Source organism: Acinetobacter sp. Ag2 (assembly GCF_001005515.1).
Classification (GTDB): Bacteria; Pseudomonadota; Gammaproteobacteria; order Pseudomonadales; family Moraxellaceae; genus Acinetobacter; species Acinetobacter bereziniae.
Genome location: NZ_LBNA01000028.1, coordinates 1 through 51,248, shown reverse-complemented (window position 1 = coordinate 51,248; position 51,248 = coordinate 1). Strand labels below are relative to the sequence as shown.

Sequence of the window (51,248 nt, the reverse complement as noted above, 5' to 3'; positions counted from 1 at the left end):
TATTCATACAAGTGATTTGGATGATTCATTTATTTCGCCCTTTTGAATCTATAGATGGTCTTGCTATCGTGAAGCGACATGGATGTCGCCATGTTGAGCGGGGGTATATAGGATGTACCCCTCGCTCAACGAAAGATTTTTGTCACTTTTCATCTCTGAAAAGTGAGCCATCGCCTACGCAAAACAATTTAAACTTTAGAAATAAAGCGTGGCTGTGCAAGCCTTAGATCATCAAACAATCTATTGATCGCTTTCATTTTATTGATCAAGAGAAATGAAACGCTATTGATGGTTGCGCTTGCGGAGCACCGCTCCTCATCCTAAAATTGAATGAAAACTCAGTAAGACTCCGCAGAGATTTATTTTTTTCTTCTAGTTAAGGATGTGGTTACTTCGAACTCACATTACTTTAGACTTTTTAATCGTTTTATCACAGCCTCAGCAACTTCTTTACTGGATTGAGGATTTTGTCCAGTGATGATCCTGTCATCAGAGATCACATAAGAGGTAAAAGGGAGAAAACCTCGTTTATATTGAGCACCGCGTTGTATTAAATTGTTTTGTAGAGAAAAGGGAACTTGAGATTTAATTCCAGACAGCGTTTCCTCAATATTGGCAAAACCGGTCACAGTTCTTCCTGCAATCAGCGGTTGTCCATTTTGTTTTTTTAAAGGCAATAATCCACCGACACCATGACATACTGCTGAAACAATCCCACCTTGTTGATAAATTTTTTCACTGATCTTTTGTAGGGCTTGATTGTTGGGGAAATCCCACATCGTCCCATGCCCACCAGTATAGTAAACGGCTTGATAATGTGCTGAATCAATTGCATTAGGTGCCAGTGTGGTGTTCAGCCGTTGTACAAAATTTGGGTCTGCTAGATGTGCTTTAGCTGATGCATCCATGTAGATAGATTTTAAACTCCGTTCATCCAGTGGAACAGTACCACCTTGAGGGCTGACAAAATCCATGTCGTATCCTGCTGCTTGAGCAACATCATAAAAATGAGTAAGCTCAGTCAGCCACAATCCTGTCGTGTCTGAACGTGAGGGATACTTTGCATGATTCGTCATAACGACCAAAATTTTTCCGCTTGATTTTACGGGGTTTGTTTTTTGAGTAGATTCAGATGCTGTGCTTTGACCACTTGCGAATATCACCATAAAAATGCCCATCCACCGATAAAGAAGATTCCAACGTTTAAACATAACAGGTTCCTAATCGTCCACCTGTATTCAATGCTATGCTTAAAGTGAGGTTTAAGGTCAAGCACTTTTATGATTTATGGATAACTGGGCTACATTTGTTCCTTTGCATAATAAAGATTCAGTAAGCGTTGTGCATTTTCCGCACAAGTAATTTCATCAGGTTTGTTATTGATTGCGTGAATCATGGTGCGTAGATTCAGTTTGCTAAGACTTAACTTTTGCTCTAATTCTTCAATATCTTTAATTTTACTTTCTAAAATACCGATCAATATATCGTGATTCCATTGACCAACTTGAGAGGGTAAGAAAGACTTGATTTCATTCAATGAAAAACCGACTTGTTGTGCCTGTTGAATCAAAAAAAGCTGCTTAAGATCATCTTCACTGTATTCTCTATAACCATTAGATTTTCTTTTGGCTTTGGGGAGTAGTTTGATTTGTTCGTAGTAACGAATCGTCGGCGTACTTAGACCGCTTTGTTTAGATAATTGACTGATATTCATTTTACTAATTTCTTTTTAACAGTAAAGTTTACTTTAGGCTTTTGTATAGTCAAAAGCAAGATGAAAAGATCAATCTGAATTTAATTGAGTGTAAGGGCAAGAACAGTGGAGCAGGGAAAGGATCTTGTATTTTCAGTAGTAGCGCCATGAAAATACAAGATTGGTGAATACCCTATGATCAAAACAGACCCGTTTAAAATTAGAATGCCCAAACAAATTTTAATAGTCCGGTATGACCTTTTGGGCGATTTTCAACTTGAGTCTCAGTTAAATATTTCGCTTCGACCGACCAGTTTTTATCTTGATATTGTACGGCAGGACCAACAGCCAAAACCTGTCCACGCATACCAATATTGTCACCATGTTGGCGATCTGATTTGGTTTGCTTAAACGCATAACCTTCAATAGCAACTTTAACATGATCTGAAAGCTTATAGCCTATACTGTAATCTCCTGCAAAATAATCTCCAGATCGATAATGTGTATCATCGTTTTCTGTATTAAAGCTATAAGAGATTTTCGTAGAAAGGTCTAAACCATTTTCAGGTGCATAGCTATAGGCAAAAATTGGTCGTACGGTATTGTAGTTTTTTCCTATATTGGCAACCAAAGGTTGAGTGATGCTTACTTTGTCATATTTTCCAGTAGCAAGCACTGTTTCAATCGCGCCAATCCAGTGATGATTACCACGGTGCCAACCAAGCATTGAACCGAGCATTAGATCACCCAAGGCGGTGTTATGGTCTGACATACCTGCTGCTGAGAGGCGCAAATCGACCATCGGTTGAATCGCATAGAATCCAAGTTGACCTCCCCAATAGTTTTGCTCTGTCATCCAAACCAGTCGAGGAATAAAAGCATTGACGTCTAAATGAAAATTGGGAGGACCTTGATCAAAATGTCCTGCATGATAATTTTGATAATAAGTTAATAAGTAAACACCCGGTGGAGGTAAGGCACCTGCCATCATACCTTCTGCACCTAAGGCAAATGAGTCTGCACCATTTTCCGTAGCATGAACGATGTGCGTGCTTAAACCGAGCATTAATGTAAGTGAAAGTTTTAAGATGAGTTGTTTCATAGAAAATCCTTTTCAATGATATTTTTATGACATCGAGCTGTACCTATAAGCTTCTGTATAGGTACATTGTGTTAGATGAAATCGTGATGTTTGAGGTTAAGCTGCTGCTCGACGGCGATTAACTTCTGTTGAGGGAATTTGTTGAGTGTCTTTGACCAATTCAAAATGAAAGTTAATGTGCTTAAAAGGCTGATCTAAATTATATTTTTTAATCTCGTCAATAGCTGTAACTTCACTTGCCGTGGCAATTAAGCCTTCACGTGTGGCAAAGGCAAAGTCATCCCACAGATATTGGTCACCCTCAATATTGAATTGGGTGGTGAGTTTGCGATAACCCGGTGCAGAGACAAAGTAGTGAACATGAGATGGTCGATTGCCGTGACGTCCCAGCAAATTGAGTAGCGCTTGTGTCGTACCTTCGGGTGGACAGCCATAACCTACAGGCATGGTGGTTTGTGCGACATATTGACCATTGGCATCTGTGAAAATACTACGGCGCAAATTAAACTCAGACTGAGATTTATCAAAGAAAGAATAATTGCCTAGACTATTGGCATGCCAAATTTCTACTTTGGCATTGGGAATTTTATTTCCAGCCGTATCTGTGACAATACCTTCAATGATCAACGTATCAACATGATCCGATTCAGAACCATCATCCATACGGGCAAAGCCGACAGATTCAGGTGCACCTGCAACATATAATGGACCTTCGATCGTGCGTGGTGTTCCGCCTGTAATACCAGCTTTCGCATCGGCTTCATCAGCACGCAGATCTAAATAGTGTTCTAAGCCTAATCCTGCTGCCAACAGACCAAGCTCGTTGGCTTGACCTGCATCGGTAAAGTATTCTAAACCTTTCCAAAGTTCAGTTTGAGATATATCCAAGTCTTCAATAGCTTTGAACAAGTCTCCGAGTAGACGAACGACAATTTGCTGAACACGTGGATTCACTTCACCTGTTGCAGTGTCTACATTCATTTGTTGAACTAATTTATCTATTTCTTGACGGTTCATCATCATCTTCCTTTGATTGATATGAATGTTGGGAGTGATCTTGTTTTGTCGAGATCACTCAACTGTATCTTTGACTAAAATTGTATAAAGACATGCGTTAGGTCTAGATGTGTCTGAAAAGTGCTGAACGTGATTGTTCCTTTGCACCATCCGCAGCACTCAAGAAACGTTCAGTATGGATATCTTTTTCAAACAAACGGCTTTGCATCAATGTAGAAATAGCAGCATCAATCATCGGAGGCGGTCCACATAAATAGGCTTTGTGTCCACCACATTTGTGCTCGAAATAATTTGCCACAGCTTCATGCACAAAGCCTGTAAAACCTGTCCAATCGTCTGCTGATTTGGGTGCATTCAGCGCTGGGATGTATCTGAAATTTGGATATTCTTTGACAAGCTGTTCAAATTTTTCTCGGTTATACAATTCAGCCAGATCACGTGCGCCTTGGAAAAGATATATGATGCGTTGATCACCTTGTTCAAGCAGATCCATGATCATGGATTGCGGACTAGACAACCCCGAACCGCCTGCGATAAAGATGACATTTTGTTGGTCAGACTTACGCACAAAGAATTGCCCATATGGACCTGAAAGAGCGAGTTTATCTCCCAGCTTTAACTGTTCATGGATATACTGTGTTCCCTGACCGCCCTCGACTTTACGAATGTGCACTTCGATGATATTGGTTTCACTGGGTGAGTTTGCAATTGAAAATGCACGAGTCCCTTCGACATTGGGGATATGGAGATTGATATATTGTCCAGCTTGAAATGCCATCTCACGATCAATTTCAAAACGGATGCCCTTAATCGTTGGTGATAAGTCGGTTATTTCGACCACTTTTGCTTGGTAGTCTTGAACCAAGTAGCCTAAGAAATCCTCATCTTCATCCACATCTGCTTCGATGATCATGTCAGATTCAGGTTTACAACAGCAGGCCAAAACTTTATTTTCTTCTCGTTCAATATCCATCAATGCAAACGGTGAAGCCTCGCCAACATCGTAGAAGCCGTCTGTGACTTGGACTTTGCAAGTCCCGCATGTGCCATGCCCACATGCAAAGGGTAGCCAAACCCCTTGGCGTAATGCAGCATCCAAAATAGTTTGATCTTGCTCTACTTCAATCGTGGTACCGATGGGTTCGATGGTAACTTGATAGCTCATCTTCATTCTCCTTAAACGTGTGTGCCGTTGTAACCTTGTAATTCAGGCGTAACAAAGCGTAGGAGTGATTTGTGATCAAAACCCAAATCCGCTAAAGATTTAGAAAAGTCCACGTTTAACCGTTGCCGATTAAGGTAAAACTCAACTTTTGACCAATCAATATTTGCAAAGTCAGGGTGTTGTTCGAAACCTACTTGAATCTGTCCATCAAGCAACTCTTGAAAAGTTTGATGCGCTGAAACGACAAAAGTATGGGCAGAACAAAAAAGTGTATGATGATCCCAGCCAATAAATAGCAGCATATTGTCGCCGTATTTTTGCTGGAGATCTAAAGGTTCAAATTGATAATTTTCTACAATCGCTTTTACGGTCATGGGGTAATTCCTCAAATTTTTTGAATAAATCCTTGAGAGGATGTAGTCGTTAGCGACGACATCCGTTCCTTGGTGCTGTTGTTTTGAGTGGTGGATTAAGCCGCGTTACCTTTCCATTTTTTCCAGCGTTTTTGGTCTGGGGAACCTTCTATGTCAAGATTGTCTGCACCCACATTGAAATTGTAGTAGTCCCTTAAAATGCTTTCTAAGTCAGGACCACCGCAATTGCCTTGTAAAATCTGATGAACAGGCAACCAAGCTTGGATGTATTTTTCAGGCTCTCTTTCAAAAATGTCATGGCAGCCATCTGAACAGGTATGGTAGCGTTCGTCTTGGTAAATTGACTCACGATAACTGAACATGGTTTGGTCGCCATCCATCTCTGTAAATGTCATTGGAATTTGGCAGACTTGGCAAAGTTGTGGTAAGCCTGCGCTATAGAAGCGTTTACCTTCGGCTTCCATTTTGCGTGCCAGTTCCCAGCGTGGGCGATAGTATTGGTCAAAAGTGTCAGGGTATTTTGCAGATAACCAATCCATTTCTTCATCTGTTGGAATCCAAGTATGGAAGCCAGCCGCATGACCAAAGTTATAGAAAATCCACCATGCTTGGTGTGATACATGCTCTTTTTCTTTGGTGATGACTTCACTGTATTTCGGCATACGAATGCCATAGCGACTAAGGTCTTTGAATAATGCACCACCTGCTTCTTCAAAGTAGGTTTCCCAAGCTTCTTTCCATGACATGACTTTATTTGGCAACATATAGTCCATCATCATGCCGACGATGGAGAGCAAACGGGTGCCACGCCAGAACCATTTATCAATCCATTCTTGAACGATTGGTACATTATCTTCATGCTGTTCAAGTAAGAATTTGACAATTTCTAAACCGAGTGTCATGTGGCGTGCTTCATCTGATTGGGCACTAAAGCCAAAGGTGACAGTTGCCATATCACCGTTATAGGCTGCGCCTGACATAAATGGTACGAATAACAGATTGGTCAATACATATTCAAAAGCAAAACTGATCGCCAATAAAAACTCAAACGGTCCAGCTGAACGGGCATCTTCAAAGAATGATTTCGGAACGGATAAATACCAAACACGATCATGCATATGTGCCCAATCTTGGAAACCGTCAAAGAACTTGTTGTAATGACTCATCGCATGAATCTGAGTTTGTACATGACGTAATTCATCGATAGATTGCATCTGTGAAGCAATTCGAGCGCCGATTCCACCAAATTGGCGTCCAACATGTGCATAACCCTGATAAGCTTGATATTCCAACGGGGTCACTGCGGTTAAAAACAGTTTGATGGCATTGACATAACGTTCATTCGAAACATTCATTTGTCCATTGTTTTGCGCAAATGCATCAAAAATGGCATACAGTTTCTTTTCTTTTTCAGCTTGGTATTTCCAATAGGCATCCATGGTTAAACGGAACGGGTCTTCCCATTTTGACCAGTCAGTGATTTTTATGCCTTCGAATTCTTCATAAGGAAAGGCATCTTTTCGATCTGCATAGGAAAACTCCCAGTCCAGATCACGGGTCAATATTCGATAACGCTCTTTGGCATTGAGTTTTTTATTGCTGATTTTTGCTTGGCTATTCATTTTGATTATCCTTTCAATGGCTTGAAGCTGCCTGCTTCTGATGTTTTGCTTTGATGTAGGGCGACGGGTTTAATTCCACTTCAGGGTAAAACTGTCATCATCTTCCTCTACATTGCCACCCAGTGTGATCATGTTGAGTTGCAGTTCTTGAATGTCCCAATCCTGTCCGAGTTTTTCTGATACTGTTTCAGCTCGAATCACCAAAATACCTGTACTTTCTACACGTATCATGGCTGGGAGATATTGAATGTTGGCCTCAGGATTGTCCTGTTCAATGGCTTCAATGATGTAACGTGAGGTGTCATTGTCTTGTAAGGCTAAATAAACTTTAGAACTCATGATGGCAATTCCTTATGCTGCTGAATCAAGTAAAACCAAACCTACCTTTTTACTGCGTTCTGAAAGAGCATTCAGTGCAGTATCAATATTGCTGTCAGGTAGTGCGTTTTGTGCCCAACTTTGAAATGCCAGTTGAACGTTTGGAAGCATTTCGGTTATCCATGATTGAATTAAAGTTTTATTTTCTTCTGATTCTGAAATCGCAGTTTTTAAAACACTGTCAGACCACTTACGTAAATCAGTTAAGCAGTCTTTAACAAATTCGGTGAGGATGGCGATATCACGTCCACCATGTTCAACAAGCCATTGATCGAGTTGTCCAAAGACCAGTTCTTGTAAGAAGGTGTCGATCAGCAGATTTTGCAGGATGTAGAGTTTGAACCAATCTTGCTCTGTCAGGCTGTGCTCGCAAAGTTTGCGTAGAGGTTGCCACATCTCATCATTCATCCAAGCTTGTTTCGCCTGTGCTAAGGATTCACCTGTATGACCGTCGAGCATCAGACCGATACGGGAAATATATTGCGCCATCCCTAAACGATCCATTGCTGCAAAAATACAGGCTTGGGTGATCACGGTTCCATAGCCATAAGCACTCCCTGACATCATGTGTAAGTTGGCAGTCTGTTCGACATAGCGAAATGGCAATAAACAAGTGATGATTTTTTGTTTGACTGCATCACTGAGGTTGTCAACCAATTGACGTTTTTCAAAAAATGAATAATTACTTTCAGCTGTATCTTGCATACGTGCGCGATGTTGCACATAAGCACCATAGTAGAACTGACGAGGATCCTTAAATGCATACCAGTCTTGCATTTTCAAAGCTGTATGGGTTTGATCATTTAACGTTTTTTCAGGCTTCCACAATGGACGATAGTGAAAGTTGGTGGATGCCTGTACATCAAAACTGACTTCCTGATAACGGGTGGCAGGTTTGCTACCAAAGCGACGTTCGATATAGGCATAGCTTTGGCGAATCGGCTCTAAATTGGATGTTTTAATTTCTAAAGTCATTTCATTCTCCTTTTCGACTTAAGCCTGATCTTCTTGATCAGCATATTGGCGCGTATTATTGAGAACAGTGGGTTCAATGCCGTAGCGCCATTTATCTTCCTGCGCGTCATTCCAAGCCTGTTGTTCTGCGGTCATTTCGATTACATGGTTAATTTCACAAAAGTGCTGAAATGCCTGTTGGGGTAAAACCAATTCAACAAATAGGGTTGGATCATGAATCGCAAAATCAAACTCAACGAATTTGGCATTACGGTCACCAGTAATTCGAATGTATTTCACCAGTGGGTGAGTGGGGGTGGCATCTACCATAAGTGGAATCCTTGTGGTCAACATCAACAACAGCTTTGATGCAGAGCGTCATGCTCTTCGGATAATTCCCTGTAGATATTCCAAAAGTCGTGCCAACTTTATTTTTATATTTAAATACAAGTGTTTAAGAATTTTGTGTTGATTGAAAGAGAGGAGATTGATTGAGATATTCATCAAATGATGAACAATGTTTGAATCGGATTTCATCAAAACAATAAACACCTTATTGATTGATTCATTCGTTTATTTTTTTATTTATGAAATAAGATTTTTTTAAGCGACTGATATAGCTCAAAATTAAGATAATATACCTCTAAGGTATAAAAATATAAGAATAAGGTAGTAAGGCTTTTTAGTCGGAATTAGGTAATATCAAGGTTGCATTCACAAAAGACATATAGCCAAGGATGGATATCATGCCCCAAGCCAAAAATGTGAAGGTATATAAGCAGATACTTGAACAAAACAAAGATATTCAAGATCTATTGGATAAAATCGTTTTTGATACCCGACATGGTCAAATCTGGTTTGATGAAAATCGTATGTTGTTGATGCATACCAGTATCATGGGGTTTTTAAGAAAAGATTTGTTTCAGATGTTAGGGCTTGAAAGAACCAAACGTTTTTTTATTCGTTGTGGTTATCAAGCTGGCATGCGTGACGCAGAAGTGACCTCTAAACTTCGCCCCAATTTAAATGAAGCTGAAGCATTTATGGCGGGACCACAAATGCACGGTATTCGTGGCATGGTGCAGGTAGAAGTCAATGAGTTGCACCTCAGTCATGATCTAAAGCAGTTTTATGCGGATTTTAATTGGCTGAACTCATTTGAAGCTGAAGTTCATTTGAGTGAGTTTGGTTCTTCCGATGAACCAGCTTGTTGGATGCTCTTGGGTTATGCTTGTGGTTACAGTAGTTTTGTGATGGGACAGACCATTATCTATCAGGAAACACATTGTGTCGCTCAAGGGGATGACCATTGTCAAATTATTGGCAAACCTTTAAGTGAATGGGAAAATGCTGATGAGCTGATTCGTTTTATGTCACCAGATCCTATTTCAGATGAAATCATTGCCTTACAGGCTGAACTCAATGCGTTGAAAAAGAATATTTACACAGACGCAGAAAGTGATTACACCATGTTCAATGCGGTGGGTGAATCAGTGGCTTACCGTCAAGTATGTGATTTACTGAAAAAAGCAGCAGGCAGTAAAGTGGCTGTTTTATTGCAAGGTGAAACAGGTGTAGGTAAGGAAGCATTTGCTCGTGGTATCCATAATGCCAGTCAGCGTAAACGCCAACCTTTTGTTGCGGTCAATTGTGCTTGTATTCCTCCAGATTTAATTGAGTCAGAACTTTTTGGTGTTGAAAAAGGTGCATTTACAGGGGCGACTCAATCTCGAATGGGAAAATTTGAACGTGCTCACGGTGGAACGATTTTTCTTGATGAAGTCATTGAGCTTTCACCACGTGCGCAAGCTGCCTTGTTAAGAATGTTACAAGAGGGTGAGTTTGAACGGGTAGGAGATACTCGTACACGTCAAGTTGATGTCAGAATTGTTGCAGCAACCAATGAGGATTTGGAACAAGCTGTGAAAGATGGCAAGTTTCGAGCAGATTTATATTATCGCCTTAATATTTTTCCTGTTTTGATTCCACCTTTACGTGAGCGTAAAGAAGATATTCCTTTATTGATCAATCACTTTTTGGCACGGTTTGAAAATATGTACGACAAAACCTTAAAAGGCTTAAGTGATAAAGCCAAAAGTTTCGTGATGAAATATGATTGGCCGGGCAATATTCGTGAATTAGAAAATTTGTTAGAACGTGCAACGTTATTGACGGATCATCAACAGGAAATAAAATTAGACAGTTTATTTCCACAGCATAAAGATGTGGAAAGTATCTCTCATTCGACAAACATGAATATCAATATTGATGAATTATTGACTGAACATTTTTCCTTGGAACAATTTGAACAAGACATTATTCGCACTGCTATGGACAAAAGTCGCCAAAATGTTTCAGAAGCGGCTCGAATTTTGGGAATTAGTCGGGCGACCTTGGATTATCGGTTAAAGAAAATTGATCTACCATAAAGAGATCAGCATGCATCAAGATGACAACCAATTCAATTCATAGCTATATCACTATATGAATTTATTTAATAAATCAAAGGTTTGAATCATATTTAAAACATCTTGGTGCAGTTTGTCTACTTTATGGCGAAGCTAAGATGTTGAGTGGAAAGAATGAGGCTTCGGAGGCAAATTAATATTCTAAAAACCAATGAATTGAACAGTAAAAACTCACCAGTGTGAGTTTTTACTTAAGACTACAGATTCAAAGAAGATTTAAAATCATCAAGAGACTAGAAAATCTGCCAAGGCTTGATTAAATTGTTGCGGTTTTTCTACATTGGAAATATGCGATGCTTCAATCACAAAGAGTTCAGACTCAGGGATTTGCTCCTGCATAAATTGCCCATCTACAACAGTCGTCACTGGATCTTGTGCACCAGCAATCACCAAGACAGGTACCGTAATGCTATTGATTCGAGTGGTTAAATCCGCTTTAGCCAAAGCCTCACAACAACTTGCATAACCCTCTGTGCTGCTAGCTGCGAGGTCGTTACTCATGGATTTTACAATCGCTGTTTGACTTTGGATAAAGGGCTCGGTAAACCAACGAAGTGCTGCTGTTTCTGCAATCGGGGTTAAGCCTTGCTCACGCACCAATTCGGCACGTGCTAACCAAGCAGATTCCTGACCAATTTTTGCAGCAGTATTGCAGATCACAACATGGTTAAATCGTTGCGGATGATGAATGGCTAACCATTGACCTGTTAAGCCACCCATTGAAATTCCGCAAAAATCTGCTTTTTGAATATTGAGCTGATCCAATAAATGAATGACATCTTGACCCAAATGTTCGATAGAATAGGGTCCTTGAGGTGCTGTCGATTGCCCATGACCACGGGTGTCATAGGCTATGACAAAATGATCTTTTTGAAAATATTCAATTTGTGCTTGCCACATACTCAGTTGAGTACCCAACGAATTGGAAAATATAAGGGCAGGCAGAGTCGGCTTACCCCATGTTTGATAATGAATCACAGCATCATCTGACTGGAATGTTGGCATGGAAACTGATCCTTTTACCTGTTTGATGATATTGCAAGACCAACAACTTTGATGATTGGCTACAAAATCTTGTTTTAAATTAAAATTAAACGCGTTGAATAATCATGGCGATGCCTTGACCCACACCGATGCACATTGAACACAAAGCATATTGCCCTTGAATCTGTTCGAGTTGGTTGAGGGCGGTTGTCACCAAGCGAGCGCCTGATGCACCCAATGGATGCCCCAAAGCAATTGCACCACCATTCGGATTGACCCGTGCATCATCATCTGCCAAGCCTAAATCACGAGTCACCGCTAAAGCTTGGGCGGCAAAGGCTTCATTCAGCTCAATCACATCCATCTGCGCCAAACTCAGATTTGCCTGTTGAAGTAATTTCTTGATCGCTGGTGCAGGTGCAAATCCCATGATTCGAGGTTCTATACCCACGGTTGTCGCTGCAATGATTTTGGCACGTGGTTTTAATTGATACTGTGTAACGGCTTGATCTGATGCGATCAGTAAAGCGGCTGCACCATCATTAATTCCTGAAGCATTGCCCGCAGTTACCGTACCTTCTGCTTTCACCACACCTTTTAATTTTTGTAAGGCTTGCAATGTGGTTGAAGCCCGTGGATGCTCATCTTGATCCACTAGCAAAGCATCACCTTTACGCTGAGGAATGGTCAAAGCAACAATTTCTTGTTTAAAAAAGCCCTGTGCCTGTGCTGCTGCTGTACGTTGCTGGCTGTTCAATGCAAACTGATCTTGATCAGCACGGTTGATGTTGAATTGCTCAGCCACATTTTCAGCCGTTTGTGGCATGGTTTCTACACCATACATGTCTTTTAGCTTGGGATTGATAAAGCGCCAACCCATGGTGGTGTCTTCAATCTTTTGGCTACGCCCAAAAGCACTATCGGATTTGCCCATCACATAGGGTGCTCGACTCATACTTTCCACACCACCAGCAATGATCAGATCGGCTTCATTGGCTTTAATTGCTCGTGCTGCCATCGCAATTGCATCCAGTGACGAACCACATAAACGATTGACTGTAGTTGCAGGCACTTCAACAGGCAGCCCTGCCAATAATGCTGACATACGACCCACATTTCGGTTGTCTTCACCTGCCTGATTGGCACAGCCATAAATCACATCGTCGACTTTTTGCCAATCCACAGTCGGGTTGCGTTGCATCAAGGCTTGAATTGGCACTGCACCTAAATCATCCGCTCTTACAGCTGCAAGTCCACCAGCATAACGACCAAATGGAGTTCGAATGGCATCAATGATATAAGCATTTTTCATGTGTTTTTCCTTAAATAATCTCTCTTAAGAAGCAGTGCTTCTCATCCTTTAAAAAGGAGAGAGACTTCAGCCCATTATTTATTTAGGTGAAGTCCCCCTTTAACAAAGGGGGATTTAGGGGGATTTCATCCATTAATTCTGCTGTGTTGCATCAACCAATTCAGCACCCGTCATCGACTGCAATTCTTCAAAGCTGAGACCCGCTACTTTTTCAATCACTTTTAAACCGTCTGGAGTAACATCAATCACACATAGATCGGTATAGATACGGTCGACACATTTTTTGCCAGTCACAGGATAGGTCAGCTCAGCCACGATTTTGGGTTCGCCTTGTTTGGTGACATGGTCAGTGGTGATAAAGACTTTTTTGGCACCGACTGCCAAATCCATCGCACCACCCACCGCAGGGATTGCATCAGGTGCGCCTGTATGCCAGTTGGCAAGATCACCATTTTCAGCAATTTGGAAGGCACCCAATACTGCAATATCCAAGTGCCCACCACGCATCATGGCAAAAGAATCGCCGTGATGGAAAAAGCTTCCGCCTGTGAGCATGGTGACAAATTCTTTGCCTGCATTAATCAGTTCAGGGTCTTCATCGCCTTTGGCAGGGGGTGGACCAAACGCCAACAAACCATTTTCAGAATGTAGGAATACATCTTTGTCTGAAGGTAAATATTTCGAGATTTTGGTCGGTAAACCAATACCTAAATTCACATAAGCGCCATCGGGAATGTCTTGTGCAACACGTTCTGCAATTTGGTCACGGCTTAGTTTTTGGTAACTCATTGTGCTTCTCCCTGTCCTGCATTGACAGCAACCACATGCTGTACGAAAATCCCGGGTGTAATGATATGTTCAGGATCAAGTTGACCGAGTTCTGCGATTTCAGAAACCTGTGCAATGGTGACATCCGCCGCCATCGCCATAATCGGTCCAAAGTTTCGTGCAGATTTGCGGTAGACCAGATTGCCCCAACGATCGCCTTGGTGGGCTTTGATCAAGGCAAAATCAGCTTTGATCGGATACTCAAGCACATAGTCTTTTCCGTCGATATGGCGGGTTTCTTTTCCTTCGGCAAGCAATGTACCAAAACCTGTTGGTGTGAATACTGCCCCTAAACCCATTCCCGCTGCTTGAATACGACATGCCAAGTTTCCTTGAGGAACAAGTTCTAGTTCAATCTTGCCTGCATGATAGAGTTCATCAAATACCCATGAATCAGACTGGCGTGGGAATGAACAGATGATCTTACGTACAGCCCCTGATTTGAGGAGTTTTGCCAAACCATAATCGCCATTGCCTGCATTGTTGTTGACAATGACCAAGTCTTTGACGCCAAGCTCAATCAATCCATCAATCAGCTCTGCGGGTTGTCCTGCGGTTCCAAAGCCGCCAATCATAATGGTTGAACCATCCTTGATTTTTGATAGGACTTCCACCATGGATAAAGAACTTTTATCAATCATAAGACTTAACCTTTGTCTATGTTTCCAAATTGCTATGCATAAATGAGTCAGAACATATTTATGCATAGCGATCTAAAACAGGTCATGAGATAAACGCTGTTATCTCACGACCTAACGCATAAAAAATTTCTAATTAAGCACTTGCACGGCGACGATCTACTTCAGTCGTTGGTGCATCTACTTTTTCTTTTACTAATTCAACATTGAAAGTAATGTGTTTGAATGGTTTGTTAACACCACGACGAGCAAGTTCAGCTTCATCAGTGACATCTTCAGCAGTAGCAACTAAACCTTCACGTGTAGCAAATGCAAAGTCATCCCATAGGTACTTGTCACCTTCAATATTAAATTGAGTGGTGAGTTTGCGATAACCTGGTGCAGAGACAAAATAGTGAACATGCGATGGGCGATTTCCATGACGTCCCAGCAAATTGAGTAGCGCTTGTGTTGTTCCTTCAGGTGGACAGCCATAACCCACTGGCATGGTGGTTTGAGCAACATACTGACCATTGGCATCAGTTAAAATACTGCGACGTAAATTAAAATCAGATTGAGATTTATCAAAGAAAGAATAGTTGCCTAGACTATTGGCATGCCAAACTTCAACTTTAGCACCTTCAATAATGTTGCCATCTGCATCTGTGACTTTCCCCTCGATAAACAGGGTATCAACATGATCTGATTCAGAACCATCATCCATACGTGCAAAGCCGACAGATTCAGGTGCACCTGCAACATATAATGGACCTTCGATCGTGCGTGGTGTTCCGCCTGTAATACCAGCTTTCGCATCTGCTTCATCAGCACGCAGATCTAAATAGTGTTCTAAACCTAATCCTGCTGCCAACAGACCAAGCTCGTTGGCTTGACCAGCATCGGTAAAGTATTCTAAACCTTTCCAAAGTTCAGTTTGAGATATATCCAAGTCTTCAATAGCTTGGAATAAATCTCCGAGTAGACGAACGACAATTTGCTGAACACGTGGATTCACTTCACCTGTTGCAGTGTCTACATTCATTTGTTGAACTAATTTATCTATTTCTTGGCGGTTCATACTGATTCTCCTGAAGTATGAAAGGTGTTACGTGGCTTGCTTTGCTTACTCATGGTTGATTGATGAAATATTTAAACCAACAGCTTTGCTTGCTCCATTGCTCACCACAGTCCTTGTTAATTACGGTGATAAAAAAATGATCAATACAGTTTAACTGTCATCTTCACGCACAGATGATGGGTGACGATTTAAAGCCATTACTTCAATATTCATGTAAGGGTACAGTGGAAGACCTTGTAAAATGCTATGCAGTTCTTCATTGCTCTCAACATCAAAAATACTGATGTTTGAATACTGTCCTGTAATGCGCCAAATATGACGCCACTTGCCTTGTCGTTGTAAATCTTGTGAATATGCCTTTTCAACAGCTTTAATTTCATTGGCTTTTTCAGCAGGCATATCCAGTGGGATATTTACATCCATTCTGACTTGGTAAAGCATGGGAACTCCTTGAATTATTTACGACGTAGCTTGTCAATTTTGTCTTCATCCAGTTCAATACCTAACCCAGAAGCTGTCGGAATTTTCAGCTCAAAATTTTCATATTGAAGTGGTTTTTTTAAAATTTGTTCTGTGAGCAGCAATGGACCAAATAGTTCAGTGCCATAAGCCAAGTTACTGAATGTTGAAAAAACATGGGCTGAGGCGATCGTACCTACAGGTCCTTCCAGCATGGTGCCGCCATAGAGATCGATTCCCGCTAGATTGGCTAACTTTCCAACTTCACATGCTTCAATTAAGCCACCTGACTGAGCGACTTTCACTGCAAAAACAGATGCTGCATTGCATTTCGCCAGTTCATAAGCACTTTGTGGTCCCATCAAGGACTCATCTGCCATAATCGCAATATCAAACTTTCGCGTTAAGCGTTGCATAGCATCAATATTTTGAATTGCACAAGGTTGTTCGATCAAATCAACCCCGCCATCTTGAAGCATTTTGATGCCTTTAATTGCGGTTAATTCAGACCATGCTCGGTTGACATCGACTCGAATTGAAATCTCACTGCCCAATGCTTGTTTAATGGCCAACACATGTTCAATATCTTGCTCTAAAGGTCGTGACCCAATTTTTAATTTGAAAATGTTATGACGTTTTGCGGTAATCATTTTCTTGGCTTCAGCAATATCTTTTTCGGTATCACCAGAAGCCAATACCCACAATACTGAAATACTGTCACGTAAACGCCCACCTAATAATTCACTGACAGGAATTCCCAAACGTTGAGATTGAATATCCAATAAAGCAGTTTGAATGGCACATTTTGCAAAACGGTTACCATTGATATTACGCTGAATCACTTGCATGGTTTGTGCAATATTCAATCCAGACAAAGTCTTGAGCAAAGGTGCAAAATAAGTGTCAATATTGGTTTGAACGCTTTCAGGGCTTTCTTCACCATAACCTAAACCACCTATTGTGGTTGCTTCACCCCAGCCAACAAAACCATCTTCAGTCGTGATTTTAATCAGCACCAAAGTTTGTGTTTGCATCGTCGCAACAGCCATCTTATGAGGGCGTATTGTCGGGATCTCGACTAACAGTGTTTCTATGGACTTATACATGCTGCGAATTTCTTAAGTATTAATCTATTTATATACCCTAAATTAATGTAATATCTTTAACTAGGCTGGATTTGGTATTTTTAGATACTTAAAAGGTATATTTTGGTGCGAGATAGATAAAATGGAATTAAGACATCTTCGTTACTTTGTGACTGTGGTTGAAGAGCAAAGTATTACCAAAGCGGCTGAAAAATTATGTATTGCGCAACCGCCCCTGAGCCGACAGATTCAAAATCTTGAACAAGAACTGGGCATCCTATTATTTGAACGTGGTTCAAGACCTGTAAGAACAACTGAAGCAGGGCAGTTTTTTTATCAACATGCGGTACAAATTTTAACCCATACTGCTCAAGCGGCATCTATGGCAAAACGGATTAGTGCAGTCAATAAAATTGTACGTATCGGTTATGTTAGCTCACTTTTATATGCGCTGTTGCCCCAAATCATTTACTTGTTTCGTCAACGTCATCCTGATATTGAAGTGGAATTAATTGAATGTGGGACCAAAGACCAAATTGAAGCATTAAAGCAAGGTAAAATTGACTTAGGTTTTGGTCGTTTAAGAATTAGTGATCCTGCGATTAAACGCATTGTACTCCGTGAAGAAAAGCTGAAATTGGCTGTACATAAAAATGATCATCTCGCTGAATATATCGACCAAGGTGTTTATTTATCACAAATTACTCATGAAACGATTTTCTCTTATCCCGCAACTCAAAAACCCAATTTCTCTACCTTAATTCAGTCGATTTTTACTGAACTGGGATTGGTACCCAAAAATATGGTTGAAGTGCGTGAAATTCATATGGCTTTAGGCTTGGTCGCATCAGGCGAGGGGATTTGTTTGATTCCTGAAAGTGCCAGTGATATTGGAATGAAGAATTTAGTTTATGTGCCTATTTTAGATTTGGAAGCCTATAGTCCAATTTCGCTATCAGTTCGAAATATGGATCAAAGTAGTTATGTGCCGAACATACTTGCATGTGTGAGAGAGGTTTTTGAGCAAGAAAACATTAGCTTAAAAATGAATCTGTAAATGGTCTCAATCTATGCAACTACTGCATGGAAACGTTCTTATATTCTGGATTTGGAATACATGTGCTTAGAACGCTTCCATTTAACACTTCAAGTTTTGATGAAATAGTGCAATTCATTTTTAAACCATTGATCAATGCTTTAAATTTTTTTCCATTGCAGATTTTCTTCATCAAAATTGATTAGAAAAGATGTTCCCGATTCATCACCAACCAGATAAGAAGATGGATTGACCATAAGGACTTTTAATAAGGTTCCTGCTTCAATGGTGATCGGGCGTAAATTTTCTTTCGTTAATGTAACGGGTTGAAGTAATTCAATGATTTCCATTTTTTAAATTAACCTGTTGTTTGACTAAAAATTCATTCATTCATCATGACATAAATGAAAACCTGAGGCTGAAATTTAAATTAAAAAGGTTCAATTTAATGTATTTATATGTAATCTAAAGAATATTGATCAAGATTAAGCTAGATTTTGATGTGTATGCAAAATCTAGCTTTTCATGTTTACAAAGTGATGTTAGCACCAAGAACTTTAACAAATTGGGCTAACCAAGCAGGATGTGCAGGCCATGCAGGCGCAGTCACCAAATGACCATCAGTCACGGCTTCAGTAACAGCTATATCTGCATATTGACCACCTGCCAGTTTAACTTCAGCAGCACAAGCAGGGTAGGCAGAACATAGACGACCTTTTAATACATCAGCAGCAGCCAGTAGTTGTGCGCCATGACAGACTGCGGCAATCGGTTTCTTTACAGTATCGAATTCACGCACAATTTCAACAATACGTGCATTCATTCGCAAATACTCAGGCGCACGACCACCAGGAATTACCAAGCCGATATAATTTTGCACATCAACTTGGTCAAAATCATAATTAATTGCAAAGTTATGACCACGTTTTTCACTATAGGTTTGTTCACCTTCAAAATCATGGATTGCCGTGGCTATACGGTCACCATTTTTCTTATCTGGGCAGACTGCATGGACGGTATAACCTAATCCTGTAAGGAATTGGAAAGGAACCATGGTTTCATAATCTTCAGCATAATCACCGACTAACATCAAAATTTGTTTAGACATTTTTTCACCTGCTGTTCAAAAAATAGTTATCCTTTCAGGTAAAATAACATGCTCAGATTGCAGTTTTAAGTTGAATTTATACGGCTTTAGTCTTAATTTTATTCAGAACGTTGTAATCAATAGATATGTAAATTTCTTATTCTAAAGCAAGACTTTTCAGCTTGAGAAAATAACGCTTGAAGCTCAATCCACAACAGGAAGAAGTCGCCGACTTATTTTAAAAGTGATGAATATAGGATTAAAAAGGAAAAATATGAAAAAGTATCTTTTGGGTATTGGTTTAGTGCTTGCAGCAACAGTAAATCATGCTGCGACGCAACAAACAGTGTATCGGGGAATGGGGGAGGCATCTTCACAATTTCCAAGCTTTAAAAAAATGTTCAAAGATGGACTAATCAATAAAAAGGCAGAAGTTTCTAGATATGATTACAATGATGTCTATCGACTTAAGAAACCCCTAAATTTTATGGGACAAAGCGTCGTTTTGGTTTCAGATGAGTATATGTCTCAATACGCTGGGTGTTGTGTAAGTGAGGGTTGGGGAGCACTTGTCGCAAAAAATACAGATTTAAAACAATTAACTCAATTTGCAAAAGCCAATCAATGTTCATTGACTGAAATGGATCGAAGCAGTACAGACTACTATTATTACAAGCTGAAACAACTGCCAAAAGCACAATATTATGAACTTTCTTGTCGTGAACGAGATCTAGAAAACCAGCAGTAATTTGCATTCAATTCATTCGCCAAATCCCCTTTAAAGGGGATTTGGGTTCTATTAGCGATGTGTTTTATAAACGTTGCATTTTAAAGAAGTCGAGATTTCCAAGTTCAATTGAAGACAGTTAAACCTAATAATAACGTGACTACAGAATCAGTACACCTGTTCCTGCACCAATCAACATTAACCAAACTGGATGAACATTTTTAAACACACTAAGTACTATAGTCAGGACAACGATTGCAATCAGTAAAATATTTTGTGCAGATGCCTGAGCAATAATCCATGCACTGACAAGCACTAAACCTACAGTAATGGGCTTTAATGCTTTTTCAAATCTCGCACGTAATGGATGGCTTTTAAAATTATTCCAAAATTTCAGTGCATAGACAGTGATAATTGAAGAAGGTCCGAATTTGGCAAAAGATGTAACAAGCAATCCCATCGGTCCTGCAACATGCCAGCCGACTAAAGGCACAATCATCATATTTGGACCAGGCGCAGCCTGTGCCATAGCAAACATAGAACTGAATTGTTCAGCGGTCATCCATTGATGAACCACCACAACTTGATGCTGCATTTCTGGCAAAATGGCATTACCACCGCCAAATGCCAGTAAAGACAATTGAGTAAAAACTAAAGTGAGTGCGATAAGGACATACATTTTGTTTTACTCCTGAGTGAATCTACGTTGTTTAAAGGCTAAAACAGCCATATTCACAGTGACTAAAATCAACAGCGTCAATGCCAAAGGTAGTTTGATTAGCAACATGAAAATAATGGTCAGCAAGATGGTGAAATAAGTCAGTTTACTTTTCATGATTGGTTTCAACATTTTAAAGCCTGTGGCAAACAGTAAACCTGCTGCTGCAGCCGCTAAACCTTGGATCATGTGGCGAACGAGGACAATATCTTGGAAATTGACATACATTTGATACAGTGAAATCACAATCACTGTGGGTGCCAACATCAATCCGAATACCGCACTGAATGCACCTTTAACACCAGCAAAATCATAACCAATCGCGACAGCCATATTGACAATATTGCCGCCGGGTAGAATTTGGCAGACCCCAAGCAAGTCTGTAAATTTTTCAGCCGTTAGCCATTTTTGATCTTCAACAATTAAACGATGAGCCAGTGGTAGTACACCACCGAACCCCATTAAGCCAAGCTTCATAAAGCCTAAAAATAATGCTTTGCAATTCGGTGTTTCAATGGCTTGCTCCATTGGCATTGCTTCACTATTCATTTAGACCTCTTCAATTTGCGGTGCTGAGTGGATTGAATGTGATTATCTGCTTGTTGAGTTATAATTAAAAATGCTATTTTTGCTGTTATTCATACCTAAAAAGTATGGTTGTATTGAATTGTTTTCTACAACATGACGCATTATTCGCTTGATACATTTTTATATGGAGGGAGCCACATGATTGATATTCATAAACTCAATGCTTTTGTTGCTGTGGTTGAGGAAAGTAATATTTCTCGTGCGGCCGTACGTTTGAATATGCAACAACCACCATTAACACGCATAATCAAAAGTCTGGAAGATGAATTAGATACCCAATTATTAAAGCGATTACCTCGTGGAGTTGAGGCAACTGAAGCAGGTAAAGCACTCTATCAAGAAGCAGTCACGATCCTTGCACATGCCCAAGCGATTCCTAAACGTGTGCAGAATATCTCGAAAGGATTGGAAGGGCAGATCAATATCGGTTTCACCAATTCAGTCGGTTTGCATTCATTTTTACCTGCATTGTTACGGAATTTCCGTGAGAATTTTCCTGCTGTATCCATTCATTTAGAAGAAGATGCCAGTAGTTCATTGATTGATTCAATTATTAATGAAAAAAATGACATCGTATTTTTACGTAAACCCGCGCCGATAAACTTGGGGTTAAAAAGCTTACATGTCTTGGATGAGCCATTGATTGTTGCTTTGCCGAGTAATCATCCTTTAGCTTTACAGGGTGATGTGATTCATCTGTTGGATTTAGAACCCTATGACTTTGTACTATATCGTCGTTTGGCGGGTCAGGACTTATTTGACAATATTTTGGCATGTTGTTATCAGGCGGGTTTTAGTCCAAGAATTGTCCAAGAAGCACCTCGCTTAACCTCAAGTTTAAATTTGATCGCTGCAGGGATTGGCTTATCTATTGTTCCAGAAGCGATTCGCAATTTTTGGAATAAACAGATCGTTTATAAAGCATTACAAGCAGATACCACTTGTATTGCACCGATTTATGCTGTGTATCAACAAGATGCTGAAAATGTACGTTTAAAACATATTTTAAATTTACTGGATTAATGACATCATTTTTTGTATTTAAAGCAGGGTGTTTTTAGAACAGATATTCGTAAGTGCTATCTGACAATGACTCTATCGAGCATATGTATCGGTAAGCTAAGCGAAATTAAAAAATTAACGCAATCATTGCATTTTTGCTACACATAAAAGTTGAGCTCGGGATTAGTATTATCTTTTTAAATTCAAGCGTTAAAATTAAAATTGAGGATAGGCTTTTGAAACTCAAATTTGTAAAAAATGTTTTAGTATCAGCAATGATGTTGTCCTCTACAGTTTTATGGGCAGAAACAGTAGCGACAGCAGTTCAAATGACGCCTACCACTGTAAAAGATCAGAAAAAATCGGGGATTGACCATCAATATTTTGATCAAACTGTAAAAGGCAGTGATGATTTTTATCAACATGTGAATGGTGGCTGGATAAAAAATACGGAAATTCCAGCGGATAAATCTCGTTGGGGCACATTTGATATTTTGCATGAAGAATCATTAAAACAACTGCACGATATCGTCGATGAACTGTCAAAGCAACAGTTGGTTAATGGAAGTTCTGAACAAAAAGTTGCGACCCTATATGCTAATTTTATGGATGAAAAGCGTATAGAAACATTAGGTATTCAACCGATTCAAGCTGAAATAGCAAATGTTGATGCCCTTAAAAATAAAAAAGATATTGCCCAATTAGCCGCACATTTTTCAAGAATCGGTGTCACCAGCCCGTTTGATGTTGGTGTTGATCAAGACATGAAAAACTCTACACAAATGATTGCAATGATGGGACAAAGTGGTTTAGGTTTGCCTGATCGTGATTATTACTTAAAAAATGATGCAAAATTTAAAAAGGTACGTTCACAATATTTAAGCTATATCGAGAAAACGCTAAAATTGGCGGGTGATACTCAAGCTGCACAACATGCTCAAGCCATTTTAAAATTAGAAACGCAGATCGCGAAAATACAGTGGAGTAATGTCCAAAATCGTGATGTAACCAAACTCTACAATATTTATAAGGTTGAAGACTTAGCCAAACTTAGTCCAAAAATTGATTGGAAAACCTATTTAGAAAAACAAGAGCTGGCAGATAAAATTAAAACCATACAAGTGATTCAACCGAGTTATTTTAAAGGTTTGAGTCCAATTGTTGACAATACCTCGTTGGATGCTTGGAAAGCTTATTTCAAGTTCCATTTGGTGAGTGATTTTTCACCTTTACTCAGTAAAGCTTTTGTAGATAACAGTTTTGATTTCTATAGCAATCAACTCCGAGAAATCAAAGAACAAAAACCGCGTTGGAAGCGTGGTGTGCAATTGGTCGAAGGTACTTTGGGTGAAAGTCTCGGACAGATCTATGTGAAAAAATATTTTTCTGCTGAGAAAAAGCAACGCATGGAATTACTGGTTCAAAACCTGATGAAAGCCTATTCACAAAGTATTGAACAATTGGATTGGATGAGTCCAGCAACCAAAGTCCAAGCACAGAAAAAGCTGGCAAGTTTTGCGGTGAAAATCGGGTATCCAAACAAATGGCGTGATTACTCAGCCTTGGACATAAAAAATGATGATTTGATTGGTAATGTGATTCGTTCACGTGAGTTTGAACATCAATATGCGTTGAATAAATTGGGCAAACCGGTTGATCGTGATGAATGGGGAATGACACCACAAACGATCAATGCGTATTACAATGCTTCTTTAAATGAAATTGTTTTCCCTGCAGCTATTTTGCAACCTCCATTTTTTGATATGAATGCTGATGATGCAGTCAACTACGGTGCGATTGGTGCAATTATTGGTCATGAAATCAGTCACGGTTTCGATGACCAAGGCAGTCAATTTGATGAGTTGGGTAATATGAAGAATTGGTGGACTGCCGAAGATCATCGAAAATTTAAAGAAAAAACCAATGCACTGGTGGCTCAATACAATGCCTATGAACCGATCAAAGGCTACCATGTTAATGGCGAGCTAACCTTGGGTGAAAACATTGCGGATAATTCTGGTTTGGCGATCGCCTATAAAGCCTATCAATTGTCCTTAAATGGTCAGCCAGCACCAGTGTTAGACAATTTAACCGGTGAACAGCGTTTCTATATCGGTTGGGCTCAAGCATGGCGTTCGAAAATCACTGATGCGATGCAAGTGGAATTCCTAAAAAGAGATCCACATTCGCCAGATAAAGTGCGTGGCAATGCAACTTTGCTGAATCAAGCACCATTTTATGATGCATTCCATCTTAAACAGGGAGATAAAATGTATTTGCCTGCAAATAAACGTGTCACTATTTGGTGATACCAAAAAAACCTGCCAAGTCTGTTGATGGTTTGGCAGGTTTTTCATTCTTGTCGCTACCGTTTACTCAATAGTGCTTTTGAAAATCGCTGTTTAAGTTGAGCTTTTCTGACTTTAAATTAATTGATTATCCCTAATTCATTTTTTTGTGATTTTTTTATCATTTTATTCAGATAAATAGTGAATAAATTCAATAGAATAAGTTTGTTATTTTGGGTTGATTACGCTATTTTGTTAAAAAAATACAATTGAGAAATGTTAGGTGAATTTAAAAGCATTCTTGTGGTTTGCTGGGGCTGGTTGTTTACTACAGGCTTGTACAAGCATTAATACTTCAACATCTGATACATTCAAACAATATGCGTCTCCGCAAGAAATGATTGATAAGAAAAATATCAATGATAATCAACGGTCATCTAAAGAATATGTTTATGATTGGGGACCTAAACAAGGTCATCAAACGGTGCAGTCATTGACACCGAAAACTTATTTAAACAGTTATTGTGTTGCTAAAGGTGGGCGTTTTAGCCAAGTTCAAACCAGTACGATGAATCTGGTCAAAGATGTATGGACAAAGAAATTATTGAATACCTATAGCAGTGTCAAACAAGGAGTTGGTGCATATCACTGTGTCGAAACGAATGGTCAACAATGGTATGTTTCAATTGAACCGTTATCTGAACGAAAGCTAGAGCAGAGTGAAACCCGTGCTGTTATCTTGCAAACCAAAATTATATCTCTGGATGAATTAAAAAAACTGTATAACACTAAATCCAATGTCACAAATGCCCAGCAAGAAAAGAAAGCAAAAAATCATCCTGCTAAAAATACTGAAATAAAAGCCAATAATTCAAAAAATACACCTGTAAATATTGCCGTGAAAACTGCTCCTATAAAACCGATCGAGGAAAAGAAAACAGTTACGCAGATGGTGGAGGAAGTGAAAGAAAAACCGCAAACTGAAAAAGTAGTGACCACACCACAAGCACAGCAAATGCAATTATATAGCGCTGCACGTAAAGATTTAGGACGTGGACAAAATCAGATTAATGCCTGTAATAATGCTGAACGCGCCTATAATTATGGGCGTTTACATGGAGCAAGTGGAATCAATGTCTATGCAGAATCAGGTGTTTTGGTGGCAAGATGTTTAACCAATGTACCGAGTTATAGTCAACGGTTCTCTAATCCGCAAGATCGAGCTAAACGGATTTTGCAGAATTTATCCACCAACCAAAATCATGCTGTTGCGAAACATATGTTAAAACAAATGAAGTGATAATGACTTGGTCGTAGTAGCTCAGTGGCATTGATTCAAACCTCAATTAGTCTAAGATTCTTGCAAGCAAATGAAATATTGCTTTGATGAGATTGAAAATTGAGCGAATGATCAGTTGAAAAATAACCTCAACAATAAATTCTTTTATAAAACTCCCCAGTTTTTTTAAGATGCGAAAGACCCATTTGAACATCACGCTGATTTTTATAAAGATATAATCAAATATCTTTATAAGAGGTTTATGTTTATGCAATAGCCAGCACTGTTGGAGTTTGCTTATGCTGATTCTTGGAGGATGCTTACAAAAAATCAGCATGTACAGCCAAATCGAGAAAATAATACCTATACCTGAGAGTGTGATGTACAACATTGACATAAAGTTTTGTTTTTAATTTTCACATGATGTTTGCAGTGTATTCTAATCACATTCATGTCAATTTTTTTAGATAATGATCAATTTCTAAAAAAAGACATTGAAAAGCATGTATCGAAAAAATACTCTGCAACAAACGAACAGAAGAACCAGTAGACTGGGAAAAACTTTAGTGTCTTGCTTGAAAATGAGAACTCGGTCAAGTTACAGAGTCACAAAAGTGCTGATTCATCATTTATGTTAAAACTGGATCAGTCTTCAATTGGAAATTTTCCCATGTCACGCCCAGCTCTTTCCCTTATTTCAAATCAGTTCTCAAAACTTGGACGCACTGTGTTGATCGCTAGCGCATTGATGGGAACTGCACAATTTGCTGTTGCAGGACCCACAGTCGACCAACTTAGCGATTGTTTAGTCAAAGCGACAACTGCGACAGATAAAACCACTGTATTGCAATGGACTTTTGCCGCCTTATCAGCTCATCCTGACTTAAAAGCATTGAGCAATGTCAGTGATGCTCAAAGAACCCAACTTGATCAGAAATTCGCTCAGGTTTTACAACGTGTTATTGTTGAACAGTGTTCTGCACAAGCCAAAGCTGTTATTCAAACTGAAGGCTTACAAGCTGTAGGTGATAGTTTTCAAGAGTTAGGGCGTAGTACAGGAGAAGATATTGTTAAAAACCCTGAGGTGAAGAAACAGTTACAGGGTGTACTACGCTATGTCGACTTAAACAAACTGGTCATGACATTTTTAACTCCAGATATTTGGAATAAATTGGGTACGATTCGTCAATAAATCATCTTTCTAAGCATCTTTAGCAAAGTGCGTTTTGTTCACTATATGAATTAAAAATTGTAATGCTATCCCCTGACTCTTTCTTATTTATGATTAAGGAGGGTAGAGGGGTATCCACAAAAAAAAATTAAACTTAAACTGATTTTATGCCCATAAATTATAGTTGCTTGCACCTTATTGAAAGATTGGTTTTTTAAACTATTTACATGCTATCTTGATGATTGAATTGTAAGAATGCGCTAGGTCAATGGAATGGATTTTGTAAAACTGTTTCTTTATAAACAATGGTCAGATCAACGCTTATTCAAAGCCATTGCACAGATCGATCAAGAAAAATATTTAGATGAATATCAATTTGCCAAGCAGCAATTCAATCATATGATCATTGTCGAAGAGTTATTTCGAGCCCGACTAGAACATAAAAAAGCGTTACATACACAGACCAATACTGAAGTTTTACCTGCATTTGATGAGTTACAACAACGGATTGAACATTCTCATGCATGGTGGATTGGATTTGTAGAAAATATTAAATCAGATCAACTTGCTGAAATTGTTCATTTTCAATTTATCGATAAAAAAACAGGCTCTCTTTCAATAGAAGAAATTCTTTTTCATATCATCAATCATGGCACATACCATCGGGGGAATATTGCCCATGCTTTGCATCATGCTCAAGTGATTCATCCAGCGGATACATATACAGTTTTTATTCATCAACATGAACCTGAGCGTAGAGCTGGCTAGAGCATTTCATTTTCCAAATATTAAATTAAAATTTTTAACAATAGACCCAGACCTATGGACAAGAAAGCAGTCAAGATTTTACTTAAAACCATGAAGCACTCTCAGGATGAATGCTTAGAAAATTGGTTTTATTGGGACAGGTATATGAAATTTATTATGGATGATGAATTTGAATACGCAAAAAGTCATTCAGTCATGTTTGAACCAGAGACAATAAGCCACAACGAGATTTGCACAAGAATCAAAAATGCAGTTGATCATATTGAAAAGCACGATGTTGTAAATGCATTTATCTATAGCCTCAGTACTAGACAATTAGAATATCGTTCCTTTTTATCAAGTTATTGTATTGGCAAAAGTTTGATCGAACATGATTTTGTAGCGAGCCCAGAGCCGAATTCAACAATCTGTGCTGTATGTGGTCTACATCGATTTGAATTTGAAGATCCGATTGAATTTAATACGATGAATTATTTCAAATACAAACATGGAAGCTGTACAGTGAATTTGATTTCAGTTCTATTCGATTTAGAGCAGTTTCCTAGACTTCCTGTTGTTAAACCAAGTGAGATAGATTTCAGTATTCTCAACCAACTCAAATCAATTATTGAGCATGCACAACCCAATGACAGAATAGCGCAATTGAAGAAGAGTATTGCTCAAGCTGTTAAATCAAATGATGAAGAGCGTTTGGGGCTTTTAGAAATTTTTGGTGTGATTGGAATTTTGCATGATGATGAACATTTTGGCTATGTAGACCAATATGTGACTTATCCTGAAAGGGTACATCGCCCTATTAGAAATGATGATGTGAATTACCCTACACGATGGTGGCAAGGAAAGTTTGGCGTTGATCAAGAGAAATGGGATTATTGGTTTAAGAGTAAATAATCAGCATTAGATGTAAGGCATGGCATTGAAAGCTTTATAAGATTAAACAATAGATTTACTGCATTGATTTTATTGATCTAGAAATTACATTTAATGAATGAGCTTTTTAACGCATTGACTATAAGAGATTTTTGCTTTCTGAAATAAAAAATAAGTCCTATGATCGTATCAATTGTTTTATAGATTGGTTAAGATTTAATTGTCAAAATTCAACCAATACGTATGATTAATTAAATGATACGCATGAGGTAAAATCTTATGCAAGCGAAATTGACCTTATCTATAAATAAAAAAGTGATTGAACGGGCGAAACTTTATGCTAAGGAATATGAGCAGAGTGTTTCGAGTTTGGTTGAAGCTTATTTAGATCGTATTTCAGCACACACAGAAACTTCCAGTAATATTCAAGCACCTATTACTGGAAGCTTAATCGGTATGTTTGCCGATCAAGACCAAGGGCAGGATGATAAGACACTGCTTTCTGAAGTTTGTATGGAAAAACATAAATGAGCGAGCGGATATTTATTGATTCTGATGTGATTTTGGATGTGGCTTTAGCGCGTCAGCCTTTTGTTCAGGCAAGTCAAATTGTTTTAACGCTGTGTGAGAAAGGGTAATTTACAGGGTGCGTTTCTTCGAACAGTAGTGCCAATATCTACTATATTTTGCGTAAGTTGGGGGGGGATGAAAAAGCTCGTCTTTTTATTCAACAACTTTTAAAATTTTTGGTGATCATCCCTGTTGATCATGTTGGGATTTCTCAAGCGCTGGTGTCTAAGTTTTCTGATTTTGAAGATGCAATTCAATATTTTTCTGCGTTGAGTTTTGGTTGCCACAAAATCGTGACGAGAAATATTAAAGATTATAAATTTGCTGAAATAAGTGTTGTTTCACCGAGTTTTTTTGTGGAGTGATGGTACTTTGCTACAGGAAAAATTGAGAAAACAATAGATTTGAATATATGCCAATTTTTTAAAAGCTCAATATACCAAGCCTTTAAACAAAGAAAACCCGCTCTAAAGCGGGTTTTCTTTTTAAATTAAATCAGCTTAACCAATCAATTTCTTCATCAATTCATTAACTTGAGCAGGGTTGGCTTTACCACGAGAAGCTTTCATTACTTGACCGACTAGACCGTTAAATGCTTTCTCTTTACCAGATTTATACTCTTCAACCATTTTTTCATTGGCAGCAAGTACTTCTTTGATAATAGCTTCAATTGCGCCTGTATCAGTTTCCTGTTTCAAGCCTTTTTCAGCAATAATGTCATCGGCAGTTTTGCCTTCTTCCCACATAAAGCCAAAGACTTGCTTGGCAATCTTACCGCTAATCGTGTTGTCGACAATACGCGCGATCATACCGCCTAACTGTTCAGCAGAAACAGGAGAGTCAGCCAACTCTAAGCCAGCTTTATTTAAAGCACCTGAGAACTCACCCATCACCCAGTTTGCAGCAACTTTACCTTGAGCTGCGCCACCAGAAGCTGCAACAACCGCTTCATAGAAGTCTGCTAATTCACGAGAAAGTGTTAATACATGTGCATCATATTCAGTCACAGCGAAATCTGCGATAAAACGTGCACGACGTGCTTTCGGTAACTCAGGAAGAGCCGCACGTGCCGCTTCGATCTGTTCATCCGCAATGATCACAGGCAATAAATCAGGGTCAGGGAAGTAACGATAGTCGTTGGCTTCTTCCTTAGAACGCATTGAACGTGTTTCCATTTTATTTGGATCGAACAAACGCGTTTCCTGATCAATTGAACCACCTTCTTCCAAGATGTCCATTTGACGTTGGATTTCAACATTGATGGCTTGTTCGATAAAACGGAATGAGTTGAGGTTTTTTAACTCACAACGTGTACCAAATGGTTGTCCCGGACGACGTAATGACACGTTACAGTCAGCACGGAATGAACCTTCAGCCATGTTACCGTCAGAAATTCCTAACCAACGCACCAAAGTGTGAATAGATTTGATGTAGGCAACAGCTTCTTCCACAGAGCGCATATCAGGTTCAGAGACAATTTCAAGTAAAGGTGTACCAGCACGGTTTAAGTCGATACCAGACATGCCTTCGAATTGATCATGGATTGATTTACCTGCATCCTCTTCCAAATGTGCACGAGTTACGCCTATACGCTTGACTGTGCCATCTTCAAGCTGAATGTCGATATGACCTAGCCCAACGATAGGATTGTCCATCTGGCTGATTTGGTAGCCTTTTGGAGAGTCTGGGTAAAAGTAGTTCTTACGTGCAAATACCGATGCTTGATCGATATAGGCATCAATACCCAAACCAAAACGAATCGCAAGATCAACCACTGCTTGGTTGAGTACTGGCAATACACCCGGCATCGCCAAATCAACAAGGCTGGCTTGGGTATTTGGATCTTGACCAAATTCAGTCGAAGAACCTGAGAAAATTTTAGACTGAGTTGCAAGCTGAGTGTGAATCTCAATCCCGATAACAACTTCCCATCCGTCAATCAACTTTGAAGGTGCTAATTTTTGAGCTTCAGTCATTATGCATTCTCCTCAGCAATTGCCGCACGTTTGGTATGCCAGTCCGTGTTTTGTTGATATTGATGAACAATCGACAACAGTTGTGATTCTGACCAGTAGTTACCAATGAGCTGTAAGCCTACAGGTAAGCTGTCTTTGTCAAAACCAACAGGTGCATTGATGGCTGGTAAACCTGCCAAGTTTACAGCAAGCGTATAAATATCGCCTAAATACATTTCTGTTGGACTGAGGTTTGCGCCAATTTTGTAAGCTGTGGTTGGTGCAGAAGGTGCAGCAATTACATCAACATTTTCAAATGCAGTTAAGAAGTCTTGTTGAATGAGACGACGTACTTTTTGTGCTTTTACATAATAAGCATCGTAATAACCCGCTGAAAGGGCATAAGTCCCAATCAAAATACGACGTTGCACTTCAGCACCAAATGCCTCAGAGCGAGAGCGTTTATGTAAATCTAAAATATCTTTTGGATTTTCACAACGATAGCCATAACGAACACCATCATAACGTGACAAGTTTGAAGATGCTTCAGCAGGCGCAATCAGATAATAGGTCGGTACATAAGCTTCAGTCATGTTGAGATCAATCTCAACCAAAATGGCACCCATGTTTTCCAATGTTTTTAACGACTCTTCAACACGTGCTTTGACCTCAGCATCTAAACCTTGAACATTGAAGTATTGTTTTGGAATACCGATACGTAAGCCTTTCACTGCTGTTGCATTTAAGTTTGCAACATAGTTATCTACTTCTTTGTTGATTGATGTTGAATCTTTTGTATCATGACCTGCGATGGTGTTCATGAGAAAGGCACAGTCTTCAGCAGAACGTGCCATAGGTCCACCTTGATCTAATGATGATGCGAAAGCAATCATCCCGAAACGAGAGACACGACCATAAGTTGGTTTTAGACCTGTCAAACCACAGAATGATGCAGGTTGACGAATAGATCCCCCTGTATCTGTGCCCGTTGCAAAAGGTGCAAGATCAGCGGCAACAACTGCAGCAGAACCACCAGAAGAACCACCCGGAACATGTTCTAAATTCCATGGGTTTTTCGTCGCACCATAAAATGAACTTTCAGAGGTAGAGCCCATAGCAAACTCGTCCATGTTCACTTTACCCAACGTCACTAAACCAGCGGCTTTTGCTTTGGCTACAACAGTCGCATCATAAGGTGAAATAAAATTATCCAACATTTTTGAACCCGCAGAAGTTTTAATTCCTTGAGTACAGAAAATATCTTTATGTGCCAGCGGAACGCCAGCCAAAGTACCCGCCGTGCCATTTTTTAATAAATTGTCAGCAGCATCAGCTTGAGCCAAAGCATATTCGGGAGTAACCGTTACATACGAATTAACACGATCATCAAGTTTCGCAATACGGTCTAAATAATGTTGAGTCAACTCGCGAGATGAAAATTGTGCAGATTTTAAACCTTCTGCCATTTCACGAATCGATAAACGGTGTAAATCAGTCATGAGTACAATTCTTTACGATTAATTTTTAAAAATAAGTTTAACTGATCAAATATTATTCAATCACTCTCGGAACAAGGTACAAACCATCCTGAACTGCTGGAGCAATGGCTTGATATTCTTCACGATGGTTGCTTTCCGATACAACATCTGGACGAAGTGGTTGTGGATGATCGAATGGGCTCTTAAGTGGCTCAACACCATCGGTATTGATCGCTTTTAAGGTCTCCATCATCCCTAAGATTTTATTTAAACTTTGAGCATATTCAGCAGATTGCGTATCATTCAGCGACAATCGAGCAAGATTGGCGATTTGTGATACAGTTTGTGCATTTAATTCTGCAGAATGCTGAACATCTGAACTTGACATGATGTCTCACCTAATCAGTTTTAAAAAAATTCAAAATATCGTGCGTTATAATAAGCGATTGACTTGTTCAAATCATCACATTTAGTTAAAGTTGCCATCTTGCGTCCATATAAAGTTTAAACTGAGAACGACCCGTGATTCTAAAACGACTAATTGGCTTGTTTTCGCCAGATCTAGCCATTGATTTAGGTACTGCAAATACACTTATTTATGCACCAGGAAGGGGCATTATATTAAACGAACCGACAGTTGTGGCGATTCGTCACAGTGGTTCGCAGAAAATTGTTGCAGCTGTGGGTTTAGATGCTAAGCAAATGCTTGGTCGTACCCCAGCCAATATTTCTGCAATCCGTCCGATGAAGGATGGTGTTATTGCTGATTTCGAAGTCACTGAAACCATGTTAAATCAATTTATTGGTAAAGTGCATGAAAAACGCCTATTCCCACCTGCGCCTCGTGTTGTGGTTTGTGTACCGTGTAAATCAACTTTGGTAGAGCGCCGTGCGATTCGTGAAGCTGTATTCAATGCTGGTGCCCGTGATGTACGTTTGATTGAAGAGCCTATGGCTGCTGCGATCGGTGCGGGTATGCCTGTAGAGCAAGCATGCGGTTCTATGGTCGTTGATGTTGGTGGCGGTACAACTGAAATTGCCATCATTTCCCTACAAGGGTGTGTATACGCAGATTCTTTACGTATCGGCGGTGATGTGTTTGATGAACAAATTATTAATTATGTACGTAAAGCACATGGTTGTGTAATTGGTGAAACGACTGCTGAGACCATCAAAAAAGAAGTTGGAATGGCAGTAGCAGACGGCAAGACTTTAGAAATTGAAGTTCGTGGTCGTAACCTTGCTGAAGGTGTTCCACGCGCAATTACAGTGACTTCCGATGAAATCACGCAAGCGATTGCTGATCCATTACAAAGTATTGTATCTGCTGTGAAATCTGCACTTGAACAAACTCCACCAGAATTATCTTCAGATATTGCTGAACGTGGAATAGTTTTAACAGGTGGTGGAGCATTATTGCGTAATCTGGATAAATTACTTGCCCAAGAGACAGGTTTACCTGTTGTTGTTGCTGAAGATCCTTTAACTTGTGTGACTCGTGGCGGTGGAAAAGTCTTAGAATTCTTTGACAATCCAAACCATGATATGCTTTTTGTAGGCTAAACTATACTCGATTAAGTTTAAGGATGAGGCGGTGCAACCGAATCTCTTTTCAAGACAACCGCCATCTTTTCGCTCTTTTATCATTGCGGTCATCACTTGCTTGGTAGTGTTGTTCTTTAACTGGCGCATGCCTCAAGTGATTCAACCTGCAAGAGAGGTCTTGTATGCGGCATATAATCCAATTTATGCCTTAGCAAGTTATCCTGTATTGTCGAAAGAATGGCTGAATCAACAAACAAAATCTGAAGCTCAGTTGCGTCGCGAAAACACTGCGATGCAAGCTGAATTGCTTCAGGCTCAGGTTCGTCTGCAAAAACTCTCAGAACTTTCTGCTGAAAATACCCGTTTACGAGGATTACTCGATACACCGTTAATTATTGATGGACGTATGGAGATTGCGGAAGTGATTGGAACAGATGCTGATCCATTACGTCATATCATTATCATCAACCGTGGTTCAGCCAATCATCTTAAAGTCGGTCAAACTGTTTTAGATGATAAAGGGATCATGGGGCAGATCATCAACGTTTATCCTCATAGTAGTCGTGTAATGCTGCTTTCTGATAAAGAACATTCTTTATCTGTACGACTTGAAAGCTCAGGTATGCGAGCCATTGTGACAGGTACAGGTGATTTAGGGCATTTGAAAATGGAATATGTTCCAACGAGTGCCAACATCAAAGTGGGTGATAAGGTTTATAGTTCTGGTTTAGGTCAGCATTTTCCAGCGGGCTATTTGGTCGGTGCTGTGTCTAAAGTGATGCGACATAATACTGGAGAGTTTGCACAAATTGATGTTGTTCCAGCTGCACAGTTAGCCGGTGGGCATCACGTTGTAGTACTTTTCTCGGATTCATTAGCGATGGAGCAGCCAAATGTTGATCGCTAAAAAGTTACCATCAGAAAAACAACGTAAAGATCCGCTATGGATCATCATTGTTTCAATCGTAATTGCTTCGATTTTGGTGGTCTATCCGATGTCCTATGCAATAGCAGGATGGCGTCCACTTTATATGTTTTTAATCATGCTATTTTGGGTGCTGTGTCAGCCAACTTGGTGTGGTATCTGGTTTGCATTTACGCTGGGTCTGTTTACTGATCTTTTGCTAGATGCACCTTTGGGCATGAATGCATTAAGTTATGTGCTGATTGCTTTTTTAACACGTTATTTTATTCGAGAGAGACGCGTGCTGACATTTAGTAACCTTTGGGTGATCACTATGTTGGCGATTCTTGCACATTTAACCTTTACCTTTATGGCGCAAGTGATGGCAGGAACGCATTTTTCGATAACACGTCATTGGCAAACTTTGATTTCCAGTATTTTTTGCTGGCCAATTCTTTATTATTTATTAAAAAGATGGCGCATTTAATTCTTGCTTCAAGCTCGCCAAGGCGTCAAGAACTGTTGTCACAACTGGGCTTGGCGTTTGACGTGCATAGCCCGGATGTTGATGAATCTGTAAATGAACATGAGCAGATTGATCACTATGTGTCGCGTTTGGCAAAAAGTAAAGCGCAAGCCGTTCTAAGCTTGTATCCTGAGGCGACCATCGTTGCTGCGGATACCAGTTTGGTTGTTGCTGATCAAATTATAGGTAAGCCAGCATCCAAACAGCATGCTTTCGAAATTTGGGGAGTATTGTCAGGGCGGAAACATGAGGTGCTGACAGGAGTTTGTGTTGCAAATGCCAATCAATTATTGAGTACCGTGGTTCGCACAGAAGTTGAGTTTCAAGCGTTAAGTCTCAAAGATATGGAAGACTATTGGGCAACAGGTGAACCTCTAGGCAAAGCGGGTGGATATGCAATTCAAGGCATTGCTGCGAAATATGTGACACGGATAAATGGTAGTTATAGCAATGTGGTTGGGCTACCATTACATGAAACGATACAATTACTTGATCGTCTAGATCAATGCAGTTGAGGCACGAAATTAACTGCAAAAAAGAATTTTTATAATGTTTTGAGTTGAGTTATGTCTGACGAGTTACTGATTAACGTCACACCTATGGAGTGTCGTGTGGCGTTAATTCAAAATGGTACGGTCAATGAACTGTTTGTTGAGCGTACTGTTAAAAGAGGGTTGGTCGGTAATATTTACAAAGGAAAGGTCGTGCGTGTCCTACCTGGGATGCAAGCTGCTTTTGTGGATATTGGCTTGTCTCGTACTGCATTTTTACATATCAATGATATGATTTGGCCACGTCATCAGCCCACGCCGAATGTTTTTGAACTCTTACAACCCGGTCAGATTCTAACAGTACAAGTGATGAAAGATATGTTAGGCACTAAAGGTGCACGACTGAGTACGGATCTTTCTATTCCTTCACGTTATCTGGTTTTGATGCCTTATGGTAGTCATATTGGTGTATCACAACGGATTGAATCTGAAGAAGAACGTGACCGTTTGCGTTCAATGATTGAAAGGATTCAAGAAGAGCATAAGCTTCCTGGTTCAGTCATTGTCCGTACTGCAGCTGATGGAATTGATGAAGCATCTATCGCGCAGGATATGGCTTATTTAGCGAAGCTTTGGGAATTTATTCAGAAAAAGCAAAAAATTATTGCGGTTCCCTCACTGATTTTTGAAGAACTTCCATTACCTCAACGTGTGATTCGTGATTTGGCAAATGAAGATACTGCCACGATCTATGTTGACTCTCGTGAAATACATGCCAAGTTACAAGAGTTTGTCGCTGAGTTTGTTCCGAGTATGGGTAGTCGTTTACAACATTATCCAGGAGAGCGCCCACTTTTTGATTTGTACAATGTTGAAGAAGACATTCAAAAAGCATTACAAACTCGGGTTGCATTAAAGTCTGGTGGTTATTTGATGATTGACCAGACGGAGGCAATGACCACGATTGATGTCAACACAGGTTCTTATGTGGGTGGTCGTACGCTTGAAGATACAGTCTTCAAAACCAATATGGAAGCCACCCAAGTCATCGCTCGACAGTTACGTTTACGCAATTTAGGCGGCATTATCATTATTGATTTCATCGATATGCAGGAAGCTGTACATCGTGAAGAAGTCATGAACCAGTTTGAGAAGATGCTTGAGCGTGATCATGCCAAGACAAAAATTACCCAAGTGTCTGAACTTGGTTTGGTGGAAATGACACGTAAACGTACACGTGAATCACTGGAACATTTGTTATGTGAATCATGTCCAACCTGTCAGGGGCGTGGATTTGTGAAAACAGCAGAGACAGTGTGTTACGAAATTTTTCGAGAAATCCTTAGATATACACGAGCTTATGAATCTCAGAGTGGCTTTACTGTTATCGGTCATCCATCTGTGATTGATCGGCTGTTAACTGCAGAAGCCCCAGCTGTCGCGGATTTGGAGCATTTTATTAATCGTGTGATTAAATTCCAAGTTGAAAATTTATACACGCAAGAGCAATACGATATCATTTTAAGTTGAAATTGTAACAGGATGTCGTTAAACAGTTGTTACATCTGAAATTTTACTTTTTGAGCTGATTTCACAATACTAGATTACAAAGGTAGCCAAAGACTCTCTCCCTACCAGTCTTAGCAAGTGAGGTCATAAAATGAGCGTAAGTGAACAATTAATAAGTCGCGGTATCAAACATGTATTAGAAAACCAACCAAAGAATACATGTGTAATGTTGGATGACAATGGTCAAGAAGTGAAAATTACCAAAGACATGGTTGTAAATGTCTGTCACCAATTACTCAATAAGTGTCGTAACGTAAAAGATTAAGGGGCATTAATAAGCCCCTTAATTTTTTTAGCATTAAATTTTCGTGAATTGAATCTAAGAACAAAAATAAATCTAAATAGAAGATTGAGTAGAAAAGCCTAAGCAGGCTTTTCTACTGTGTTGGACTCAACAATCAGATCTTGTGCATAGACTTGAGTATCTTCGGTTTTTTCAACTGCCTTTTCAGTAGTTTTTTGCGTGACATTTTTCTGTGTAATCAGTTGTTCAAATTTTTGAATCTCATTCTCTAAATGTGTCAGTAGGTTTTGCAACTTCGGTAAAGATTTACGGCAGCCAGTTAAACCCACTTCCAACTTATCTAGATAACTGGTCATAGTAATATTTAATGCCTGACCATCTAGCACAATTGATGCTGGGTAGAGGGCATCCAGTTTAGCACCATTCCAATATAGTGGTTCTCTTGGACCGGGTACGTTAGAAATAATCACATTAAACGCCTGACGCTTAGGCATAAGCCCTGATGCAATGTTGATTCCCGCAGCACCAAAAACAAAAGCACTATAGTTCAGAATTTGGTCTGAACTCATACGTTTAAAGCGATTCTTTGCATTTTGCACACTACGTCGAATGATGTCTAAACGTTCTAATGGATCTTCTTTATGCGTGCCTAAATTCGCTAAAATCATGGTGATACGATTACTCATATCTGAATCATCATCACGAAGAGAAGCAGGCACCATCGCAATGAGCGGTTTCTTAGGAAGTGCGTCTTGAGTAATTAAATAATCACGGATTGCGCCAGAGCAAACTGCGAGTACGACATCATTGATGGTTACACCCAGTGCTTTGGAAATATTTCTAAAACGATCTAGTTCAAAAGATTGGGCTGCAAAACGACGCGAAGAGCTTACTCGTTGATTAAATAAACTGCTCGGGGCTTGAAAGCTTGAAACATAATCAGGATTTTTCCCCATTTCTTTAAAGACTGTTTGAAATAATTCCTGAGTTACTTTTGGTGCTGCTTCGACTTGCCCCTTTAACGCGGCAAAAACTTTTTTGACTCGTCCAAGTTTGGTTTCTTTAAGACGTTTGGCACGTTTGCCTTCAACACACCAAGGGGGAACAATGGTTTTGGAATGCTCATCTTTAGAGAAAGACTTTTCTAAAAGACGCATACCTGCTACACCGTCAATCATTGCATGGTGGATCTTAAAGTACATGGCAAAACGATTGCCTTCGATCCCTTCAATGATATGACAGGTCCAAAGCGGTTTTGCACGATCAATCAGTGCGCTATGTTCTTGTGAAATATAAACCAATAATTCACGGATACGCCCGGGATGAGGTAAGGCGATATGACGGAAATGGTGGTCGATATCAAATTCTTCATCTTCGTCCCAAAATAAGCCATTGAGACGATTGTTAAATGGTGGAACCGGAATAGACTTTGAATTGCGAATATCAGCGACAAGATCTTGTATAAACGTCGATGGTGCATGTTCAGGTATTTGGAATAAGAACAATCCACCAACATGCATCGGTTGTTGTCTTTTTTCTAAATTTAAAAAAATGAAATCAATGGGGTGTAATGGGCGCATGGTCTTGGATTGCCTCACTGCAATTTCTACAACAACTCATTTATGAGTGTTAGATTGTTAGAATTATAGAACCGAGTAAATAGTATAAAACTTTTTCAGGGATAAAATCCAAGCATTTCGATGAATGTAAAGTTTACAAAAAGTCATTAAATTTAATGACTTTTTTTTTACCATTATTTTTTTAAGTTACCCGCATGTAAACCGCATTCTTTATGCGTTGCTTCTTCCCACCACCAACGACCTTCACGTTCATGCTGATTTGGAAGCACTGGGCGAGTACATGGCTCACAACCGATTGAAATAAAACCTTTTTCATGTAAAGGATTATAAGGAATTTCCATCATGCGGATATAGTTCCATACATCTGCACTGGACCAGTTCGCCAAAGGATTGTATTTGATCAGCTGTTTTCCTTCACCTGAAAAACCTGCATCAGCTTGAATGACAGGAATCTCTGTACGTGTTCCTGGGCTTTGATCTTTACGTTGACCTGTAATCCAACCATCTAAAGTTGCCAGTTTTTTACGTAAAGGCTGTACTTTTCGGATACCACAGCATTCTTTATGATCGTCTTGGTAAAAACTGAATAAGCCTTTTTCATTGACCAATTGCTGAACAGCTTCTGATTCAGGAAAGCAAATCTCAATTTTAATACCGTAGTGCTTACGCACAGTATCGATAAACTGATAAGTTTCAGGATGCAAGCGTCCAGTATCTAAACTAAATACACGAAATGGCTTGCCTAAATTATGTGCCATATCAATCAGAACAACATCTTCTGCGCCAGAAAATGAAATTGCGATTTCACCCTCTTGAGAAAGTGCAAGCTCTAAAATTTCAGAAGGGGATTTGTCTGCATACTCTGTTGCTAGCGCATCAACAAGATCTATGGTGGGAATGGCGGTCATATCTGCTCCTGGCAGTTAGCTTGAAGCTATGTTGTTCATCAACATTCTTAAAAGATATTTTAATTTAAGCATTTTAGCAAAAATTAAAGCAATTCAACTTTGTGTGAATGTTATCTTTGAGATGTGCAGATATTTTAAAGTAAATGAAATATCGTGCTTAGCAGATTAATTAAAATACTTATGAATAAAAAAGATTTAATCGATGGATTCATCTCAAGGGAAAAGTATCAAAGATACTTAATCGGATATGGATAAAAGCAGCATAATGCTCTCACCAACACATGCTGCCATTGATCAATGATTTGCTATCTCATTCTACAGCAAGGTTTTTATTAATCAGTGCCTTGTTAAGCTGTTTCACAGTCTTATTTTATAAGTATTTGAATATTCTTTTAGGAATCTGATCAGATAATCCAGATTTTTTCATTTTATTGACATAAATCAAATAATTTGACCGAGCTTGGCTTTGATTTTTTAAAGCCAAATAAACATCAGCTAAATTTAGATAAGCGACTGTCCGGTTTGGGTCGAGCTGTATAACTTTTTTCAAAATTTCTAAAGATACTTTAGGATGACCCAATTGATTTAAATAGAAAGCAGCATCATTGAGTTCAACCACATCATCAATGTTATAGGAGGAAAGTTGGCATTGTAGTGTTGTAATTTGTTGTTCTATATTGGATATGTTGTTTTTATTGAGATTTTTCAAAGTATTTGAGGTGTTGTAATGAAAATATGTGACTAAACCTCTACCCCCAGCAATATCATCAACCCAAACAGGTGTGCTTTCTTTCTTATCCCACATTCCACCGCAAGTGTTTGAAAGCATTTTAGGAATAGCGTCAACAATGACCTGATTTTTATCATTGATAATTAGACAGTAATTTTCATTGCCTTTTACTATAGGTAGACTGAGAAAGGAGTAGTGCTGTGTGCGATATATATAATCCTTTGGAATATCTTTTAATGAGAGACTGACTTGAGCATGGTTGAGATCTAAAGCACTACAATTTGTATAGCCCAGAAAACTATCATTTGCATATACGTAAGTACATATGCTACTCAAGAGAAACGGTGCTATTTTTTTCATAGTGTTGTTTGCCTAAATTAATTTTTACATGACTCAATGATGCGGTGCTTTTGTTCCCCTTTTTATAAGTGTAACAATAACAGTTAAAGCTGAGAGAGTCTCTACATGCAGTTGTTGTACTAAGGATGAATTGTGCTGGTACGATGATCTATGACTATTCAAAATGAATTGAGTTTAAAAAACTTTCAGCATTTTTTTTAAACTTTAGTGCTATGATAAGCCCAAAATTTTTAACCGACATTGGGAGAACCCATGGAAATCGTATGTCTTGATCTTGAGGGTGTATTGGTTCCAGAAATCTGGATCAATTTTGCAAAGAAAACAGGGATCAAAGAATTAGAAGCAACAACGCGTGATATTCCTGACTACGATGTGTTGATGACTCAGCGTTTAAACATCTTGAAGCAACATGGTTTAGGTTTAAATGATATTCAAGCTGTGATCGCAGATATGGGACCATTTCCGGGTGCAAAAGAATTTGTTGAATGGATTCGTACACACTTCCAATTGATCATTCTTTCAGACACATTCTATGAGTTTGCACATCCGTTGATGCAGCAACTAGGTTGGCCAACAATTTTCTGCCATAAATTAGAAACTGATGAAAATGGCATGATTACAGCATATAAATTGCGCCAGCCAGACCAAAAGCGTCAAGCTGTAAAAGCATTGCATGGTTTAAACTTCCGTGTGATTGCAGCAGGTGACTCTTATAATGATACAACGATGTTGGGTGAGGCGGATCATGGCTTCTTATTCGACGCACCTGAAAATGTGATTCGTGAGTTTCCTCAATTCCCACCAATTCACGGTTATGAAGCTTTAAAAGAAGCGATTCGTAATGCGTCAATTCGCGATATTCCTGCTTAATTTTAAGTAAAATCAAAAGGCGCTTAATGCGCCTTTTAATTTGCACCAGAAACTGATGATTGTCGTCATTTACAAACTTATAGAGATTGAATTGCTCATTTTTAAATTTTTTAAAATGCTATGCTTTCGCGTTTTTGATAGTTCTTGTAGGTTAGGAAGTGGCAGTTCATGATTTTCTTTTTAGTTATACTGTTTTGCCAAAAACGTCAGTATTTAAAAAATCAGCAGATGATATCAGATCAAAAATTGCTGAGATAAAAGTTTCATCATGGGTAAAATATACGGGTGTAGAAGTATTTTCAGGAGAGCTTGATTTGACTGGGATTGACCAGAATAAAAGAATCCAAGCGATGGATATAATAAAAAATACAATAAATGAAATATTAATTAAAAATCAATGTGTGTCAAAAGTCATGGTCAATGTAATTTTAATGGTTGATCAATTGGGTAAACCAATGCATTTTACTATTTGGAATTGATCGTAAAAGCTAGGAGGAAATACCTAATTAGTGGTTATTCAGAGAACCTAAAGTCTGTATTGTCTGACTTGCTATGCGGAAATCAGGTGTAAATTTCATCCATAAAAAATAAAGAATTTGTTGGGTTTTTAACATGAATAATCACGAATTTGTTAAGTTCAAATGAGTTGGTTCTAAAAGTAATATTGTCGAATTTGGAGATATTAATTGCGTTTGGTAAAGAGCAATGAACATATAATAAGTTAGATGAAAGGGTTTTGTGTTTGATGTTCTAGTAGCGAATAATTCAGAAAATGAAGGAATTAGAAGCGATGACCGAATGTAACTTTTCTTTGATAAGATCTTTATTTTTAAATGGATGTAGCAAATTGATAAGGATGTTGTTATGAAAAAAATATTATTTTTGGTCTTAATTTCATGTTTAACACAAGTTAGTGCATTAACGCCGAAAAGTGGAAAAGCACCAAATTACTGTGAGCAGATTGTTTATGCGCATGGCATATTATTAAAAGCACAAATCGAATGTGGATACCGTAAAAATAACAATAAACTAATTTCTAGTTCTGCACAGTGTGTCAAAGATCAACTTGGTGAAGAATATGGTAAACAAGTGCTTAATTCTGGTATGAAAGAGTTTGATCGACATGTCAATAAAGACGGGAAAGAATCAAGTTGTAAATATGTTCTAGAAAAATTCCCAGATTATGTATGGAAATGAAGGTTTGTAAGATGTTGATTAATATTTAAATATAATTTTGATGTGTCAGTAGTTTGACTACAGCAAAGACTAAACCAAGTGGTAACAGGTAATATGAACAGTTTCATTTAAAGGATCAAATTATTGCTAAATCTTATTTGCGAAAAGCTTGTTTGAATAAATCAAATACTGAACTAAATGATATTTTTTCGATGTTTAAATGCAAACATAAGAGCCAAAGAAGCTAATAAAATAATCATGAGAATATAAATATCAGCAGTAAAAGTAAGACCGACATGGCTGACAAAATATCCCGCAATAATGGCAGGTATACTAAATGCTAAATAACTTTCAACATAAAATGTTGCCATTAACCCAGCACGTTGTTCAGGTAAAGCCAAGGGCATCACAGTACGGATTGCGCCCATAAATCCTGTACCAAATCCGACACCAGTGACAACCGAACCAATAAATAGTAAGAGTGTAAGAGAGAAGTGAATGCCAGATAGAATTATTGCTGCACCAAATAGAATACTTAGCGAACCAGTAGTTAAGATTTTAAGTGTTTTTGCGCTACGGAGGGCTAAAATTCCGATTGCACCCGAAATGGTCAAAGTAATAAACATCATACCATTGAGCCATGCTGATTGAACTTTAAATGCTTGGGCTAATAGGGAAGGCATTAAGGATAAGAAAAAGCCACTGACCATCCATAAAGAAATATTGATTGGACTAACAATCCAAAGTGCTTTACGTGCTTGTGGTGGAACAGTAAGACGCGGTTTAAGTGATGAAAATGCTCCGGAACGTTTTTCAGCAGTCTCAGGGCTAAAATATGCAATACACAAGGTACAAAAGAAAATAAAAATGAATATTTCAAAAATTAAAGTTAGTGCATGCGTTGATGTCGCCAATACAATACAGGTCATGAGCATGCCGATTGCCATACCCAACATAGGAGAAATACTGTTGATTAATGAACCATGAGTTTTACTTAAATCTAATAAAGCTGCACCAAAGGTTGATGCAGCCAAAGCTGTGGCGATTCCTTGTAAGGCTCGAGCAATAAATAACATTTCAATATTTGAGGCAAACAGAAAGAACCCCATAGAAATGATCTGTAAAAAGAGAGCGGTAAAAATAACTGGTTTACGCCCAATATAATCTGACAAAGAACCCATTACCAATAATGTTGCGAGTAAAGCAAAGGCATAAGTTGCAAAAATTAAGGTCAATAAAACGGGTGAAAACTGAAACTGTTGTTGGTAGAGACGATACAAGGGGGTAGGTGCGCTTGAAGCTGCCAAAAATGCCATCAAAGTAAAGGTATGTGTATAAAGTGCAGTTTGAGGGCTAAATTTAAATGAAGTCATTTGATGATTGAGATTATTAGAATTACTCATCATTTAAAACGCATATAAAAGAAAGGATAGATTCTGTTATACCTGATTTTAGTTGAAAGGCAAGAAGTGATTAAGGTTTTATTTGTGATAATTGACCATATGTTATATTTAATATATTGAATATTATGGTTATTTTAATATTTTAAGGATGTGGTTCTTCAGCTTATATCAAAGGCTTCCATGCCTAAACCTAATTGGAATGTCTTGGTGTTAAAGTGCGCCTTGAATCAAAGGATAGGCATTATCAAGTAAGATTTTTTGTGCCACCGCATTAGGATGGATTAAGTCTTTTTGCATGAGGTTTTTATTGCCTGCAATGCCATTCATAAAAAAGGGGTGCAGTTTTACTTTGTACTGTTGGCTTAATGTTTGGTAATTTTTTTCGAAAGCTTGGCTATATGCTGCGCCGTAGTTGGGAGGAATCTTCATACCCAACAATACTACTTTGGCTTGGCTTTTTTGACTTTGTTGAATCAATTGAGCAAGATTTTTTTGAATCATTTGTGGTGGTTGACCACGTAAACCATCATTCCCACCCAACTCAATCACAACCACATCAGGTTTATGAGTTTGTAATAATTTAGGTAAACGCGCTAAAGCACCACTGGTGGTTTCTCCGCTGACACTGGCATTTACCACTTGGTATTGTTTGGGAAATTGCTGATTTAAGCGTTGCTGGAGTAATGCGACCCAACCCTGTTGTGGGTTTAAACCATAGCCCGCACTTAAGCTGTCACCTAAAATCATGATCGTTTTTGCAAAACTACTAACGGGCAACAGACAGATCATGCTAAAAAATAAACAATGAAAAGCGCTTTTCATTATTTTCAAATTTAACAACGTTTTGATTTGCATATTTAAGGTACTTTACAATGTCTAAGGTTCAGGATGCTTTAACTTCTCCCATCATGCCACAAGTGATAATTTCTGCACAGCAACTTACACAAAAGATAGAATTACCTCATCAAACGCTTACAATTTTTGAAAATTTAAATCTCGACATTTATGCAGGCGAACAGGTTGCAGTTACAGGGCGCTCTGGTTCGGGTAAGTCAACCTTATTGGGTATTCTGGCAACTTTAGATCAGGCGAGTGCAGGTCAACTCAATGTATGTGGTGAGCGTATTGATCATTTAAATGAAGAGCAACGGGCTTTGGTACGACTTAAGTACATTGGTTTTGTTTTCCAGTCTTTTCAATTGTTACCGCATTTGTCGGCTTTAGAAAATGTCATGTTACCTTTACGTTTACATTCTGATTTTAATTATGCACACGCAGAGCAAAAAGCACTCGATTTATTGGAAAAAGTCGGTTTAGCACGCCAAAGTCAACAAACACCCAAAGTATTATCTGGTGGGGAGCAACAACGTGTTGCGATCGCACGTGCGCTTATTTCAGATCCACAGATTATTTTTGCTGATGAACCAACAGGTAATTTAGATGAGCATACTGCGTATGAGATTGAGCAGTTATTATTTAGTTTGAATCAAGCATTAGGTACAACCTTAGTTTTAGTCACACATAACCCACAATTGGCAGCGCAATGTCAGCGTCATTATGAGTTAAAAGATGGTCATTTGATTGAACATTTACGATCCCCACAGAGAAGTGAGGTTGTTTAAATGTTGAATCTTTTTAAACCTTTATTTCGGCAAAGTTTTGCTAGCTCAGGCATTTATTTACTGATCATTGCTTTGAGTTTAGCCATTAGTGCGACCACGGCTTTAAAGTTCAGTAACGATCAGGTTAAGCAAGCAGTTACTCTACAAGCCGCTAAAATGCAAGCTGCTGATTTGGTGCTGAGTGATACCAATCTAATTGATCCTCAATGGTTGAATAAAGCTGAACAACTCAAGTTAAAACAGTCTCATGTTACGATGTTCAGTTCTATGGCGTCGACTCGTGATCAATTTGTGATGGTCAATGTCAAAGCCATTGATCCATCATTTCCTTTACGTGGTGAGTTAAGGATTCGCCCACAACAGTCCTTACAAAATGGCGGAATTTGGCTGAGTAAACGAGCCCAAGAATTATTAAAGCTCAATATCGGTGATCAAGTTCAAATTGCAAATGGTCAATTTAAAGTTACGGGCATCATTGAACATGATTCTAACCAAGAGTTAGGTTTTTCTGCATTTTCACCGACAGTGATTATTGCTCAAGCTGATGTTGCAAAAACTGGGGCAATCCAAATCGGCAGTCGCATTGAGTATCGGCTGTTAATGGCGGGTGAAAAACAGTCGATTGAAGCTTATCAAGCCTTCTTTAAAACATTCAAAGCGCAAGAAAAAGAAAATTTTGCCCAGCAATTTACACAGGATCAGCGGAAAAATTCTACGACTTCAGAAATAGGGCAGCCAGCTTCTGAAACGCAACTCATTCATACCCCATCTGAACCATCTCCACAAGACTTGCAAACAGCGGATCAAGCTTTAGATGCCCAGAGCAACTTAAGACTACGTAATGCGGATGAGGGAAACTCACGTTTACTGAAACCGATTGAAAATCTTGATACGTTTTTACAATTGGCAAATATTCTAACGATTCTACTCTGTGGTTTAGCGATTGCTTTAACCAGCCAACGTTATGTGCAACAGAATCAAGATCATATTGCCTTGATGCGTTGCATGGGCGCAACCAGACGACAGATTTTTCAAGCTTACTTGAGTTTATTGACTGTGGTGATTTTGATTGCGATCGTGATTGGAAGTTTGTTGGGACTGGTTTTAGGTTATTCATTGCTACAACTCATGTTGCAAATGATTCCAAACTTAGAATTACAATTTTCAATATGGCAGATATTTTTAGGTCCATTACCGATCGCTATTTTCACCAGTGCAATTGTACTGATTGGATTTATTCTGCCGAGTTTATGGCAATTGCTCAATACACCTCCGATACGTGTTATTCGCCAGCAGGAAAAATCAGCAGGCTCTATATTATGGATGATGGCGACAGGTTTAATCAGTCTGATTATTTTTAGCTTGGTATTGACTGAGAATCTAACGCTGACAGCAGTGATCATGGGTGCAGTCATTGTCCTCACGGGGTTATTGTATGTTGTGGTTTGGTCAGTCTTAAAGACGCTGAAAGCGATGAAAAGTCGTTTCTCTGCTTATATTCGAACACCTTCCCAAACAGCTTTGCAAATCACAGCTTTGGCACTAGGTTTGAGTTTAATTACGGTATTGGCTGTATTACGTACTGATTTATTGGAGCGTTGGCAGCAACAGTTGCCTGAAGGTACTCCAAATCAATTTATTTATGGTTTACCTCCATTTGAACTTGAAGCATTTAAACAACAGTTGGCGCAACATCACTGGGAAAGTACACCACTATATCCCAATGTTAAAGGGCGTTTGCTGGCTAAAAATGGTCAGGCTTTTCCTGATTCGTTGGTAAAAAGTAATAATTCATTACGCCGTGAGTTAAATTTAACTCAAGCAGATCATTATCCACAGGACAATATCATTGTTGCTGGTCAGTCTAAATTGACAGAAGTTGGACAAGTTTCGGTTGAAGCAAAATTGGCTGAAGAGTTGGGGATTAAGATAGGGGATCGTTTAACCTTTAGTTTGCCAGAAGGAAACTTACAAGCTCAGGTGGTAAATTTACGTACTGTTCAATGGCAAAGTTTTAGCCCAAATTTCTTCTTTATTTTTACGCCTAAGACATTGGATGAAAATGCGGGAAGCTATTTAGGGAGCTTTTATGTGTCACCTGCGGACAAAGCTAAAATGATCAGTTTAATCCAACAATTCTCAAATACAGTGTTTATAGATGTATCTTTAATTTTTGATGAAATTAAACAACTGGTTTCTGTCTTGGTGAAAATTATTACAGTATTGGCTGTCTTGGTCAGTTTGTCGGGTTTTCTTGTTTTGATTGCTTGTATTAATTTGTTGATGGATGAGCGCAAAAGAGAAGTCGCGCTATTACGTTCATTCGGTAGCTCAAAACGACAGTTAAAAAACATGATGAGCATGGAAATAGGTTTTATTGGATTGTTGGCAGGGATTGTGTCGTGTTTCTTTGCTGAAGTAATTAGCGCAATTGCCAGTTATCGTATGGAGATGCCTTTACAATTTCACTGGGAAATTTGGTTTATTCTGCCTATTTTGATGGCGGTCTTATGTGCAGTAATCGGAAGGTACCGTTTAAGCTATTTGTCAGATATTCCACCTTTACAGAGCTTAAGAGAACTGAATTAAAACAAGATGATTGAACAGCAATCATTGCGCTATTCTGACGATTCCAGTTTATGGATATTATGAAGTGATGGCAATAAAGAGGCTCACTTTTTGGTGAGCTTCTTTGAATTACAACTTTAAATGTAAAGTGTGACATTGAATGCGTTATATCGCCAAACAATGATCCATAGTAGTAATTTTATGAATCAAGAAAACTTATATTTTGCTGTATGCATTTTTCAACAGATTGACTATAAATACTCGACTGAAATACTTTAATTTTTAGGGATGATTTAAATTTTGCAGATACACTGCTGATCAAAATTGAAATTGCGCTCGCATTTGTGAAACTGCTTCTTGCCAAAGTGGTGTAATTGGACCCACCAAATGTTGGCAATATAGATATGTCGCATATGTAACAGCGATGCCTAAAATCACAATGATCACATTTACAGCAATCGGTGCTTTCATACGTTGCATGACATACCAAGCTAAAGCCATCACAGCTCCCATTAACATGCCTCCAATATGCGCAGCATTGTTGATTCCAGAAGCAAGGAAGCCGAATGCTAAGTTGATTGCAAGCACCGTTAAGAGTGATCTTTTATCCAGAACAAATCTCTGGTTTGGAGTAGGTGGGAACAAAGAAAGTAGGGTTAAAGCACCCCCTAAGCCCATTACTGCCCCAGATGCTCCAGCGGATACATGAGGAATCAGTTTTTGGTCAAAGTGCTGTAAAAATTCATAACTATTCCGAATATCCAAGTAGCCACTGAGTAGACTTCCCATCAATCCCGCTAATAAATACAGTTCCAGGAAATAAAATTTCCCAAAGGTTTTTTCAGCGACATCACCAAAAATATACAGTGCCCACATATTCATCAACAGATGCAAAATGCCAAAATGAAAAAACATACTGCTGAATAAACGATAAGGTTCCTCTAGAAAGGTTAAAGGTGCATAATCAGCACCCCAACGCAAAGCATCCAATGTGGTGGGGTCAGTAATATTAACGCCTGACAAAACTTGGATGGCGAATAAACCTACATTGATTGCAATTAACAATAAGGTGATTTTGCCAATCGTGTTGGTTGAGTTATATACGGATGAGTCTTGATAATTCGACATGCTATTTCTTAGCTTTTTATTGATAGATTCAGCTTAACATGAAATGTCAGCATTTTCGGAGTAAACAGCTGAGATGAAAGCTTTTATTGTTCGTGCTTTGTTAATCATAATCAGTATTTTGATTTTGATTCAGCTATGGATTTTCTCCAGTTTAGTGTATTGGCGTACCCATGATGTAGAAACCACAATGTTTATGCGCTGGACATATTTCTCAGATTTTAAACCGATTGAACATCAATGGCGCAATTATGATGAGATAAGTGACAACATTAAGCATGCAATTGTTGCGGCTGAAGATGCCAAGTTTTTAGATCATCATGGTTTCGATTGGGATGGGATCGAAGATGCTTTGCAACGTAATCTAAAGAAAGACAAAGTTGTCGCTGGGGGTTCAACCATTTCGCAACAACTGGCTAAAAATTTATTTTTCTATAACCGCCGTTCAGTGATTCGTAAAGGGCAGGAAGCCATTGCAACGACCATGATGGAGCGTATGTGGACTAAGCAGCGTATTCTTGAAGTGTATATGAATTCTGTTGAGTTTGGCGATCATATCTATGGAGTAGAAGCAGCCTCACGTTATTATTTTGGTAAAAGTGCAAAAAGTTTAAACCGAGAGCAAGCTGCCTTTTTAGCGGTGATTTTGACCAATCCCAAATACTATCAAGAAAATCGCAATGATCCTAAATTGCTCTATCGAAAAAAACTGGTATTAAAATATATGCGTTATACCCGTATCCCAAAATAATCTGCAATATTTAAAAAGTGAAATTATCATGTTAGGGTCTGTGGACAATTCGTCTATGTTTGCGACTAGGTGTGTTTTTTAGACGATTCTAGGCATGAAATACGAAATTTAGTCATTCTAAATGATGAGAAACACTGTTTCGCAAGGGAACGACGAAGCGACAAAAAACACACTAGTCCCGAAGGGTTGTGGCTAAAATTATC

The 51,248-nt window shown here is 38.9% G+C and carries 52 protein-coding genes and 1 pseudogene; 23 read left to right on the top strand and 30 right to left on the bottom strand.

Annotated elements, in window-relative coordinates; genetic code table 11:
* Positions 1-404: 404 nt before the first annotated feature.
* From AAV97_RS02805 to AAV97_RS02760, 10 genes are all read right to left on the bottom strand, one after another.
* Positions 405-1,211: a type 1 glutamine amidotransferase domain-containing protein gene (locus AAV97_RS02805; RefSeq protein WP_046759747.1), complete on the bottom strand. Its 807-nt coding sequence runs from the start codon at positions 1,209-1,211 to the stop codon at positions 405-407.
* 89 nt (positions 1,212-1,300) lie between these two features.
* Complete coding sequence (locus AAV97_RS02800; protein ID WP_009586765.1) at positions 1,301-1,714, bottom strand: MerR family transcriptional regulator; 414 nt, start codon at positions 1,712-1,714, stop codon at positions 1,301-1,303.
* A 199-nt stretch (positions 1,715-1,913) separates the two neighbouring features.
* Positions 1,914-2,795, bottom strand: coding sequence for a SphA family protein (locus AAV97_RS02795; protein WP_046759746.1), 882 nt, complete (start codon positions 2,793-2,795; stop codon positions 1,914-1,916).
* A 96-nt stretch (positions 2,796-2,891) separates the two neighbouring features.
* Entirely contained in the window at positions 2,892-3,812 is a 921-nt protein-coding gene (gene catA / locus AAV97_RS02790; RefSeq protein WP_046759745.1) for a catechol 1,2-dioxygenase, read from the bottom strand.
* A 103-nt stretch (positions 3,813-3,915) separates the two neighbouring features.
* A complete protein-coding gene (locus AAV97_RS02785) occupies positions 3,916-4,977 on the bottom strand; it encodes an NADH:ubiquinone reductase (Na(+)-transporting) subunit F (RefSeq protein ID WP_046759744.1) in 1,062 nt (353 codons plus the stop codon).
* An 11-nt stretch (positions 4,978-4,988) separates the two neighbouring features.
* A complete protein-coding gene (locus tag AAV97_RS02780; protein WP_004829544.1) occupies positions 4,989-5,351 on the bottom strand; it encodes a phenol hydroxylase subunit P4 in 363 nt (120 codons plus the stop codon).
* A 95-nt stretch (positions 5,352-5,446) separates the two neighbouring features.
* Positions 5,447-6,973 carry an aromatic/alkene/methane monooxygenase hydroxylase/oxygenase subunit alpha gene (locus tag AAV97_RS02775; RefSeq protein WP_046759743.1) on the bottom strand — a complete coding sequence of 509 codons (1,527 nt, stop codon included), beginning with the start codon at positions 6,971-6,973 and terminating at the stop codon, positions 5,447-5,449.
* A 69-nt stretch (positions 6,974-7,042) separates the two neighbouring features.
* Positions 7,043-7,312 carry an MmoB/DmpM family protein gene (locus tag AAV97_RS02770; RefSeq protein ID WP_004829542.1) on the bottom strand — a complete coding sequence of 90 codons (270 nt, stop codon included), beginning with the start codon at positions 7,310-7,312 and terminating at the stop codon, positions 7,043-7,045.
* Between the two features lie 12 nt (positions 7,313-7,324).
* Complete coding sequence (locus tag AAV97_RS02765) at positions 7,325-8,326, bottom strand: aromatic/alkene monooxygenase hydroxylase subunit beta (RefSeq protein WP_046759742.1); 1,002 nt, start codon at positions 8,324-8,326, stop codon at positions 7,325-7,327.
* An 18-nt stretch (positions 8,327-8,344) separates the two neighbouring features.
* Entirely contained in the window at positions 8,345-8,635 is a 291-nt protein-coding gene (locus AAV97_RS02760; RefSeq protein ID WP_046759741.1) for a phenol hydroxylase subunit, read from the bottom strand.
* Between the two features lie 416 nt (positions 8,636-9,051).
* On the opposite strand from AAV97_RS02760, the gene mobR reads away from it, so the two are divergent.
* Positions 9,052-10,734: a phenol degradation transcriptional regulator MobR gene (gene mobR / locus AAV97_RS02755; protein WP_046759740.1), complete on the top strand. Its 1,683-nt coding sequence runs from the start codon at positions 9,052-9,054 to the stop codon at positions 10,732-10,734.
* A 264-nt stretch (positions 10,735-10,998) separates the two neighbouring features.
* On the opposite strand, the gene pcaD is transcribed toward mobR, so the two are convergent.
* The 7 genes from pcaD to AAV97_RS02720 all read right to left on the bottom strand — a co-directional run bounded on the left by pcaD (position 10,999) and on the right by AAV97_RS02720 (position 17,157).
* Positions 10,999-11,778 (bottom strand): 3-oxoadipate enol-lactonase, encoded by a 780-nt coding sequence (pcaD, locus tag AAV97_RS02750; RefSeq protein WP_046759739.1) that lies wholly within the window; start codon positions 11,776-11,778, stop codon positions 10,999-11,001.
* A gap of 85 nt (positions 11,779-11,863) precedes the next feature.
* Positions 11,864-13,069, bottom strand: coding sequence for a 3-oxoadipyl-CoA thiolase (gene pcaF, locus AAV97_RS02745; RefSeq protein ID WP_046759738.1), 1,206 nt, complete (start codon positions 13,067-13,069; stop codon positions 11,864-11,866).
* A gap of 132 nt (positions 13,070-13,201) precedes the next feature.
* Entirely contained in the window at positions 13,202-13,858 is a 657-nt protein-coding gene (locus AAV97_RS02740) for a 3-oxoacid CoA-transferase subunit B (RefSeq protein ID WP_046759737.1), read from the bottom strand.
* Positions 13,855-14,538, bottom strand: coding sequence for a 3-oxoacid CoA-transferase subunit A (locus tag AAV97_RS02735; RefSeq protein WP_046759736.1), 684 nt, complete (start codon positions 14,536-14,538; stop codon positions 13,855-13,857). The genes AAV97_RS02740 and AAV97_RS02735 overlap by 4 nt, the downstream gene beginning before the upstream one ends.
* A gap of 133 nt (positions 14,539-14,671) precedes the next feature.
* On the bottom strand, positions 14,672-15,592 hold the full coding sequence (gene catA, locus AAV97_RS02730; protein WP_005033098.1) for a catechol 1,2-dioxygenase: 921 nt from the start codon (positions 15,590-15,592) through the stop codon (positions 14,672-14,674).
* A 150-nt stretch (positions 15,593-15,742) separates the two neighbouring features.
* Positions 15,743-16,033 carry a muconolactone Delta-isomerase gene (gene catC, locus AAV97_RS02725; RefSeq protein ID WP_005033095.1) on the bottom strand — a complete coding sequence of 97 codons (291 nt, stop codon included), beginning with the start codon at positions 16,031-16,033 and terminating at the stop codon, positions 15,743-15,745.
* A 14-nt stretch (positions 16,034-16,047) separates the two neighbouring features.
* Positions 16,048-17,157 (bottom strand): muconate/chloromuconate family cycloisomerase, encoded by a 1,110-nt coding sequence (locus AAV97_RS02720; protein ID WP_035301364.1) that lies wholly within the window; start codon positions 17,155-17,157, stop codon positions 16,048-16,050.
* A gap of 121 nt (positions 17,158-17,278) precedes the next feature.
* On the opposite strand from AAV97_RS02720, the gene catM reads away from it, so the two are divergent.
* The gene (catM, locus tag AAV97_RS02715; protein WP_009586366.1) at positions 17,279-18,193 is read left to right on the top strand and encodes a cis,cis-muconate-binding transcription regulator CatM; all 915 of its coding nucleotides are present in this window, start codon (positions 17,279-17,281) and stop codon (positions 18,191-18,193) included.
* A gap of 140 nt (positions 18,194-18,333) precedes the next feature.
* Here the strand turns inward: catM and AAV97_RS02710 are convergent, their stop codons facing one another.
* Positions 18,334-18,522 carry a hypothetical protein gene (locus tag AAV97_RS02710; RefSeq protein ID WP_004829530.1) on the bottom strand — a complete coding sequence of 63 codons (189 nt, stop codon included), beginning with the start codon at positions 18,520-18,522 and terminating at the stop codon, positions 18,334-18,336.
* 179 nt (positions 18,523-18,701) lie between these two features.
* Entirely contained in the window at positions 18,702-19,280 is a 579-nt protein-coding gene (locus AAV97_RS02705) for a DJ-1/PfpI family protein (RefSeq protein ID WP_042090000.1), read from the bottom strand.
* A gap of 253 nt (positions 19,281-19,533) precedes the next feature.
* Here AAV97_RS02705 and AAV97_RS02700 point away from each other — a divergent pair, with 253 nt between their 5' ends.
* Positions 19,534-20,007, top strand: a complete 474-nt coding sequence (locus tag AAV97_RS02700) for a hypothetical protein (RefSeq protein WP_009586349.1) — start codon at positions 19,534-19,536, stop codon at positions 20,005-20,007.
* Positions 20,008-20,146: 139 nt separating this feature from the next.
* Here AAV97_RS02700 and AAV97_RS02695 read toward each other — a convergent pair whose 3' ends face one another.
* Positions 20,147-20,665, bottom strand: a complete 519-nt coding sequence (locus AAV97_RS02695) for a chromate transporter (protein ID WP_004829527.1) — start codon at positions 20,663-20,665, stop codon at positions 20,147-20,149.
* 6 nt (positions 20,666-20,671) lie between these two features.
* On the bottom strand, positions 20,672-21,253 hold the full coding sequence (locus tag AAV97_RS02690) for a chromate transporter (RefSeq protein WP_004829526.1): 582 nt from the start codon (positions 21,251-21,253) through the stop codon (positions 20,672-20,674).
* A gap of 177 nt (positions 21,254-21,430) precedes the next feature.
* Here AAV97_RS02690 and AAV97_RS02685 point away from each other — a divergent pair, with 177 nt between their 5' ends.
* From AAV97_RS02685 to AAV97_RS20795, 8 genes and pseudogenes are all read left to right on the top strand, one after another.
* Positions 21,431-22,315, top strand: a complete 885-nt coding sequence (locus AAV97_RS02685) for a LysR family transcriptional regulator (RefSeq protein WP_046759735.1) — start codon at positions 21,431-21,433, stop codon at positions 22,313-22,315.
* A gap of 215 nt (positions 22,316-22,530) precedes the next feature.
* Entirely contained in the window at positions 22,531-24,603 is a 2,073-nt protein-coding gene (locus AAV97_RS02680) for a M13 family metallopeptidase (protein WP_046759734.1), read from the top strand.
* Positions 24,604-24,865: 262 nt separating this feature from the next.
* The gene (locus tag AAV97_RS02675) at positions 24,866-25,882 is read left to right on the top strand and encodes a hypothetical protein (RefSeq protein ID WP_046759733.1); all 1,017 of its coding nucleotides are present in this window, start codon (positions 24,866-24,868) and stop codon (positions 25,880-25,882) included.
* 649 nt (positions 25,883-26,531) lie between these two features.
* Positions 26,532-27,053 (top strand): hypothetical protein, encoded by a 522-nt coding sequence (locus tag AAV97_RS02665; RefSeq protein WP_046759731.1) that lies wholly within the window; start codon positions 26,532-26,534, stop codon positions 27,051-27,053.
* A 252-nt stretch (positions 27,054-27,305) separates the two neighbouring features.
* Entirely contained in the window at positions 27,306-27,800 is a 495-nt protein-coding gene (locus AAV97_RS02660) for a DinB family protein (RefSeq protein WP_046759730.1), read from the top strand.
* 144 nt (positions 27,801-27,944) lie between these two features.
* Positions 27,945-28,691 (top strand): hypothetical protein, encoded by a 747-nt coding sequence (locus AAV97_RS02655; protein ID WP_227560765.1) that lies wholly within the window; start codon positions 27,945-27,947, stop codon positions 28,689-28,691.
* Positions 28,692-28,949: 258 nt separating this feature from the next.
* Entirely contained in the window at positions 28,950-29,201 is a 252-nt protein-coding gene (locus tag AAV97_RS02650; RefSeq protein WP_046759728.1) for a DUF6364 family protein, read from the top strand.
* A gap of 119 nt (positions 29,202-29,320) precedes the next feature.
* Positions 29,321-29,605, top strand: a pseudogene (locus AAV97_RS20795) (type II toxin-antitoxin system VapC family toxin); the annotation flags it as partial.
* A 135-nt stretch (positions 29,606-29,740) separates the two neighbouring features.
* Here AAV97_RS20795 and gatB read toward each other — a convergent pair.
* The 3 genes from gatB to gatC are packed head-to-tail and all read right to left on the bottom strand — an operon-like array spanning position 29,741 to position 33,061.
* Positions 29,741-31,216 (bottom strand): Asp-tRNA(Asn)/Glu-tRNA(Gln) amidotransferase subunit GatB, encoded by a 1,476-nt coding sequence (gene gatB / locus AAV97_RS02640; protein ID WP_046759727.1) that lies wholly within the window; start codon positions 31,214-31,216, stop codon positions 29,741-29,743.
* The gene (gene gatA, locus AAV97_RS02635) at positions 31,216-32,694 is read right to left on the bottom strand and encodes an Asp-tRNA(Asn)/Glu-tRNA(Gln) amidotransferase subunit GatA (RefSeq protein ID WP_046759726.1); all 1,479 of its coding nucleotides are present in this window, start codon (positions 32,692-32,694) and stop codon (positions 31,216-31,218) included. Before gatA ends, gatB begins: the two co-directional genes overlap by 1 nt.
* 52 nt (positions 32,695-32,746) lie before the next feature.
* A complete protein-coding gene (gene gatC, locus AAV97_RS02630) occupies positions 32,747-33,061 on the bottom strand; it encodes an Asp-tRNA(Asn)/Glu-tRNA(Gln) amidotransferase subunit GatC (protein WP_004829513.1) in 315 nt (104 codons plus the stop codon).
* A 134-nt stretch (positions 33,062-33,195) separates the two neighbouring features.
* Here gatC and AAV97_RS02625 point away from each other — a divergent pair, with 134 nt between their 5' ends.
* The 6 genes from AAV97_RS02625 to AAV97_RS21170 all read left to right on the top strand — a co-directional run bounded on the left by AAV97_RS02625 (position 33,196) and on the right by AAV97_RS21170 (position 37,973).
* Positions 33,196-34,236 (top strand): rod shape-determining protein, encoded by a 1,041-nt coding sequence (locus tag AAV97_RS02625; RefSeq protein WP_005033052.1) that lies wholly within the window; start codon positions 33,196-33,198, stop codon positions 34,234-34,236.
* A 31-nt stretch (positions 34,237-34,267) separates the two neighbouring features.
* Complete coding sequence (mreC, locus tag AAV97_RS02620; protein WP_004829512.1) at positions 34,268-35,125, top strand: rod shape-determining protein MreC; 858 nt, start codon at positions 34,268-34,270, stop codon at positions 35,123-35,125.
* Entirely contained in the window at positions 35,112-35,609 is a 498-nt protein-coding gene (gene mreD, locus AAV97_RS02615; protein ID WP_004829511.1) for a rod shape-determining protein MreD, read from the top strand. The genes mreC and mreD overlap by 14 nt, the downstream gene beginning before the upstream one ends.
* Positions 35,597-36,163 (top strand): Maf family nucleotide pyrophosphatase, encoded by a 567-nt coding sequence (locus tag AAV97_RS02610; protein ID WP_046759725.1) that lies wholly within the window; start codon positions 35,597-35,599, stop codon positions 36,161-36,163. The genes mreD and AAV97_RS02610 overlap by 13 nt, the downstream gene beginning before the upstream one ends.
* Positions 36,164-36,214: 51 nt before the next feature.
* Complete coding sequence (gene rng / locus AAV97_RS02605; RefSeq protein WP_004829509.1) at positions 36,215-37,669, top strand: ribonuclease G; 1,455 nt, start codon at positions 36,215-36,217, stop codon at positions 37,667-37,669.
* Between the two features lie 130 nt (positions 37,670-37,799).
* Positions 37,800-37,973: a PA1571 family protein gene (locus AAV97_RS21170; protein WP_004829508.1), complete on the top strand. Its 174-nt coding sequence runs from the start codon at positions 37,800-37,802 to the stop codon at positions 37,971-37,973.
* 98 nt (positions 37,974-38,071) lie between these two features.
* Here AAV97_RS21170 and AAV97_RS02600 read toward each other — a convergent pair whose 3' ends face one another.
* From AAV97_RS02600 to AAV97_RS02590, 3 genes are all read right to left on the bottom strand, one after another.
* Entirely contained in the window at positions 38,072-39,532 is a 1,461-nt protein-coding gene (locus tag AAV97_RS02600) for a WS/DGAT/MGAT family O-acyltransferase (protein ID WP_046759724.1), read from the bottom strand.
* A 173-nt stretch (positions 39,533-39,705) separates the two neighbouring features.
* Positions 39,706-40,440 (bottom strand): phosphoadenylyl-sulfate reductase, encoded by a 735-nt coding sequence (locus AAV97_RS02595; RefSeq protein WP_042090022.1) that lies wholly within the window; start codon positions 40,438-40,440, stop codon positions 39,706-39,708.
* A 370-nt stretch (positions 40,441-40,810) separates the two neighbouring features.
* A complete protein-coding gene (locus tag AAV97_RS02590) occupies positions 40,811-41,530 on the bottom strand; it encodes a tetratricopeptide repeat protein (protein ID WP_046759723.1) in 720 nt (239 codons plus the stop codon).
* 252 nt (positions 41,531-41,782) lie between these two features.
* Here AAV97_RS02590 and thrH point away from each other — a divergent pair, with 252 nt between their 5' ends.
* From thrH to AAV97_RS02575, 3 genes are all read left to right on the top strand, one after another.
* Complete coding sequence (gene thrH, locus AAV97_RS02585; RefSeq protein WP_004829504.1) at positions 41,783-42,400, top strand: bifunctional phosphoserine phosphatase/homoserine phosphotransferase ThrH; 618 nt, start codon at positions 41,783-41,785, stop codon at positions 42,398-42,400.
* Positions 42,401-42,558: 158 nt separating this feature from the next.
* On the top strand, positions 42,559-42,879 hold the full coding sequence (locus AAV97_RS02580; protein ID WP_005033046.1) for a hypothetical protein: 321 nt from the start codon (positions 42,559-42,561) through the stop codon (positions 42,877-42,879).
* A gap of 385 nt (positions 42,880-43,264) precedes the next feature.
* Positions 43,265-43,597 carry a hypothetical protein gene (locus AAV97_RS02575; RefSeq protein ID WP_005033044.1) on the top strand — a complete coding sequence of 111 codons (333 nt, stop codon included), beginning with the start codon at positions 43,265-43,267 and terminating at the stop codon, positions 43,595-43,597.
* 173 nt (positions 43,598-43,770) lie between these two features.
* Here AAV97_RS02575 and AAV97_RS02570 read toward each other — a convergent pair whose 3' ends face one another.
* Complete coding sequence (locus AAV97_RS02570; protein ID WP_081409715.1) at positions 43,771-44,982, bottom strand: MFS transporter; 1,212 nt, start codon at positions 44,980-44,982, stop codon at positions 43,771-43,773.
* A gap of 207 nt (positions 44,983-45,189) precedes the next feature.
* Positions 45,190-45,801 carry an arylesterase gene (locus AAV97_RS02565; RefSeq protein ID WP_046759722.1) on the bottom strand — a complete coding sequence of 204 codons (612 nt, stop codon included), beginning with the start codon at positions 45,799-45,801 and terminating at the stop codon, positions 45,190-45,192.
* 50 nt (positions 45,802-45,851) lie between these two features.
* Here AAV97_RS02565 and AAV97_RS02560 point away from each other — a divergent pair, with 50 nt between their 5' ends.
* Positions 45,852-46,601: an ABC transporter ATP-binding protein gene (locus tag AAV97_RS02560; RefSeq protein WP_042090029.1), complete on the top strand. Its 750-nt coding sequence runs from the start codon at positions 45,852-45,854 to the stop codon at positions 46,599-46,601.
* Positions 46,602-49,190: an ABC transporter permease gene (locus tag AAV97_RS02555; RefSeq protein ID WP_046759721.1), complete on the top strand. Its 2,589-nt coding sequence runs from the start codon at positions 46,602-46,604 to the stop codon at positions 49,188-49,190.
* 297 nt (positions 49,191-49,487) lie between these two features.
* On the opposite strand, the gene AAV97_RS02550 is transcribed toward AAV97_RS02555, so the two are convergent.
* Positions 49,488-50,297 carry a rhomboid family intramembrane serine protease gene (locus AAV97_RS02550; protein WP_046759720.1) on the bottom strand — a complete coding sequence of 270 codons (810 nt, stop codon included), beginning with the start codon at positions 50,295-50,297 and terminating at the stop codon, positions 49,488-49,490.
* A 73-nt stretch (positions 50,298-50,370) separates the two neighbouring features.
* Between AAV97_RS02550 and mtgA the strand changes: the two genes are divergently transcribed.
* A complete protein-coding gene (mtgA, locus tag AAV97_RS02545) occupies positions 50,371-51,045 on the top strand; it encodes a monofunctional biosynthetic peptidoglycan transglycosylase (RefSeq protein WP_046759719.1) in 675 nt (224 codons plus the stop codon).
* Positions 51,046-51,248: the final 203 nt, after the last annotated feature.

Bases quoted from the DNA above. Each gene is read 5' to 3' on its own strand.
- AAV97_RS02700 (WP_009586349.1), top strand. From the start codon at position 19,534: ATGAAAAAGTATCTTTTGGGTATTGGTTTAGTGCTTGCAGCAACAGTA.
- rng (WP_004829509.1), top strand. From the start codon at position 36,215: ATGTCTGACGAGTTACTGATTAACGTCACACCTATGGAGTGTCGTGTG.
- catM (WP_009586366.1), top strand. From the start codon at position 17,279: ATGGAATTAAGACATCTTCGTTACTTTGTGACTGTGGTTGAAGAGCAA.
- AAV97_RS02760 (WP_046759741.1), bottom strand. From the start codon at position 8,635: ATGGTAGATGCCACCCCCACTCACCCACTGGTGAAATACATTCGAATT.
- mtgA (WP_046759719.1), top strand. From the start codon at position 50,371: ATGAAAGCTTTTATTGTTCGTGCTTTGTTAATCATAATCAGTATTTTG.
- thrH (WP_004829504.1), top strand. From the start codon at position 41,783: ATGGAAATCGTATGTCTTGATCTTGAGGGTGTATTGGTTCCAGAAATC.
- AAV97_RS21170 (WP_004829508.1), top strand. From the start codon at position 37,800: ATGAGCGTAAGTGAACAATTAATAAGTCGCGGTATCAAACATGTATTA.
- AAV97_RS02800 (WP_009586765.1), bottom strand. From the start codon at position 1,714: ATGAATATCAGTCAATTATCTAAACAAAGCGGTCTAAGTACGCCGACG.
- AAV97_RS02735 (WP_046759736.1), bottom strand. From the start codon at position 14,538: ATGATTGATAAAAGTTCTTTATCCATGGTGGAAGTCCTATCAAAAATC.
- AAV97_RS02710 (WP_004829530.1), bottom strand. From the start codon at position 18,522: ATGGAAATCATTGAATTACTTCAACCCGTTACATTAACGAAAGAAAAT.
- AAV97_RS02695 (WP_004829527.1), bottom strand. From the start codon at position 20,665: ATGTATGTCCTTATCGCACTCACTTTAGTTTTTACTCAATTGTCTTTA.
- catA (WP_005033098.1), bottom strand. From the start codon at position 15,592: ATGAACCGCCAAGAAATAGATAAATTAGTTCAACAAATGAATGTAGAC.
- AAV97_RS02720 (WP_035301364.1), bottom strand. From the start codon at position 17,157: ATGTATAAGTCCATAGAAACACTGTTAGTCGAGATCCCGACAATACGC.
- AAV97_RS02805 (WP_046759747.1), bottom strand. From the start codon at position 1,211: ATGTTTAAACGTTGGAATCTTCTTTATCGGTGGATGGGCATTTTTATG.
- catC (WP_005033095.1), bottom strand. From the start codon at position 16,033: ATGCTTTACCAAGTCAGAATGGATGTAAATATCCCACTGGATATGCCT.
- AAV97_RS02575 (WP_005033044.1), top strand. From the start codon at position 43,265: ATGAAAAAAATATTATTTTTGGTCTTAATTTCATGTTTAACACAAGTT.
- AAV97_RS02775 (WP_046759743.1), bottom strand. From the start codon at position 6,973: ATGAATAGCCAAGCAAAAATCAGCAATAAAAAACTCAATGCCAAAGAG.
- AAV97_RS02550 (WP_046759720.1), bottom strand. From the start codon at position 50,297: ATGTCGAATTATCAAGACTCATCCGTATATAACTCAACCAACACGATT.
- AAV97_RS02565 (WP_046759722.1), bottom strand. From the start codon at position 45,801: ATGAAAAGCGCTTTTCATTGTTTATTTTTTAGCATGATCTGTCTGTTG.
- catA (WP_046759745.1), bottom strand. From the start codon at position 3,812: ATGAACCGTCAAGAAATAGATAAATTAGTTCAACAAATGAATGTAGAC.
- AAV97_RS02665 (WP_046759731.1), top strand. From the start codon at position 26,532: ATGTCACGCCCAGCTCTTTCCCTTATTTCAAATCAGTTCTCAAAACTT.
- AAV97_RS02555 (WP_046759721.1), top strand. From the start codon at position 46,602: ATGTTGAATCTTTTTAAACCTTTATTTCGGCAAAGTTTTGCTAGCTCA.
- mreD (WP_004829511.1), top strand. From the start codon at position 35,112: ATGTTGATCGCTAAAAAGTTACCATCAGAAAAACAACGTAAAGATCCG.
- AAV97_RS02650 (WP_046759728.1), top strand. From the start codon at position 28,950: ATGCAAGCGAAATTGACCTTATCTATAAATAAAAAAGTGATTGAACGG.
- AAV97_RS02590 (WP_046759723.1), bottom strand. From the start codon at position 41,530: ATGAAAAAAATAGCACCGTTTCTCTTGAGTAGCATATGTACTTACGTA.
- AAV97_RS02655 (WP_227560765.1), top strand. From the start codon at position 27,945: ATGAAATTTATTATGGATGATGAATTTGAATACGCAAAAAGTCATTCA.
- AAV97_RS02690 (WP_004829526.1), bottom strand. From the start codon at position 21,253: ATGAATAGTGAAGCAATGCCAATGGAGCAAGCCATTGAAACACCGAAT.
- AAV97_RS02740 (WP_046759737.1), bottom strand. From the start codon at position 13,858: ATGAGTTACCAAAAACTAAGCCGTGACCAAATTGCAGAACGTGTTGCA.
- pcaD (WP_046759739.1), bottom strand. From the start codon at position 11,778: ATGCCAACATTCCAGTCAGATGATGCTGTGATTCATTATCAAACATGG.
- AAV97_RS02795 (WP_046759746.1), bottom strand. From the start codon at position 2,795: ATGAAACAACTCATCTTAAAACTTTCACTTACATTAATGCTCGGTTTA.
- AAV97_RS02660 (WP_046759730.1), top strand. From the start codon at position 27,306: ATGGATTTTGTAAAACTGTTTCTTTATAAACAATGGTCAGATCAACGC.
- AAV97_RS02765 (WP_046759742.1), bottom strand. From the start codon at position 8,326: ATGACTTTAGAAATTAAAACATCCAATTTAGAGCCGATTCGCCAAAGC.
- AAV97_RS02560 (WP_042090029.1), top strand. From the start codon at position 45,852: ATGTCTAAGGTTCAGGATGCTTTAACTTCTCCCATCATGCCACAAGTG.
- gatC (WP_004829513.1), bottom strand. From the start codon at position 33,061: ATGTCAAGTTCAGATGTTCAGCATTCTGCAGAATTAAATGCACAAACT.
- AAV97_RS02705 (WP_042090000.1), bottom strand. From the start codon at position 19,280: ATGTCTAAACAAATTTTGATGTTAGTCGGTGATTATGCTGAAGATTAT.
- pcaF (WP_046759738.1), bottom strand. From the start codon at position 13,069: ATGAAAAATGCTTATATCATTGATGCCATTCGAACTCCATTTGGTCGT.
- AAV97_RS02595 (WP_042090022.1), bottom strand. From the start codon at position 40,440: ATGACCGCCATTCCCACCATAGATCTTGTTGATGCGCTAGCAACAGAG.
- AAV97_RS02610 (WP_046759725.1), top strand. From the start codon at position 35,597: ATGGCGCATTTAATTCTTGCTTCAAGCTCGCCAAGGCGTCAAGAACTG.
- AAV97_RS02780 (WP_004829544.1), bottom strand. From the start codon at position 5,351: ATGACCGTAAAAGCGATTGTAGAAAATTATCAATTTGAACCTTTAGAT.
- AAV97_RS02600 (WP_046759724.1), bottom strand. From the start codon at position 39,532: ATGCGCCCATTACACCCCATTGATTTCATTTTTTTAAATTTAGAAAAA.
- AAV97_RS02785 (WP_046759744.1), bottom strand. From the start codon at position 4,977: ATGAGCTATCAAGTTACCATCGAACCCATCGGTACCACGATTGAAGTA.
- mobR (WP_046759740.1), top strand. From the start codon at position 9,052: ATGCCCCAAGCCAAAAATGTGAAGGTATATAAGCAGATACTTGAACAA.
- gatB (WP_046759727.1), bottom strand. From the start codon at position 31,216: ATGACTGAAGCTCAAAAATTAGCACCTTCAAAGTTGATTGACGGATGG.
- AAV97_RS02685 (WP_046759735.1), top strand. From the start codon at position 21,431: ATGATTGATATTCATAAACTCAATGCTTTTGTTGCTGTGGTTGAGGAA.
- AAV97_RS02770 (WP_004829542.1), bottom strand. From the start codon at position 7,312: ATGAGTTCTAAAGTTTATTTAGCCTTACAAGACAATGACACCTCACGT.
- gatA (WP_046759726.1), bottom strand. From the start codon at position 32,694: ATGACTGATTTACACCGTTTATCGATTCGTGAAATGGCAGAAGGTTTA.
- AAV97_RS02570 (WP_081409715.1), bottom strand. From the start codon at position 44,982: ATGATGAGTAATTCTAATAATCTCAATCATCAAATGACTTCATTTAAA.